Here is a 55,961-nt window from a genome sequence, read left to right on the forward strand (position 1 = left end):
CCGCCTCGGCCAGCGCGACGCGCGCCCTGGGCAGCCGGTGCCGGCCAGGACGCACCACCGCAACCCGCGTTTCGCGCAGTTCCCCGCGCCCCTGGGTGGGCATCCGGTGCTGGCCCGCACGGCCCGCCCCAGCCCACGCGTCGCGCACCCTGGGCAGCCGGTGCCGGCCAGGGTGCCAACCGCGGCCAGCGTTACGCGCAGTTCCCCGCGCCCCTGGGCATCCGCGCCCCTGGGTGGGCATCCGGTGCTGGCCCGCATGGGCAACTCAGCCCGTCCGGCGTTTGAGGACGAGGCCGTTCAGGCCGAACGGGGTCTGGGGCGGAGCCCCAGGGTCCCTTCGCCCCCGGAGGGTTTAGGGAAGGGGCGGGGAGGGGCCAGAAACCGGGGCCGGGGCGGAGCCCCAGGGGCGTCGCACCCCGACCCCGGCCCACCTCAGGCCCGCTCCAGCGAAGGCGCCTCCGCCTCCACGTCCACGTCCGCCGAAGAGGAAACCACTTCCGCCTCGACCCGCCGCCGATCGGCGGAGAGCCCCACCAGCGCAACCCCGATGACCAGCACGAACGCACCCCCGGCCAACGCGAAGGACAGCGTGAACTGACTCTCCGCAGGAAGCGGAGGCACCCCCTTCGGCAACCCGGACAGCACCTTCGACGCCAGCAACGAAGTGATCACCGCACTGGCGATCGCCGACCCCACGGACCGCGAGATGGAGTTGATCCCGTTGGCGATCCCGGTCTGGTGGTGCGGGACACTCGCCACGATGAGCGCCGGCATCGCCGCGTACCCGAAACTGATGGCCGCACCGATCAGCATGCCCGCGAGGATCACGGACGCCGTCGAGTCGTGCGCCCCGGTCAGCCACGCGAAGCCGAGCACACCGAAGGCCGCACCCGCCGCGAGCGTGAACCGCGCCCCGATCCGCCCCACGAGCTGCCCGCCGAGCGGCGCCGCGATCAACGAGACGAGGGTGGTCGGCAGCAGGTACTCGACGGAGGCCCGCAGGACGGTCGCCGAGAAGCCGTACCCGGTCAGCTTGTCCGGCATCTGCACCAGGTAGGAGACGCCGATGAACTGGGAGAACATCGCGAAGCCGAGCAGCAGCCCGGCCAGGTTGGTGAAGAGCACCGGCCGGTGCGCGAACATCCGCATGTCGACCATGGGCGCGGCGACCAGCCGCTCGACCAGGACCCAGATCCCGGCCATCAGCACGGCGGACACGAAGAAGGCGATCGTGCGGCCGGAGGACCAGCCCCACTCGTGGCCCTGCGAGATGGGCAGCAGGAGCAGGACGAGGAAGGCCGCGAGGGTGGCCGCGCCCAGCCAGTCGGTGCGTCCGCCACTCTTGTTGCGGGAGGCGGGCACGACGACGATGACCGCGACCAGGGCGAGCACCGCGAGGATCACGGCGAGCCAGAACACCCGGTGGTAGTCGGGGTGCGAGCCCTGCGTGAGCAGACCCGCACCGACCAGCGCGAGCCCGCTGCCGAACGCCAGCGTGCCGCTGACCAGCGCCATCGCCCCGTGCAGCTTCTGCTGCGGTATCTCCTCGCGCAGGACGGAGAGCGCCAGCGGGAAGATCGCGGTGGCCGCGCCCTGAAGCACCCGGCCCACGATCAGGAGCGTGAGGGAGCTGGTGGTGGCGGCGAGCACGGAGCCCGCGACCATGACCACGAGCACACCGATCAGCGTCGGCTTCTTGCCGTGCATGTCGCCGAAGCGCCCGAGCAGCGGGGTGAAGACGGCCGCGGAGAGCAGGGTCGCGGTGGTGACCCAGCTGACACCGGACGTGGAGGTGCCGAGGTCGTTCTGGATGATGCCGAGGATCGGCACGACCAGGGTCTGCATCATCGAGACGACCATGGCGGCGAGGCCGAGGACCAGGACGAGCCCGGTGCCGCCGCTGGGACGTTGGTTAGTGGTCACTGTTTCTTCCGTACGGCTGGAGAGGTACTTGAGCAGAACGAAGCTTGATTACCTCAAGCAACTGAATGAAGGTAAAGCTCAAAGGTTGAGGTAGTCAAGTTTCGGCCGGACCGGGGGTTACAGTGGACGCCATGCCCCCTGGAACCAGCCGCCCCGCCGCCGGCAACCTCACGCTCATGGACGCCATCTGGGACGCCCTGGCCGGCTTCTACGGCGACTTCACCTCGGCGGCCGCCGACGAGGGCCTCACCTCCAGCCAGGCCAAGACCCTCACCGTGCTGCGCAGGGGCCCCGCCTCCATGCGCTCCCTGGCCACGACCCTGCACTGCGACGCCTCCAACGTCACCGGGATCATCGACCGCCTGGAGGCCCGTGCCCTGGTGCGCCGCGAGCCGAGCCCCACCGACCGCCGCGTCAAGAACGTCGTCCTCACCGAGGAGGGCACGCGCACCGTGGAGACGGTCAGGACCGGCATGCTCGCCACCCACGCCGCGCTCGACTCGCTGCCCGACGCCGACCGCGTGGCCCTGCACGATCTCCTCCAGCGCCTCTTCCCCGCCCCCGGGCATGGTCCGGGAACCCCCGCCTGACGCCTACGCTTGACGCATGCGTACGTTGAACGGACGGCCGGCCGGACGGGGGGCAGTCGAAGGCCTGCCCGAGTGGGACCGCTGCGCGGTCATGGGCGTGGTCAATGTGACGCCCGACTCCTTCTCCGACGGCGGCCGGTGGTTCGACACCTCGATCGCCGTCAAGCACGGCCTCGACCTCGTCACCGAGGGGGCCGACCTCGTGGACGTCGGCGGTGAGTCCACCCGTCCCGGCGCCTCCCGGGTGGACGAGGACGAGGAGCTGCGCCGGGTCCTGCCCGTCGTGCGGGGCCTGGTCTCCGAAGGCGTCACCGTCTCCGTCGACACCATGCGCGCCCGCGTCGCCGAACAGGCGGTCGCGGCGGGCGCGGTCCTGGTCAACGACGTCAGCGGCGGCCTCGCCGACCCCGCGATGATCCCCGCCGTCGCCGCCACCGGCGCCCCCTTCGTCGTCATGCACTGGCGCGGTTTCAGCCACGACATGAACAGCCGCGCGGTGTACGGGGACGTGGTGGCCGAGGTCGTCGCGGAACTCCGCGCGCGCCTGGAGGCCGTCGTCGAGGGCGGCATCACCCCCGGCCGCCTGGTCGTCGACCCCGGTCTCGGCTTCGCCAAGCAGGCCGGCCACGACCTCGCCCTGGTCGCCCACCTCGCCGAGCTGCGCGCGCTCGGCCACCCCGTCCTGGTCGCCGCGTCCCGCAAACGGTTCCTCGGCCGCGTCCTGGCCGGCGACGAGGGCGCGCCGCCACCCGCCCGCGAGCGCGACGCCGCCACCGCCGCCGTCTCCGCCATAGCCGCCCACGAGGGCGCCTGGGCGGTGCGCGTCCACGAGGTGCGGGCCACCGCCGACGCCGTCCGAGTCGCGCGCGCCGTAGAGGGAGCCCGGTGAGCCCGCACGCCGAGAGCGAAGCCGTCGAGCGCGCCAACACCGCGTTCTACGAGACCCTGGAACGGGGCGACTTCGACGAGCTGTCCGACCTCTGGCTCGACGCCACCGAGGCCGGCGACACCGGGATCTCCTGCGTCCACCCGGGCTGGCCCGTGCTCTCCGGGCGCGGCGAGGTACTGCGTTCGTACGCGCTGATCATGGCGAACACGGAGTACATCCAGTTCTTCCTGACCGACGTGAAGGTCGTCATCCTGGGCGACACCGCGCTGGTGACCTGCACCGAGAACATCCTCAGCGGCGGCCCCGCCGAGGAGAGCGGCGAACTGGGGCCGCTGGTGGGCCAGCTCGTGGTCGCCACCAATGTGTTCCGCCGCACATCCGACGGCTGGCGGCTGTGGTCCCACCACGGCTCGCCGGTGCTCTCCGAATCGGGCGGCGAGGAGCCGGAACCGGACGAGGACTGAAACCGGGCACGTTCGGGGGGTTTCGAGGGTTGAACGCGAAGTCATCGGGTAGGGGCGGCTACCAGGCCTGTCAGGATCTGTCCATAGCCCCCATGGGCGAGCACTGTCAGTGCCCGCGGGTAGATTCGATGGCGGGCACGTGCCGCCCGCACGCGGCCGCATGTCCGTCTGACCAACGACAGCAGGAGTGATTCGCGTGGATCGTGTCGCGCTGCGCGGCCTCAAGGCCCGTGGGCACCATGGCGTCTTCCCCCGGGAGCGCGAGGAGGGCCAGACCTTCATCGTGGACCTGGTGCTCGGCCTCGACACCCGCCCCGCGGCGGCCGACGACGACCTGGCGAAGACCGTGCACTACGGCGTGGTGGCCGAGGAAGTGGTCGACGTCGTCCAGGGCGAGCCCGTCGATCTGATCGAGACGCTGGCGGAGCGGATCGCCCAGCAGTGCCTCAAGCACGAAGGCGTCCAGGAGGTGGAGGTGGTCGTCCACAAGCCCGACGCGCCGATCACCGTCCCGTTCGACGACGTGACCATCACCATCACCCGGAGCCGAGGATGAGCGTGTATTCGCAAGGGGCCGCCCAGAGCGACCCGACCGTACAGCCCGTGCCCGCCTCCGTGGTCGAGCAGGTCGACGCGGCCGATGTGACGCTGTCCAACCCGCGCCGCGCGGTCATCGCCCTCGGCTCGAACCTGGGCAACCGCCTGGAGACGTTGCAGGGCGCCATCGACGCTCTTGAGGACACGCCGGGTCTGCGCGTCAAAGCGGTGTCGCGGGTGTACGAGACCGAGCCCTGGGGCGTCGAGCCCGGCTCCCAGCCCTCGTACTTCAACGCGGTCGTCGTCGTGAAGACCACCCTGCCCCCGGCCTCCCTCCTGGAGCGCGGCCACGCCATCGAGGAGGCCTTCGACCGGGTCCGCGACGAGCGCTGGGGCCCGCGCACCATCGACGTGGACATCGTGGCCTACGCCGACATCGTCTCCGACGACCCGCTCCTGACGCTCCCCCACCCGCGCGCCCACGAGCGGGCCTTCGTGCTCGCCCCCTGGCACGACGTGGAGCCCGGGGCGCAGCTGCCCGGCCGGGGCCCGGTGGCCGATCTCCTGAACGGCGTCGGCCACGAGGGCGTACTGCCACGCGCCGACCTGGAACTTCGTCTGCCCGAGTAGTCGTTACGCTTTCGAAGGCCGGCCACCCCAGGGCGCGGCGGGACGTGGGGCCGGCCCCCGCGTCCCCGGGGCCCCGACGGCGCACCGGCCTCGACAAGACCACCGAGAGACGCGAAGGGCACTACTCCGTGAAGCAACTGCGGCTTGGCGTACTGGCCGGACTGTTCGTCATCGCCGGAGTGCTCTCCTGGGCCGGCGCCCGGCTGTGGGACTCGGTCGCCACCCTGCCGAGCGTCCCGATCGCCGCGCCCATCGTCCTCGCCGTGATCGCCGCGATCCTGCTGGCGACCGCCCTGTCCATCCGCTCCCGGCTGCGCGCCCAGCGCGAGCGCCGGCCGGGCGCCAAGGGCGTCGAGCCCCTGATGGCCGCGCGCGCGGTGGTCTTCGGCCAGGCGAGCGCCCTGGTGGCGGCCCTGGTGTGCGGGATGTACGGCGGGACCGGCGTCTATCTCCTGAGCTATCTCGACGTGCCGTCCCGCCGCGACCAGGCGATCTACGCCGCCTTCTCGGTCCTGGCCGGCATCGCCGTGGTGGCCGCGGCGTTCTTCCTCGAGCGCGTGTGCAAGCTGCCCGACGACGAGGACGACACCAAGGCCACCGCCACCTGACCCCGGGGGGCGGCCGCCCTGCCACGGCCTGCGGTCAACCGGCAGGCCGCACAGGGGAGTTGGGCCGCGTCAGCGGGCCATGATCAGGCTCATCGCCTCGCTGCGCGTCGCCGGGTCGCGCAGCTGCCCGCGCACCGCCGACGTCATGGTCTTCGCACCGGGCTTGCGGATGCCGCGTACGGACATGCACATGTGCTCGGCCTCGATCACCACGATCGCGCCACGCGCGTCGAGGATGCGCATCAGCGAGTCGGCGACCTGCGTGGTCAGGCGCTCCTGCACCTGGGGCCTGCGGGCGTAGACGTCCACCAGCCGGGCCAGCTTCGACAGACCAGTGATCTTGCCGGACTCGGCCGGGATGTAGCCGACGTGGGCCACTCCGTGGAACGGGAGAAGATGATGCTCACATACCGAGACGATCTCGATGTCCTTCACCAGGACCATCTCGTCGTGCCCCAGGTCGAACGTCGTCGTCAGAACGTCCTCGGGCTCCTGCCGCAGACCCGCCAGGATCTCCTTGTACGCCCGTGCCACCCGCGCCGGCGTCTCGCGAAGGCCCTCGCGGTCCGGGTTCTCGCCGACCGCTATGAGGAGTTCGCGCACCGCGTTCTCGGCCCGCTGCTCGTCGAAATCGCCGATCTTGGCCTCGCCGTCCAGCGTCACCGGGTCGGTCATCTGTGCCTCGTTCCTCGACTGTCGTTCAGGGCGGGTGGCGCATGGCCGGAAAACACCCGCGCCCCCACAGGCTAAAACCTGGGGGGCGCGAGCTGCATTCCGGGTCCGTCGAGGAACCCCCGGGCTCAGGCCTCCGGACGGTCCTCGGGGGCCGGCAGGGCCTCCGTGGGGGTCTCCAGAGGCGCCGAGCCGTTGGCGCTCGTGGTGGCACCGTTGGTCAGGGCCAGCTCCTTGGGCGAGAGCACCGGCGGCCTCGTCGACGGCGTACGCCGCGAGGAGCCGGTCCAGGCCGGACGGGCCGGGCGCTTGACGATGCCGGAGAAGACCTCGGCGATCTGCTCCTTGCTCAGGGTCTCCTTCTCCAGGAGCTCCAGAACCAGCTTGTCGAGGATGTCGCGGTTCTCGACCAGGATCTCCCAGGCCTCGTTGTGCGCCGTCTCGATGAGCTTCTTGACCTCTTCGTCGACGAGCGCCGCGACCTCTTCCGAGTAGTCGCGCTGGTGCGCCATCTCACGGCCGAGGAACGGCTCGGTGTTGTCGCCGCCGAACTTGATCGCGCCAAGACGCTCGGTCATGCCGTACTGCGTGACCATCGCACGAGCGGTGGCCGTGGCCTTCTCGATGTCGTTGGCCGCGCCCGTCGTCGGGTCGTGGAAGACCAGCTCCTCGGCCGCGCGCCCGCCCAGCATGTACGCCAGCTGGTCGAGCATTTCGTTGCGCGTGGTCGAGTACTTGTCCTCGTCGGGCAGGACCATGGTGTAGCCCAGGGCCCGGCCGCGCGACAGGATCGTGATCTTGTGGACCGGGTCCGAGTTGGGGGAGGCCGCGGCGACCAGGGCGTGACCGCCCTCGTGGTACGCGGTGATCTTCTTTTCCTTCTCGGACATGATCCGCGTGCGCTTCTGCGGACCCGCCACCACGCGGTCGATCGCCTCGTCGAGCGCGTTGTTGTCGACCAGCTTGCGGTCGCTGCGCGCGGTCAGGAGCGCCGCCTCGTTCAGCACGTTCGCCAGGTCCGCGCCGGTGAAGCCCGGCGTGCGCCGCGCGACGGCCGACAGGTCGACGTCCGGGGCGACCGGCTTGCCCTTCTGGTGGACCTTCAGGATCTCCAGACGGCCCTGCATGTCCGGGCGGTCGACCGCGATCTGGCGGTCGAAGCGGCCGGGGCGCAGCAGCGCCGGGTCGAGGATGTCGGGCCGGTTGGTGGCGGCGATCAGGATGACGCCGCCCTTCACGTCGAAGCCGTCCATCTCGACGAGCAGCTGGTTGAGGGTCTGCTCGCGCTCGTCGTGACCGCCGCCGAGGCCCGCGCCGCGGTGGCGTCCCACGGCGTCGATCTCGTCGACGAAGACGATCGCCGGGGCGTTCGCCTTGGCCTGCTCGAAGAGGTCGCGGACCCGGGAGGCGCCGACACCGACGAACATCTCGACGAAGTCGGAACCGGAGATCGAGTAGAACGGGACGCCGGCCTCACCCGCGACGGCGCGCGCGAGAAGCGTCTTGCCCGTGCCGGGCGGGCCGTACAGCAGTACGCCCTTGGGGATCTTGGCGCCGACGGCCTGGAACTTCGCCGGCTCCTGCAGGAACTCCTTGATCTCGTGGAGCTCCTCCACCGCCTCGTCGGACCCCGCCACGTCGGCGAAGGTCGTCTTCGGGGTGTCCTTGGTGATGAGCTTGGCCTTGGACTTCCCGAAGTTCATGACTCGGGAGCCGCCGCCCTGCATCTGGTTCATCAGGAACAGGAAGACCACGACGATGAGGACGAAGGGGAGCAGCGAGAGCAGGATCCCGACGAAGGCGTTCTGCTTGTCGGGCGAGACGGTGTAGCCCTTGGGGATGTCACCGGCCTTGACGCTGCCCTGGAGCTGGTCGGCCAGCGAGCTCGCCTGAATGTCCCCGATGTAGTTCGCCTGGACCTTGCTGCTGCCCTTGACCTTCTGGCCGCTCTTCAGGTCGATCTTGATGACCTGGCTGTCACCTGTGGTGATCTTGGCCTGTTCGACCTGCTTGTTGCTGATCGCCTGAACGACATCGGATGTGTCGACCGTCTTGTAGCCGCCACCCGAGCCGACGACCTGCATCAGCACGACCACGGCGAGGACGGCCAGCACGATCCACATGACCGGCCCACGGAAGTATCGCTTCACGTCCATCCATACGGAGCGAGAACGCCCCGTCCCTCCTGCCCGTAGGTAAATGCTGCTGTGACTATGACTGAGTAAGGCTGACTAAGACTCTGCGTAAAGACTGTTCTTCGGACGGTACCCCAGCATTGTCACCCGTGGTCGCACGGTACGGCTGACAAAGGGCCCCTCCCATGCTCCAACGGCGCGAGGCGGGCTGTGGTTCCCCGAAACGGAGCGGGTTGTGTCAGCCGCCGTACACGTGCGGGGCGAGCGTCCCGACAAAGGGGAGATTGCGGTACTTCTCGGCGTAGTCGAGGCCGTAGCCCACGACGAATTCATTGGGAATGTCGAAGCCGATCCACTTCACGTCGATCGCGACCTTTGCGGCATCCGGCTTACGGAGCAGCGTGCACACCTCGAGGGAGGCGGGCTCGCGCGATCCGAGGTTGGACAGGAGCCAGGACAGGGTCAGGCCCGAGTCGATGATGTCCTCGACGATCAGGACGTGCTTGCCCTTGATGTCGGTGTCGAGGTCCTTGAGGATCCGCACGACGCCGGAGGACTGGGTGCCCGCACCGTACGAGGAGACGGCCATCCAGTCCATGGTGACCGGGGTGGACAGCGCGCGGGCCAGATCCGCCATGACCATGACGGCGCCCTTGAGGACACCGACGAGGAGCAGGTCCTTGCCCGCGTACTCCGCGTCGATCTTCCCGGCCAGCTCCGCCAGCTTCGCGTCGATCTCTTCCTTGGTGATGAGCACCGACTGGAGGTCGGTGCCCATGTCCTTCTCGTTCACCCGGGCCGCTTTCTTGGGGGGTTTCGGTTGTCCGTGCGCGAGCCGAGTTCCGTGCGGGGGCTCAGCTCTGCCGAATGACCAGTCTGCCACCCTGCCGGCGCGCGACGACGCGGCCCGGGAGATTGATGGCCCGTTGGCCGCGCCAGCTGGTGATCAGCCGGTCGACCTCCTCCACATGGCGGGCGAAGAGCGAACCGGCGGGCGAGCCCGCTTCGATGACCGCCCGGCGCACGATGCGGCGCCGGACGGCGGGCGGCAGCGCGAAGAGCTTCGCGCACTCCAGGAGCCCCGCGTCGTCCCGTACGGTCGCGTCCGCCTCCAGGGCCCAGGCGTCCAGGGCGTCGGCGTCGTCGCGGGAGAGCTGGGCGGTGCGGGCCAGCGCCTCGACGACGCCTTTGCCGAGCGCCTTCTCCAGGGCGGGCAGGCCCTCCTGGCGCAGCCGGGAACGGGTGTAGGCGGGGTCGGCGTTGTGCGGGTCGTCCCAGACCGGCAGCGCCTGGACCATGCAGGCCTTGCGGGCGGTCTGGCGGTCGAGCTCCAGGAAGGGGCGCCGGTAGCGGCCCGCCGTCCCCGAGACGGCGGCCATGCCGGACAGGGAGCGCGTGCCCGAGCCGCGGGCGAGCCCGAGCAGTACGGTCTCGGCCTGGTCGTCGCGGGTGTGGCCGAGCAGGATCGCGGCGGCGCCGTGGCGTTCGGCCGCGGCGTCCAGGGCGGCGTAGCGGGCGTCCCTCGCGGCGGCCTCGGGGCCTCCCTCGCGGCCCACCCGCACGGTGATCGCCTCGGCGGGTTCGAGGCCGAGGGCCGTCATGCGGGAGACGACCTCGGCGGCGCGCAGGTCCGAGCCGTACTGGAGGCCGTGGTCGACGGTGATGCCGCCGGCGCGCAGCGAGAGCTTGCGGGACTCGAAGGCGAGGGCGGAGGCGAGCGCCATGGAGTCGGCGCCGCCGGAGCAGGCCACGAGCACCAGGGGCTCAGGCGCGGGGAGCGGCGCGGGCCCGGCGGGAGCCCCCGCGCTCGCGGCCGGCGCGATGGTGTCGTGGTCGCGGGAGTGTTCGGTCAGGACGTCGTGGAGTACGCGGCGAACCGCCAGGCGTATCGCTGCGACCGCAGGATGGGGACCCATGTCCGGTGCCCTTCGGTGAAGTTGGGGGTGCCTCGTGCGCGGAGAGGGGGTGGGGGAGAGCGGGGGGAACAGAGGGAACAAGAGGTACGTTCAGTCACACAGAGTGCGTAGATGGTGACAGAACAGAGCCGTTACCCGAGCATTGCACGCCTACCCATGCGCCACGGTCCCTCGGATGGGTGATTCCCGCGTTGACACCCCGCCACCGGCGGCCTCCGCCCCCGGTCGGGCCTCCACCCCCGGTCAGGCCTGCACCCCCGGTCAGGACTCCGCGGTGCGGTGCACCCGCGCGATCCAGTCGGCCGGCTTGGCGATCTCCGCCTTCGTGGGGAGCGTGTTCGGCGAGGTCCACACCCGGTTGAAGCCGTCCATGCCCACCTCGTCCACCACGGCCCGCGTGAACCGCTCGCCGTCGCGGTACTGGCGCAGCTTCGCGTCGAGCCCGAGGAGCTTGCGCAGCGCCAGGTCGAGCCGGGAGGCCCCCTTGGCCCTGCGCTCCTTGAACTTCTCGCGGATCTCGGCCACCGAGGGCACGACCTGGGGCCCGACCCCGTCCATCACGTAGTCCGCGTGGCCCTCCAGGAGGGACATCACGGCGGTGAGCCGGCCCAGGATCTCGCGCTGCGCCGGCGTCTGCACCAGCTCGACCAGGGAGCGCCCGCCGTCGTCCTCCTCGCCCTCGGGCCGCCCGCCCGCCAGGGACTGGGCGGCCTCGCGCAGCCGCTCCAGGATGGTCATCGGGTCGACCTCGGTGGCGTCGAGGAAGGCCTGGATCTCGCTCTCCAGGTGGTCGCGGAGCCACGGTACGGCCGTGAACTGGGTGCGGTGGGTCTCCTCGTGCAGGCAGACCCAGAGCCGGAAGTCGTGCGGGTCGACCTCCAGTTCCCGCTCGACGTGCACGATGTTGGGCGCCACCAGGAGGAGGCGGCCTCCGCCGCCGGGCGCGGCCGGAAGGTCACGGCTCGCGGGCGCGAACGTCTCGTACTGGCCGAGGACGCGCGAGGACAGGAAGCTCAGCAGCATGCCGAGCTCGACGCCGGTGACCTTGCCGCCGACCGCGCCGAACACGGCGCCCGCGGCCGTGCCGCTCCGGCGCTCCTGCATCTTGTCGAGCAGCGGCCGCAGGACCTCGCGGAAGCCCGCCACATTGGCCTTGACCCATCCGGCCCGGTCCACGACCAGGACCGGGGTGTCCTGCGGTTCGGCGCCCTCCGGGATCATCCGGGTGAACGCCCGTACGTGTTCTTCGGCGGCCTTGGCGTGCCGACGGAGCTCGGCGACGATCTCTCGCGCCTCGTCACGGCTCACGTCGGGGCCCGGCCGCACCAGTCGGGTCGCGGTCGCCACCGCGAGGTTCCAGTCGACCATCCCAGAGGTACCTGCACCGCCGATGCCAGTCATGCGTCAACCGTACGTGGTCGGCCCCGCGAGGGAACCCGCTCGGCGAAGCTCAGTGCGCGGTGAGCCGGGTGGCGAGCCGGTCGAGGGCCTTCTGGGTGGGGGCGGGGTCGGCGCCGGGTGTCCCGGCCGTCAGGAAGGCGAACGCCAGGAGGCGCCCGCTCGCGTCCACGGCGGTGCCCGCGAGGGTGTTGACCCCGGCGCCGCCCAGCGTGCCGGTCTTGGCGCGGACGAGGCCGGTGGCCGCCGACGTCGTGCCGTAGCGGGCGCTGAGGGTGCCGGTGAAGCCGGCCACGGGCAGGCCGGTGAGGATCGGGCGCAGTTCGGGGTGGGCGGGCCCCGCCGCCAGCGCCAGCATCCGCGTGAGCAGTCCCGCGGTGACCTTGTCGGCCCGGGCCAGGCCGCTGCCGTCCGTGAACACGCTTGCGGCCAGCGGCAGTTGAACCTTGGCGAGCTGGGCGGACACGGCCTCGGCGCCGCCCTGGAAGGTCGCGGGCCTGCCGGTGGCGAGGGCGGTCTGGCGGTTCAGGGCCTCGGCGATGTCGTTGTCGCTCGTGGTCAGCATCCGCTCGACGATGTCGGTCAGCGGCGCGGAGAGCGTGCTCGCCAGCGGCTTGGCGCCGGCCGGGGCGGCACCCGGAGCCGGCTGCTCCACCCGTACCCCGTGCCCGCGCAGCAGTGCGGCGAAGGCACGCGCGGTGTCGCCCGCCGGGTCGGCCGTGCGCGTGCCGGGACCGCTGTCGGGACTGCTGCCGGGTCCGCTGTCGGGGCCGCTGCCGGGGCCCTCCTGCGCACCGCCGGCGGCGACGGCCATGCGTCCCTCGTCGGTCATGAGGGCGACCACCGGCGCCAGGTTCTCGTTCGGTCCGATCGGGTGCACCGGGTTCCCGGCGAACAGGGAGGCGTCGTACGTGAGCCGTACGCGGTCGACGGCGCGGGCGCTCAGGGCGCGGGCGGTGTCGTCGGCCAGGGCGCCAAGGCGGGCCCGGTCGAGGGTGGGGTCGCCGCCCCCGACGAGGGTGAGCCGTGCGCCGTCGGCGGCGTCGGCCACCACGGACGTGCCGAAGCGGTGGCCGGGCGGGAGCGCGGTGAGGACGGCGGTCGCCGTCGCGATCTTGACGGTGGATGCGGGTGTCATGGCCGCGTCCGCGCGCGAGGCGTACAGCTCCTGGCCGGTGGCGGTGTCGATGACCGATGCGGCCGGACGGGGGCCGAGCGCGGGGTCGGCGAGCAGCGGGGCGAGGGCGGAGGGCAGGGCGGCGGCGACGGGCGCGCGGCCCGGCGTCCCGAGGGCCGCGAGCACGGGGGCCGCGCTGGGGGCCGGAGCCGGAGCGTCCGGGTCCGCGCGCTGGTGATGTGCGCCACCCCGGGCCTGTGCCGATGCGGCCCGCGCGCGCTCGGCCGTACGCTGACCTGAGTCCCACGGTCCCGCAAGGGCCACGGCCCCGGCCGCGAGTGCCAGGCCGAACGCCGTCGCACCGGCCGTGAGCTGCCATGTCTTGGGTCCCGGCACCGAGGACCAGCCCCTTTCGCGATCACACACCTGCGTGAGGGACACTTAATCACCAGAACTGCGTTCTGCCGCGAACATGGCAGCCCGACGCAGCCCCGTCAGATGCATGTGCTGATCATGGAGGAGAGCCACCCGTGGAGTTCGACGTCACCATCGAGATCCCGAAGGGGTCGCGGAACAAGTACGAGGTCGACCACGAGACCGGCCGGATCCGTCTGGACCGTCGACTCTTCACCTCGACCAGCTACCCGGCCGACTACGGCTTCGTCGAGAACACCCTCGGCGAGGACGGCGACCCGCTGGACGCCCTGGTCCTGCTGGACGAGCCGACCTTCCCCGGCTGCGTCATCAAGTGCCGCGCGATCGGCATGTTCCGCATGACCGACGAGGCCGGCGGCGACGACAAGCTGCTGTGCGTCCCGGCGTCGGACCCGCGCGTGGAGCACCTGCGCGACATCCACCACGTCTCCGAGTTCGACCGCCTGGAGATCCAGCACTTCTTCGAGGTCTACAAGGACCTGGAGCCCGGCAAGTCCGTCGAGGGCGCCAACTGGGTCGGCCGCGTCGAGGCCGAGGCCGAGGTCGAGGCCTCCTACAAGCGCCTCGAGGCGCAGGGCGGCGCGCACTGACCCGCGTACTTCCGTGACGCACGGGCGGCGCACCCCAGGGGGTGTGCCGCCCGTCGTCGTACGGGGACCTCACCCGTCGTGACGTGCGCCTTCCCCTTGGACCGCCCCTTGTCGTGCCGCGTCATGACGACCCACATACTGGGCACACGCACCCGGAGTGGCCGGAGGGAGGCACGGGACCAGTGGTGACCGAGCAGCACAACACGGTCGAGGACCGCAAACCGCAGTCGGACGAGGCACGCAGCGCCTTCGCGCCCCCCGAGGGCGTCGAGCATCCGCAGGTGCCCGAGGAGGACTCCCCGACGAGTGAGTTCGCGCTGCCCGCCGGACTCGCCACCCCGGTGATCGAGACGCCCGCCGACCAGCCGGCCTCCGCGTTCGCCACCCCGAGCTCCTACACCGCGCGCGACCCCTCCCACCCCTTCAACCCGTCGACCACCACCGGGAGCCTGCCCCTGGTGCGCCTGTCCAAGGACGCGCCCTGGCAGGACCGGATGCGCACCATGCTGCGGATGCCGGTGGGCGACCGGCCGGTGGCCGAGCCGGTGCAGAAGCACGACGACGCCGGCCCCGCCGTGCCCCGCGTGCTCGACCTGACGCTGCGTATCGGCGAGCTGCTGCTCGCGGGCGGCGAGGGCGCCGAGGACGTCGAGGCCGCGATGTTCGCGATCTGCCGCAGCTACGGCCTCGACCGCAGCGAGCCCACGGTCACCTTCACCATGCTCGGCATCACCTACCAGCCGTCCCTGGTGGACGACCCGGTGACGGCCAACCGCACGGTGCGCAGGCGCGGCACCGACTACACCCGGCTCGCGGCCGTGCACCGGCTCGTCACGGACATGACCAGCGAGGACCACGAGGTCTCCCTCGAAGAGGCCTACCGCCGCCTCGCGGAGATCCGCCGCAACCGCCACCCCTACCCCGGCTGGGTCCTCACCACCGCCTGCGGAATCCTGGCCGGAGCGGCCTCGGTGCTGCTCGGCGGCGGCGTCACGGTCTTCCTGGTGGCGGCGGTCGGCGCGGTGCTGGGCGACCGGCTCGCCTGGCTGTGCGCGGCCCGCGGGCTGCCGGAGTTCTACCAGTTCGTGGTGGCCGCGATGCCGCCCGCCGCGATGGGCGTCGCGCTCAGCCTGCTCTCCTGGAACCTGCGGCCGTCGGCGGTGATCACCGGTGGGCTCTTCGCGCTGATCCCGGGGCGGGCCCTGGTGGCGGCCGTGCAGGACGGCCTCACCGGCTTCTACGTCACGGCATCGGCGCGGCTGCTCGAAGTGGGGTACTTCTTCGTCGCGATCGTCGTCGGCGTCCTGAGCGTCCTGTACGGCGGGCTCCAGATCCACGCCGAGCTCAATCCGGAGGGCGCCTTCCAGCCCATCGACCGGCCGATCGTGCAGATCCTCGCGTCGATGGTGCTCTGCCTGACCTTCGCGGTCCTGCTCCAGCAGGACCGTTCAACCGTCCTGATCGTGTCCGCCAACGGCGGCGTCGCCTGGGTGGTGTACGCCGCCATCGCGGTCACCGCGAAGGGCTCGCCGATCATGGCGACGGCGGTCGCGGCCGGGCTTGTGGGCCTGTTCGGCCAGCTGCTCGCGCGCTACTGGAACACCTCGGCGCTGCTGTACGTGACCGCCGCGATCGGCCCGCTGCTGCCCGGTAGCGCCACCTACTTCGGGGTGCTCTCGATCGCCCAGAACCACCTCAACACGGGTGTCGCCTCGCTCGCCAAGGCGACGGCGCTCGCCCTGGCCATCGCGATCGGCGTGAACCTCGGCAACGAGGTCGCCCGGCTCTTCCTGCGGGCGCCGGGCGCGGGCCGCGCGGCGGCGAAGCGGACCCGGGGCTTCTGAGCGGCCCCGCGCGGGTTGGCTCAGCGGCGCTCGGCGCGGCCGCTTTCAGCGCTTGGCGTGGCGGCCGCCGCGCTGCGGCGCCTGGCCCGCGACGCCCTGGGCCGCCGCCGGGTTCTTCTTCGCCTTGGCGCGGGCCCGCAGGAACTCGATGGCGATCGGGACCACCGAGACGAGCACGATCGCGACCAGGATCAGCTCGATGTGCTGGTGCACGAACGAGACGTTGCCCAGGGCCGCGCCCAGCAGCGTCACACCCGCGCCCCACAGGGTGCCGCCGATGACGTTGAAGGTGAGGAACGAGCGGTAGTTCATGCCCGAGACGCCCGCGATGATCGGCGTGAAGGTGCGCACGATCGGCACGAAGCGGGCCAGGACCAGCGATTTGGGCCCGTACTTCTCGAAGAACTCGTGGGCCTTCTCCACGTTCTCCTGCTTGAACAGCTTCGAATCGGGCCGCCTGAACAACGCCGGGCCGACCTTTCTGCCGAACAGGAAACCCGCCTGGTCGCCGAGGACCGCCGCGAGCACCACCAGGACGCACACCAGCCACAGCGGGGTGTCCAGCTTGCCCGTGGTCACCAGCAGACCCGTGGTGAACAGCAGCGAGTCACCCGGCAGGAAGAAGCCGATGAGCAGGCCGGACTCGGCGAACACGATGATCAGCAGGCCGACGAGCCCGAACGTATGGAGCAGATAGTCGGGATCCAGCCAGCTCGGTCCGAGGGCAAGGGTTGTCACGGGTACCGGGCTCCTGGTGTGGGTGTCGGGCGGGCTGTCTGCCGTCGGCAGCCAAAGTTATCAACGTAACGCGCGAAAGCGTGGTTCCAGGGGCAGGCTGGAGAGGACCGACAAGGGCGCACGGAAGGCGGATCGCATGGGCATCGAGGAGTACGGCGGCGGACAGGGCCCGCAGTCGGACGTGCTGGTCGTGACCACGAACGACGTACCGGGGCACACGGTGCAGCAGGTCATCGGGGAGGTGTTCGGCCTGACCGTACGCTCGCGCCACCTGGGCAGCCAGATCGGCGCCGGGCTCAAGTCCATGATCGGCGGCGAGCTCAAGGGGCTCACCAAGACGCTGGTGGAGACCCGCAACCAGGCGATGGAACGGCTGGTGGCCCAGGCGAAGGCGCGGGGCGCCAACGCGGTCCTGATGATGCGGTTCGACGTGACCGAGGCCGCGGACGTGGGCACGGAGGTCTGCGCGTACGGGACCGCGGTGGTCCTGACCCGCAACTGAGACACCACGCCCGTCCCCCACCCCCTCCCCCACCTTCGTCGAAGACGACGGACCGGTACGCACCAACCCCCCTTCAGCGAAAGGTTGTTGACCCTTCATGGCACTGCACCGCGGCGGCAGCGAGAAGGACCACGTCGTAGCAGGAGACGAGAAGGAGAACGGGCGGCTCGCGCTCAACCCCTTCTTCGGGGAGGCGGACCCGGTCGGCTCGATGACCTCCGCGCCGCCCCGCCACCGGCTGCCCGACCGGCCGCTGCCCCCGGACACCGCGTACCAGGTGGTCCACGACGAGCTGATGCTCGACGGCAACGCCCGGCTCAACCTGGCGACGTTCGTCACCACGTGGATGGAGCCGCAGGCCGGTGTCCTGATGGCCGAGTGCCGCGACAAGAACATGATCGACAAGGACGAGTACCCGCGCACCGCCGAGCTGGAGCGGCGGTGCGTGGCCATGCTCGCCGACCTGTGGCACGCGCCCGACCCGGACGCCGCGGTGGGCTGCTCGACCACCGGGTCCAGTGAGGCCTGCATGCTGGCCGGGATGGCGCTCAAGCGGCGCTGGATGAAGCGCAACGCGGACCGCTACCCCTCGCGCGATGCCCGGCCCAACCTCGTCATGGGCGTGAACGTGCAGGTCTGCTGGGAGAAGTTCTGCACGTTCTGGGAGATCGAGGCGCGCCAAGTACCCATGGAGGGCGACCGGTTCCACCTCGACCCGGCGGCCGCGGCCGCGCTCTGCGACGAGAACACGATCGGCGTGGTCGGGGTCCTTGGCTCGACCTTCGACGGGTCCTACGAGCCGATCGCCGAGCTCTGTGCCGCGCTGGACGACCTCCAGGAGCGTACGGGGCTCGACATCCCCGTCCATGTCGACGGCGCGTCCGGGGCCATGGTCGCGCCCTTCCTCGACGAGGACCTGGTGTGGGACTTCCGGCTGCCCCGGGTGTCCTCCATCAACACCTCCGGGCACAAGTACGGGCTCGTCTACCCCGGCGTGGGCTGGGCGCTGTGGCGCACGGCCGAGGAGCTGCCCGAGGAGCTGGTCTTCCGGGTGAACTACCTCGGCGGCGACATGCCGACCTTCGCGCTCAACTTCTCCCGGCCGGGGGCGCAGGTGGTGGCGCAGTACTACACGTTCCTGCGGCTCGGGCGGGACGGGTACCGGGCGGTGCAGCAGACCACGCGGGACGTGGCGCGGAGGCTCGCGGAGCGGATCGAGTCGTTCGGCGACTTCCAACTCCTCACCCGGGGAAACGACTTGCCGGTGTTCGCCTTCACCACGACCCCGGAGGTGGACCGGTACGACGTGTTCGACGTGTCGCGGCGTCTTCGTGAGCGGGGGTGGCTGGTGCCGGCGTACACCTTCCCCGCGAACCGGGAGGACCTGTCGGTCCTGCGGGTGGTGTGCCGCAACGGGTTCTCCTCGGACCTGGCGGGTCTGCTCATCGAGGACCTGGGCCGCCTCCTGCCGGAACTACGCCGCCAGCCCGGCCCGTTGCACCGCGACGAATCAGAATCCACCGCCTTCCACCACTGACCCGGGCCATCACGAGCCCCGCCAACGGGGGCACGGGCCGAAGTCGCCTGTGCGGGCCGGCGCGACGTACTCAGGGGCGCGAGGAACTGCGCGCCCAGCCACCCACGGCCCGCACCCGAGACCCCTGGGGCTCCGCCCCAGACCCCGATCGGCCTGAACGGCCTCGTCCTCAATCGCCGGACGGGCTGGGTATGTGCACATGGGCCCGCACGGACCCCGCTTAGGGGCGCGGGGAACTGCGCGACCAGCCAACCACGGCCCGCAGCCGGGGCCCCTGGGGCTCCGCCCCAGACCCCGTTCGCGCTGAACGCCCTCGTCCTCAAACGCCGGACGGGCTAGGTATGTCCAAGTGGGCCCGCACGAACCCCGCCAGGGGCGCGAGGAACTGCGCGCCCAGCCACCCACGACCCGCAGCCGGGGTCCCCGAGGTGGTCGGCGCGGGCCAGCACCAGATGCTCAGGGCCGCGGGGAACTGCGCGACCGGCGCGTACGGGGCCCGCGGCTAGGGGTGGGCGCGGGCGGTTTCGGGCAGGACGCCCACGAAGGGCTCGCCCTCGCCGGCGAACACGTACGCCCCACCCTCGATCCGCGCGACAAGCCCCCGCGTCCACTCCGCCTCCGCCTCCGCCGAGTGAAGCCACATGTTCATGATCTCGCCGATGTGGCCGAGCTCGCCGGGCCCCCCTTCGGGCACGTAGTACTCCGTCACCGACCCCCGCCACGCCGCCAGCTTCGCCAGCCGCTCCCGCAGCAGCGCGACCGCCTCCGCGCGCGGCAGGTCGACGATGAAGCCGAGGGCCGCGGACAGCACGTCCGTCTTCTGGCCGTAGGAGGCCAGCGCCTCCCGCAGCAGCCGGAAGTACTCGTCCCGGCCCACATCCGTCAGCTCGTACTCCGTGCGCGGCGGCCCGCCCACCGTGCTGGGCGCCACCTCGTGGGCCAGGAGCACGCCCTGCTTCGCCATCTGTTTCAGCGCGTGGTAGATCGAACCCGGCTTGGCGTTCGACCACTCGTGGGCGCCCCAGTACTCCAGGTCGTTGCGCACCTGGTAGCCGTGGGCCCGCCCGTGCTGGCGTACCGCGCCCAGAACGAGGAGACGGATAGTTGACATGGGCGCCAGCCTATGCCCTCACTTGTTCGCGAGTGCCACCAGCTCGAACGCCGTCTTCCCGTCAAGCGACTCGCGGATGATGTCCGCGTGCCCCGCGTGCCGGGCGAACTCCTCGACCAGATGCAGCATCAGCCACCGCATCGAGACCCGGGCGTCCTTGGGGAACCACGGCGCGTCGGGCAGCGGGAAGGTGTCGTCGAGCGAGGGCACCGCACGGATGAACTGCTCCGTCTCGCCCGCCACTTGGTCCCAGAAGGCGAGCACCCCCTCGACGCTCTCGTCGCCCACCAGGCGGAAGCTCTCGTGCCAGTCCGCCTGGTCGCGCTGCTTCTCTCCCCCAGCGCTGCCGCTGGGAGGTGCCCCCAGCTTCTCCTGCGCCATCGTCAGCCAGTTCAGCTCACACTCGGCGACGTGCTTGAGCAGCCCGGACAGGGACAGCTCGCTGGCGCTCGGCCGCCCGGCGGCCTGCTCGTCGGTGAGGCCGAGGACCGCGCGCCGCAGCGCACCGCGCTGGGCCTCCACGAAGAGCAGGAGCGCCCCGCGCTCGTCGCCGTGGGCCTCTGAGGGAACATGCGTAACCATGATCAAACCGCCTTCGTTCGCGTCCTGCCCGCTGACACGTTCACGGTAGGCGGGCAACAGGTCAGAACCTGTCCTCTTGAAGAGGCCCGACAACGAGCGACCGGCGCGTGATCAGCGGGACGGGACGGCTGGGACGGGAACGGCTAGAACGGGAACGGGCTCCGCTCGTGCTGGACCGAGATCCACTTCTGCGTGGTGAACGCCTCGACCGCCGAGTCACCGTTCAGACGCCCGAGCCCGGAGTACTTCTCGCCGCCGAAGGCCACCAGCGGCTCGTCCTGGATCGTCGAGTCGTTGACGTGCATCATCCCGGTCTCGATCCGCTTGGCGAACCGCACCCCGCGCTCCACATTGGCGGTGTGCACGGCCCCGCTGAGTCCGTAGGGGGTGTCGTTGGCCAGGCGTACGGCCTCCTCCTCCCCGTCGAAGGGGATGAGCAGCGCCACCGGGCCGAAGATCTCCTGGCGCAGTACGGAGGAGTCGGCGGGTAGATCCGCGAGCACCGTGGGCTCCACCAGATTGCCCCGGGTACGGCCCCGCACCAGCGCCGTCGCGCCCTCGGCCAGCGCCTGCTCGACCAGTGACGTCAGCGCCTCCGCCTGGAAGTTGTTGATGACCGGGCCGATGTCGGTGGCGGGGTCGGCCGGGTCGCCGGTCTTCAGCGCGTTCACCTTCGCCAGGAACTTGGCCGTGAACTCCTCGCGCACCGAGTTGTCGACCAGGATCCGGTTGGCGGCCATGCAGACCTGACCCTGGTAGGCGAAGCGGCTGAAAACCGCCGCGTCCACCGCGTAGTCGAGATCGGCGTCGTCGAGGACGACCAGGGCGCTGTTGCCGCTCAGCTCCAGGATGACGCGTTTGAAGTGGCTGCCGGCGACCGAGGCGACGTGCCGGCCGGTGCGGTCGGAGCCCGCGAAGGAGATCACCTTCGGCACGGGGTGCTCAATCAGCGCGTCGCCGATCTCGGCGATGTCGGTGACCAGGACGTTCAGGAGGCCCGCAGGCAGCCCCGCGTCCTGGAAGATCTTCGCGATCAGGCCGCCGCCGACGACCGGCGCGTTCTGGTTCGGCTTGATGACGACCGCGTTGCCGAGCGCGAGAGCGGGGGCGATGGACTTGAGAGTGACGAGGAAGGGGAAGTTGAACGGGCTGATCACGCCGATCACACCGACCGGCAGCCGGTAGACCCGGTTCTCCTTGCCGTCGACCGGCGACGGCAGGATGCGCCCCTCGGGGCGCAGCGCCAGCTGGATGGCCTCGCGCAGGAACTCCTTGGCCAGGTGGACCTCGTACACCGCCTTGAGCCGCGTGCCGCCCAGCTCGGTGACGATGGCCTCGACGATCTCGGCCTCGCGCTCCTCGGTCAGGCGCAGGGCACGCTCGAAGACCAGCCGGCGGGTGTACGGATTGGTGGCGGCCCAGGCGCGCTGGGCACGCTCGGCCGCCCGGTAGGCCTCGTCGACCTCTTCGACGGTGGCCACGGTGATGGCGGCCAGTTTCTCCCCGTTGTAGGGATCGAAGTCGATGATGTCCCACGACCCGCTGCCGGTGCGCCACTGGCCGGCTATGAACTGGTGGGCGAGGTCGGTGAAGAAGGACATGTCATCCCCTACTGCTGTGTCCGCCGGCGCCGCGCGGTCAACCGCGTCACTGGCCTGATGTGACGTCATCCTACTGATGAGTCAGCTGAGTTGAAGGAGTCCGCGCAGAAGATCGCGGCTTTCCTCGGGACCGGGGCTGTCCCGCTGGAGCCGCGTCATCGCCCGTTCGTACTGCGCGACCTCTTCCGGCTTGTCCAAGTACAGGGCGGAGGTGAGCTGTTCGAGATAGACGATGTCCGACAGGTCCGACTCGGGGAAGCGCAGCATCGTGAAGGCGCCGCTCTCCCCCGCGTGCCCGCCGAAGCTGAACGGCATCACCTGGAGGTTGATGTTGGGCTGCTCCGACATCTCGATGAGATGCTTCAACTGCCCGCGCATGACGTCGCGTTCGCCATAAGGACGGCGCAGGGCCGCTTCGTCCAGGACCGCGTGGAACTGCGGGGCCCGCTCCGACACCAGGGTCTTCTGGCGCTCAAGGCGCAGCGCGACGCGTTTGTCCACCTCGGCGGCCGGCGCACCGTGCATGCCGCGCGAGACCACCGCGTGGGCGTACGCCTCGGTCTGCAACAGGCCGTGCACGAACTGCACTTCATAGATACGGATGAGGGATGCGGCGCCCTCCAGGCCGATGTAGGTCTGGAACCAGCCCGGCAGCACATCGCCGAAGCTGTGCCACCACCCGGCGATGTTGGCCTCCTTGGCGAGGCCGAGCAGCGCCATCCGCTCGGATTCGTCGCCTACGCCGTACAGCGTGAGCAGGTCCTCGACATCCCTGGCCTTGAAGCTCACGCGCCCCAACTCCATACGACTGATCTTGGACTCGGACGCCCGGATCGAATAGCCGGCGGCCTCGCGCGTGATGCCGCGCGACTCCCGCAGGCGTCTGAGCTGAGAGCCCAGCAGAATGCGCCGGACCACCGAACCTCCGCCGGCCTCGACCGCGCTCGGCCGGGGGGATCCCCATGCCTCCCCTGCGCTCACTTCGCCGTCCTCCCCATCCAATGGTGCGGTGCAGTCTGCCATCAAAACGCTTCACCCCGTACCCGCGCGATTACGGAAATGGTCAAGGACCGAAATCAGCCGGAGGAACTTCTGGGGAAGAAATGAGCAAGAAACGGCACGGGCACGGACAGGTCGGTCGCGTGCACGTGCATCTGCCCTTGCATCGGGCCGACGCATTCGGAACCATGGTCCCCGCGCACCTGCGTGCTCAACTGCGTCTAGTCGCTTGCGTCCTGTACCGCCACGGCCGCGAACCCGGGAGTGCCTCGCATGGGGACGAATGGATCGACCATGCTGGAGCCTTATGAGCCATTGAGGCAGGCGCTTGCCCCCTTCGACCCCTCGACCGTGGCGGGATCCGCGTCCTGCGCGCTGCCCGCCCGCTTCGAAGCGGTGGGCGGAGCACGGAAGTTCACCAGATCCACCCTCACGCAGTGGGGCCTCGGCGAGTGTTTCGACGACGTCGCCCTGGTCGTCTCCGAACTCGTCACCAACGCCCTGCGCCACGCGCTGCCCGCCGACACCCCGCGCGAGAGCGACGTACCGGTCCGGCTGCACCTGATGCGCTGGACCAGCCGGCTGGTGTGCGCGGTGCGCGATCCCAGCGACGACAGCCCGGTGGAGCGCGAGCGCGACGACTTCGGCGCGGAGTCCGGGCGCGGCCTGTTCCTGGTGGAGTCCTTCGCCGACAGCTGGGGCTGGCACCCGCTCGCGGGGGCCATCGGCGGCAAGGTCGTATGGGCGCTGTTCCGCCTCCAGCCCGCCGACTGAACCGCGGCAGGCTCGACACACGACCGGGCGGGATCGCCGGGACGGACGGGTCCAGGCCGCTGTCGGCCGGCCGTCAGTCCGCTATCAGGTGGTCGAACTCCCCGTCCTTGATCCCGAGCAGCATCGCCTCGATCTCCGCTCTGGTGTAGACCAGCGCGGGCCCCTCGGGATGGCGTGAGTTGCGTACCGCCACGCCTCCGCCGGGCAGCTTGGCGAACTCGACGCAGGACCCCTGCGAATTGCTGTGCCGGCTCTTCTGCCAGGCGGCACCCTGAAGCTCCGTTGCCGCCATGCCGTTGTACGCGTGGTGCAAGGTCGCTCCCGGGATGTGCGGACGTGCAACTGTGAATGGTCAACTGCCCCGGATCATAGCTGTGTTCATGTGCGCCTGCATGGGAGGATGCACGTGCACGCGGGGTGCCCGGGCGGTTACAGCTGCCCGCCCGCCCGGATCGGGCGCCGCACGCATGAGGAATCGCCCGCCGTACACATGAGGAAGAGACGCCAACGCGGCCCTTCTGGTTCAAGCGCCGGGCCGATCGCCCGGCCCGGCGGAGCGCCGCGTCCCGGCTGGTAACTTGTCGCGGTCCCGGAGGCCGTCCAGCGGTCTCCACCGACCCCAGGGGGAAGACACACCGTGCACAGCCTCATACGTACCGCCGGTTTCCTACGTACCGCCGGATTCGCCGCCGCCGGGCTCTCGGTCGCGCTCGTGGTGACCGGCTGCGGCAGCGGCGAGAACAAGACCGCGCCGGCCACCAAGTCCCCGGCCGGATCGAGCGCGCCCTCCGCCGCGGTGCCGGACGGCGGCGGGAGCACCGCCAAGGGCGGCGATCTGCAAGGCAGCTGGACCGCCACCAGCGGCGGGAAGACCGTCACCATGGTCGTCGCGGACAAGGGCGTGGGGCTGCTCACCCCGCACGTCTGCTCCGGCACGGTCGACGAGAGCGCGGGCATGACCATGCTCGTCCTGAAGTGCGCGGACGGCGACACCGAACGCACGCGTGGCATGGCCACGCTCCAGGGCGACATCCTCCAGGTGAAGTGGCAGGGCGGCGGCACGGATTCCTTCACCCGGGGCAAGACGGGCGCGCTCCCGTCCGGCCTGCCGAGCAAACTGCCCACCCCGTAACGCGCGGCCGCGTGGCCGTCGCGCGTTACGGACGGGGGGCGTCCGGCACGGAGAGCGCGTCGGTCAGGTCGTCCAGGCAGTGCAGGACCAGGCCGGCCCCGCCGCGCACCACCCGGTCCGGCACGCCCTCGCCGTCCCACGCCTCCAGGGCGCGCTCGACCTCGGTCCACTCCGGGACCCGCCGCTCGCGTACCGCCCTCGCGCCCTGCTCGGTCGCCTCGCGCAGCGCCTCGGCGAGCTTCGCGGCGGCCGGCACCGGCACGGCGTCCCGCTCCGGCAGATGCGCCTCCATCAGCATGGCCGTACGCCCCAACTGGCCCAGCGCGTGCGCTGCTTCACCGGCCGAGGTGTGCGAGAGCCCCCGGTGGCGCACCGGTTCGTGGGTGGCCTTGTCGAGCGCTTCCTGCCAGGCGATGCGGGCCGCCCGGGTGTCGAGCAGGGCCTGGCGCACCTCGCCTGACGCGCGGTCGGGGTCGGCGTAGTGGGCGACGACGGCGGAGGCGTAACGCCCGCTCGCGGCGAGCCAGTCGGCCAGACGCGTGCGCAGACGCGGCGTCTCCCAGGCCGGGAAGACGGCGTACGACACCATCGCGAGCGCCCCGCCGACCAGCGTCAGGATGACCCGGTCGGGCACGGTCTGGGTCCACTGGAGGCCGCCCATGCCGAGCAGGAACACGACGTACGCCGAGACGCAGCCGCTCAGCACCGCATAGCCGGTGCGCATCAGCAGATACGCCAGGAACGCCGAGGCCACCGCGACGGCGGCCGAAAGGGCGGTGTCGGGGTGGGTCAGCTGCACGATGCCGGTGGCGAGCGCGACGCCCACCAGGGTGCCGCCGAACCGGGCGACCGCGCGGGCGTAGGTGAGCGAGAAGTCCGGGCGCATCACCATCACCGAGGCCATCGGGGCCCAGTAGCCGTGCCCGAACGGCAGGACGTGGCCGAGCAGATAGCCGGCCGTCGCCACCGCGCAGACCCGGACGGCGTGCCGGAACACCGGGGAGTGCCGGTTGCTCGCCTCGGTGCGCATGGTGCGCAGGGCGAGCGGCACCAGGCGCGGCAGGGTCGGCCTGAGCAGCGGCTCCGCGCCCGCGCCCGAGCCGCCGCCCTGGGCGGTTTCGACGACGTCGGCGAGCAGCGCGATGAGCCGGGCGGCGGCGCGGCGGGCGGGGCCGGTGAGGATGGCGCCGGTGTCGGGGGTGGCGAGCGCGGCCTCGGCGGCGGGCGGGATGACGGGGGCCTGGCCGTGCCGGATCGCGCGGGCCGCGGCGTCCAGGACGGTGGCCGCGGCGGCGAGCAGTTCCCTGACCCGGTCACGTTCGACGCCCTCGTCCGGGACGCCGAGCGCCGGGTCGGCGAGGGAGGCGAGCACCGGGCGGATGCGCTCGGCGACGCCCCGGGCGCCGTGCAGTTCCGAGGGGCGGCGGCGGGCCTCGCGCGGGGTGACGGCGGCGGCGAGCCGGGCGGTCATGAGGGGCTGGGGGTCGAACGGCGCGACCGGGTCGTGGCGCAGCCGCCGCGCGTAGTCGGCCTCGGCGGCCAGCGCGTCGGCGAGCGCGTCGCGCTGCGCGCCCCAGCGGCGGATGGGGAACAGGACGACGAGAGCGGCCTGGACGACTCCGCCGAACGCGATCATCGCGGCGTGGCCCGCCGCCTCGGCCAGGGAGCTGGGCAGGGTGACGGTGATCAGCATGATCGCCACGTTGGACGAGGCGATCACGCCGACGGTCGGGCCGACCGCCCACGCCAGGCCGGCCAGGAACGTCCACAGCGCGAGCAGCACCAGGAAGAAGGGGGAGTGCGTGCCGACGAGGTAGCCGAGGAAGGTGGACAGGGCGAGGGAGAGCCCCGAGGCGAGGGCCAGCACGGGGCGCGGGCGCCAGCTGCGCTGATACGTGGCGATCGCGCCCTGGAACGCGCCGAACGCGGAGCTCGCGGCGACGGAGGGGCCGAAGAGGGTGAGGCTGACGCCGACGACGACGGCGAGTCCGGCCGCGCCGCGCAGGGCGACGAGGGGTTCGAGGCGTCGCGGCTCCACCGTCAGCCCCGAACGGGCGGTCTCCTTCAACGCCCTGCCCCAACTCATGATCCCGAGCGTAACCTCTGCGGCCCCCGCGCGGCGCGGTGCCGTGTGCGGTTGCCGGCCGGCCTAGACCGCTCCGGAGGACGTGACCGCACCCTGAGCGTCACCGCATGTCGGCAACCTGTCCGCGAACGCCGTCCAGGCGGTACTCGATGGGCGGCATCCCATAGGTGGCCCGGAAGGCGCGGGTGAAGTCAGCGGCGCGCGGGTACCCCCAGCGAGCAGCGATGGCACGGATGGGGATGCCGTGCTGGGCGGGATCGGCCAGATCCCGGCGCGCGGCTTCCAGGCGCAGGCGACGGATGTAGCCCGCCGCCGTGACGCCCTCCTGCTGGAACAGACGATGTACGTAACCGCGCGAGAGGTGCAACGCCGAGGCGACCCGACTGGGCGTCAGGTCGTGCTCGGCCAGGTGGTGGTGTATGAACGACTGGATCTGGAGGAGCAGCCCGTGGCCGTGCGTCTCGGACGGCAGGAGTGGTTCGGCGGCGAGGGTGTGGGCGAAGAGGGCCACGACCAGATCGGTGAGCACGGCCCCCAAGCGCGGGGCGTCCTCCGGATGGTAGGGGCCGGCGTCGTCGGTCACATGAGTGAGGAACTGCCTGAGCAGCGCCCCTACGCCCTCCCGCCCGGACACCTGCTGCCCGATTGCCCGGTCTGCCTGGTCGCACGGAAACGGCAGCGCGGCTCGCGGAATCTCGACGCCGACGATCCTTGCCGGCGACCGCCCGCCCCACACCTCGAACGGCAGGGAGGTGGAGACGATGTGGAAGTCGAGCGGCCGGTAGGCAGCCGCGTGCTTGTCCCATGCCGTCCCGCCTTCTCCGCTCAGGAGGACCGAGATGTTGTAGGCCTCCGGGTCGGACTGGCGGATCAGCCGCGACGTACGCCGGAAGGTCGCCTGCTGGAACGTCGTCCGGTACGCGGTCGCCTTGCCGAGCGGGATACACCGGAGGTGAGCCCGGAAGTCCGCCGTGGACTCGCTGGTCATTTTCATGGGCGCCGGCAAGCGGCCCATGATCTCGCACCAGGCGTCGAACCGGTTGGCATCCGGTAAGTCCTCGCTGTGGAAGACGGTCTGCGTCAGCATTTCGGGCGGTTGCGGGAGACGCTTGCCATGGCGGGCAGGGACTTCGTGTGCTGCGCGGCCGGGGACCGGCCGGTCGTGGCCGGAGGCGGCGGCGCTATCTGGATCTCCGCGCTGATCACCGTCGAGGGAATGGCGATCACGGCAACCGGCTGGATCCAGGCATGGTGGCCTGGCGCGCCGATCCCGCCCGCCCGGAACCGGGTGAACGGGACACCTGGCAGTCTTACGTGGTGCTCGGCATGACACGAGACAGTGTGACGCTGCATGATGACGAACGTCCTTTGTGTGGCTGCACTGGAACAGGCGAAGCCCTGTGGACTTCGGGGTTCTGGCGAGAACCTGACTATCGCGCTGGTCAGCTTGGGGGCGCGCAGAGGGACAGGCGCCTCCGCGGGGCCTGGCAGGCCTTGCCCACGTCTTCGAAGTGCCTGGCACCCGTCAGTGCCCCGAGGCGTGCCGGGCTGGATCCTGTCGTGCGAAAGGCTGTCGTGCGAAAGGCTGTAGTGCGGCGTCGGCACCGCAGGCTGTTTTACGTGGCCGACACAGCGACAGCCGGCACAGGGCGGTGCCCGCCGGACTTCCCCGGCAGGCACTTCCCCCGTGCGAGAAGGCAGGAAGTCCGGCCAAAACCCTTGTGGCCAACAGCAACTGATGGCGCATCAGCTTGTGCCGGCACCCTCTCGCGAGCCCCCGTTTCACGCCAATGACCATAGGCCTCTCGAACGTCAGGTTGCAACAGGTTGCCGCTGCGGTGCAATATGATGCACCAAGGAGGTGCCCGGTGGAGCAGCAGCACGAACCCGATGTGTCCCGTTCGCGGCCCTTGGCGGACCATGTCCACGCGACGAAGGCCGATATCGCCGCGCGACTTCGCCACATCCGCAGGAGCCACCCCGAAGGACCTTTCAGCCTGGCGGGGCTCGCCGAACGCGCCGGGGTGTCCAAACGGACCCTGGCGTCGGTCGAGTCCGCCGACGGCGCCAACCTCACCATTGAGACGCTGGTGAAGGTGGCTCACAGTCTCGGCATCCAGCGTTGCGCCTACTTCCTCGATGACGAGGTCTTCCAGCAGGTCAATAAAGAACTCGCGCTCCTCGAGGAGTTGAGGGAAAGTAAGGCCGCGGGACTTGCCCTGCGAACGTCACATGCCCAGCCCGTCGCCACGACGACCGACCAGGTCTCTCGGCTCCTGACCGGGATCATCGACGCCGCGGCGCAGGCCCGCGATTCGCTGCACGGCGTACTGCCGGCCGGAGACGAGGGGCGGCACACGTCCGGTCGACAACCTCCCGCCACCACGTGACACCGCGACCGCACCCGAAGCCATGCTCCGCCCAGGCATGCGGCTACCGAGCCCCATCCGGAAGCAGACCGGCTCAGGGCCGCGAGGTGTAGCCATACGCCACACACGTGACGGCGGATTCCATCGATGTCCGATCGAAGAGCGGGGCGACACCATGACCACACGGCAGGTTCGCAAACGGTGCAAGGCGCTCGTCGGCGCGCTCGACATCCCAAGCCCGTTCTCCGTCGACGCCTTCGTGCACGAGCTGTCGGTGCGGCGAGGCCGGCCCATCCGGATCCGCACCGCGCCGATCGGCTCTGCCATCAGCGCCTGCGGGCTGTGGATCGCCGCCGAGAGCCACGACATCATCTACGTCGAGGAAAAGGCCACGAAGTTCCATCAGGAACATATCGCTCTCCACGAGGTCGGGCACATCCTGTGGGACCACCGCATCACTGACCAGGAGTCACATGGTGCGCTCTCCACGCTGTTACCGAGCATCAGCCCCGACATGATCAGCCGAGTCCTGGCCCGCACCAACTACTCCACCGAGCAGGAGCGGGAAGCCGAACTTCTCGCCAGCCTGATCCATTCCACCGCGAGTATGCGCGCCGCATCGCCGTCGGCAGGTGTGCGCGGCGCGCTCGAGAGCGCCCTCGGAATCCGCGGCTAGAGACCATGGACTTACGATGGATCCACGATCTGGGGTATCGGGCAGAGCTCCTGGGCGCACTGGCACTGTGGCTGGTGATCATCCTGCGGCTGCCCACAGCACGCCGCTCTCACCAGCAGAAGATGCTGCTGCTCGCCATCATCGGCATGGCGGGGTCAATCACCGTCTACCTCGACCCTGTCTCCGCCGCTCTGAACCGCACGGCCTTCGCCCAAAGCTGCGGCCTGTTCATGAATGTGTGGGGTGTCCTCAGCTCGGCCCTCATCCTCGACTTCGTCCTGGCGGCCACGGCACGGCGCCATCCCTGGCTGGTCTACGGACCGATGATCGCGACAATCGGCGCCCTGATCGCGCTCGACTACACGATCGATCCGCATGCCGGCTGCGTCAACGCGGAAGCCGTCCCCTGGTACAGCCCCTTCTGGTGGCTGCTCGTCGCCGCTCATCTCGTCGGCACGATCCCGTGCACGGTGCTGTGTGTGCGCTACGGCCGCCAGGTCCGTGACGACCGGCCCCTGCGCACCGGCCTGCTCCTGCTCGCCGCCGCCTTCCTGTCCTCCAGCGTGTTCTGGTGCGTCGTTCTGGCCTTCCTTCTGACTCGACCTGCCTGGCTGGGCGAACTGTTCCCCGACAACATCGGACTCACGGCTTGGCTGATGGCCACGGGGGCCGGTCTGCCACTCGCCCTCACCGCCCATCGCGCGGCCCGCGGCGCGCACATCATGTGGCGCTTGTATCCGCTGTGGCACGACCTCGTCGAAGCCGTCCCGAACATCGCCCTCGACAAACCCCGCGGCCGGATCCGCCAAGTGCTGGGCAGCCCGCGCACGATCCGTCTCCGGCTCTACCGCCAGGTCATCGAGATCCGCGACGCCCTGCTCATCCTCCAGGACTACGTGACTCCCCAGACCATGGAACACGCCCGCCGCCATGTCACCGCCCACGGCCTTCCCCAGGAGCACGTGGAGCCGGCGGTCACCGCGAGCTGGCTGCACGCCGCTCTCCAGGCCAAAACCGCCGCGAGCACACCCCGGCCGAACCCGCTCGCCACCGCGCACCCCAGCGAAGACTGCCTGCGCAGCGAGGCCTGCTTCCTGCTCGCCGTTCTCCGAGCCCGCGCCCTCCCTGCCGTACGCTCCTTCGCTCCACCGGCCACTGCCGGTTCCGCCCCGACGGACCACAGCGATCGGCAGGTCCGCACCACTTCCCGGAACTCCCACGAATAGGCGACACCGTGACCCAGCGCTCCGCCACCACCCCGTACAGCACCGGCATGCTGAGCAACGGCGCTCCCCGCGAACGTGACCGCTTGGAGTCCATCCAAGGCAGCGTCGACGCCGTCACCACGGGCATTCTGGATCGCCTCGGCATCCAGCCATCCTGGAACTGCCTGGAACTTGGCGCGGGCGCCGGCTCCATCGCCCACTGGCTCGCCGCACGCTGCCCGGACGGCCGAGTCGTCGCGGTCGACCTGGACACGCGCCACCTCGACGCCGACCGCGCCACGAACCTGGAAGTCCAGCGAGCCGATATCACGCGAGAGGGCTACGCGCCCGGCACCTTCGATCTCGTCCACGCACGCTATGTGTTCTGCCACCTGCCCAACCGTGACGAGATGATCACCCGAGCCGCCAGTTGGCTCTCTCCGGGCGGCTGGCTGATCGTCGAAGAGCCCTACGACCTGCCGGCCGCTCACTCCCCCTTTCCCCTTGTCCAGCGCATCCTCGCCGCCTACCAGCACACCTACCGAGAAGCCGGCGCCGACATGTCCTGGGCCCGCAGCCTCCCCTCGCTCCTCGCCCGGAACGTACTCGACGAGGTGAGCTACTCCGGAAACCTGGGTTGCCTGGGCGGGCGCGAGAAAGACCGCTGGGCTCCCCTCATCGACCGGGCTGCCCCCGCTCTCCTGGCCAGTGGCCTCATCACTGACACCGACCTCACCGAATTCGGCAGGCTGCTGCGAGACCCCGAGGTCATCGACATTCCCCAAATGACCATCTCCGCATGGGGCCGACGCCCGTTGGTGGCCCGATCCCACTGACGCGTCACTTCGGGTCCGGTCGAACGTCACCGTGCCGCACCGGCCCGCCCGGGGATCGTCGGCCGCCGCGAGCCGTGCAGCTCACGTATTGGCCAGTCCGCTCTCATAGGCGGCGATGACGAGTTGGGCCCGGTCCCTGGCTCCCAGTTTGGTCAGGAGACGACTGACGTGGGTCTTGACCGTGCCAACGGTCAGATACAGCTCGGCTGCGATTTCGTGGTTGGACAGACCGCGTGCGATGAGACCCAGCACGTCATGCTCGCGGCCAGTCACCCCGTCCAGCGTGCGGGTGACCGGGCCGGGGTAGCCGGGGCGGCGGACGTAGGTCTCGATCAGCCTGCGGGTGACGCCGGGTGCCAGCAGCGACTCCCCGGCGGCTATCACCCGCACGGCGTCGATCAGACGTGCGGGCGGAGTGTCCTTGAGGAGGAAGCCCGCGGCGCCCGCGCGCAGTGCCTCGAAGACGTACTCGTCCAGGTCGAAGGTGGTGAGCACCAAGACGTGGACGTGCACCGGAGATGGGCCGCCGAGCAGTGCGCTGATGGCCTCGATGCCGTTGAGCCCGGGCATGCGGATGTCCATCAGGGCCACATCGGGGCGCAGTTCGCGGATCAACCGGACCGCCTGGGTCCCGTCGGCCGCCTCGCCGACGACCTGGAGATCGTCTTCCGACTCCAGCAGCACGCGGAACCCGGCACGCACCAGGGTCTCGTCGTCCACTACGACGACCCGCACGGTCATGCGCCCTCCAGATCGGCGCCCACGGGGAGTTGGGCCGTTCGCTCGTCCGTGGCGTACGGCAGCCGGACGGTGACGCGGAAGCCGTGCGGCGAGAGCGGGCCCGCGTGAGCCTCGCCCCCGTAGAGGGCGGCGCGTTCTTTCATGCCGGTCAGGCCGTGGCCCTCGGTGATCGGGGTGGACGTGCGGCCGGCTCCGGCGTCGACGACCGTGAGGGCGACCTCGCCCGGCGCGTAGGCGATCGTCGCCCTGGCTTGACTGATGTGGGCATGCTTGACGACGTTGGTCAGGGCTTCCTGCACGATGCGGTAGGCGGCGCGGTCCAGTCCTCGGGGCAGGGTGCGCGGGCGCCCCTTGGTCGTCAACTCGACCTGGACACCCGCTCGTCGGGTCTGTTCGATGAGCGTGCCGAGGTCGTCCAGGCCGCCGGGCAGCCATTCGGCACCGTCGTCGTCACGCAGGACACCCAACAGCGAACGCAGCTCTCCCAGGGCGTCCCTGCTCGTCGTCTCGATCGCGGCGAGGGACTTCGCGGCCTCGTCGGGCCGGCTGCCGATGACGTGGTGACCGACACCCGCCTGCACCGCGACGATGCTCAGACTGTGCGCGACGACGTCGTGCAACTCCCTTGCGATGCGCATGCGTTCCTCGACCAGGAGGAGCTGCGCCCGCTCTTCGGCCTGCTCGACCAGGCCACGGGAGTAAGCGCGGCCCCGTCTGGTGGACCACCCGATCGCCCAGGCGGCGGCCTCGAGGAAGAGGCTTTGGAGCATCCCCGCCCACCCCCAGGAGTCGTGCCCTGTTATGCCCCGCATGGGGGCCAGCAGAATGATTTGTGCGACGCCGGCGAACGCGCAGGCGTACGCCGCGATCAGCGGCGGTCGGGCGACCGCCACCTCGTACACCATCAGGGCAGTCGCCAGTACGCCGATCAGGCCGAGCGCGCCGTCGGTGGCCATCGCGACCGATGCCACCGCCAGTGCGGGCAGGGGCACCAGCCGCCGGACGGCGACGGCCACGCCCAACGAGCCGGTCAGCACGATCTCCCATGACGGCCAGCCCGTGCGCTGCGCGCCGAGCATCCACCACAAGGCGTTCGACACCATCAAGACCATGGCCAAAAGGACATCGAGTCCGATCAGCTGATGTGCCGTCAATCCTTGTTTGTGGTACGCCGGTTCATGCCCCGCCACCATACCTCGCATGGGTCCGACCCTAGCCGCGAGGGCGGCCATCCGCGTCTGTCCAGAGATAGAGATCAGCGGGTCATCCCGTGGGCAGATCCGCGGGCCGGGCCACCCCTGCCAGGGTCGGCTCCATGGATCCCTCCCGGACGTCAGCCCGCCGATGGCTCTCCCCTGTGCCCTGGAGCTTCGCCCTGCTCGCCGCCGTGGCGTCCCTGACGTACGGCGGTAATCACGCGGTGGCCGCCTGGGCATCGACCAACCTGGCCAATATGGGTGATCATCCTGTGGAAGCGCTCATCGCCTCCACCTTCCTGTTCGGCGCCGATCCCTGGGCCTGTCTGCGCGGCATCGCCCTCGTCGGGTTGGTCCTGGCGTTCCTCGTCGTCCGGTTCGGCGATCTGCGGGCGATCGCGCTGATCGCGGCCGGTCAAGTCCTTGGCACGCTGGCGAGCGAGGGGCTGCTGGCAGCGCGGATCGCGGCGGGCGAAGCAGACCCCGCGCTGCGGGCGACGCTGGATGTCGGGCCGTCCTACGTGATGATCTCGGCCCTGGCCGCCGTGGTGACAGCCGGGGCCCGGCCCTGGCACCGATGGGTCGCGCTCGCCGCGCTGGCTGTGCGTGCGCCGCACCTCACGAGCGGCTTGACCGCGCTGGGCGTCGCTCCGGTCGGTCACGTGACAGCGCTGGCCGGCGGCGTGCTGCTGGCGTGGGGACTGCGGTCGTCCGAGGCACGTCACCGCCACCGCCATCCGGCTTCCCGAGGACGTTCGAACCCATGCGAACCGCGTCAAGGGCGAGGCTCCACGCCCACGCCTGCGCGGTTCATGGAGGTTTCGCATTGCGAAGGAGCTGTGGACTCTCCGCTAACGACGCGAGGGTTCGCCTCGATCATTCTGGTGTTGTTCAACTCAGGGCCGAGCTCTTTCCCAGGCAGGTGAGCACAGAACTCGCCTGCCTGGGTCGGCCGTCCGAGCCGACGACGTATATGCGTACACCGTCGGCCGGGCAGGGCAAATTCTCTTTCGACACCGAAGGATGGATGGAAATGGCGAAGTCACTTGACGCGTCGGATGTCGTGATCACCCACGGCAGCGGAATTGTCGCAAGCCCGTTCGACTGTAGCCCGGCCAACACGAGGGACGACAACGACTCCCGCGACACCGGCGGCCACGACGGCTGGGCCGGGGACGACAGCAACCGCTGCAACTAGCAGTCGCTGACAGTCCTTGAAAAAGGGGGTTCCTGGCCCGCGCATTGCGCGGGCCAGGAACCCCTGCGGACCGAGCCCAGTAGGAAATGTCAAAAGCCCGAACAAGGGAAGAGCGAAAATGACGGTTGTCTCGGCTGGTGCACCCGCTATCCCCTTCATGGTTTCCGCTCCCGAGCTCGAACGACTGCTTCAGCCTGTTTCAGTGAGCAGTTTCTTCCAGGAGTACTGGGAGCAGCAGCCCTTGGTGGTCCATCGAGACGACGCGGGGCACTTCGAGGATCTGCTGACCTTGGACGGCATCGATCACGCGTTGTCCCTCGCGGGCATAGGGCTGGACAACATCCGAGTGGTGGTGAACGGCAAAGAGACTCCGGTGTCAGAGCTCGGGGCGGGCGGCGGCCGCAACAGCGGGACGAACGCCCTGGAAGCTCTCTACGCGCGCTACCGCGGCGGATCGACGATCGTGGTGAACTCGTTGCAGGACCGACGGGAGTCGTTGCAGCGGGTGGCGTCGGCGCTGGGGCACGAGTTGGGCGCGCGGGTGCAGATGAACATCTATCTGACGCCGCCGGGCTCGCAAGGTTTCGCGCCGCACTACGACATGCACGATGTGTTCATCGCCCAGGTCTACGGGAGCAAGGTCTGGCGCCTGGCCGACGAACCGTACGAACTGCCGCTGGGGAACCGGCCGTACAACAAGGCACAGCCGGCCCCGGATCCGACGCGGGAGTTCGAGCTGCGGGCCGGGGATCTGCTGTACATGCCGCGCGGGACGATCCACTCCGGCGCCGCGAACGAAACCGCTTCGCTGCACGTGACGCTCGGAATCCACCCGGTGCTGTGGATACAGGCGTTTCAGGACGCGCTCACCGAGCTGGCCGCTGAGGATGTGCGGTTCCGCCGTTCGCTGCCGGTCGGGTTCGACCGGGACGCGGCCGTGCGCCAGCGGACGGAGACGGAGTTCGCTGAGCTGCTGGACGCGCTGCGGGAGCAGTTGTCACCGGCGGAGCTGACTGCCCGGGCGGCGGAGCGGGTGACCTCCATATCCTCCCCACTGCTGCGGGGGCATCTGCTGGACCTGGAGGAGCTGCCGCGCACCGGCCCGGACACCCGGCTCCGCCGCCGTCCCGACGTCCAGTGGCAGCTCACGGGGGCACCCGGGGTGGTGCGGCTGCACTTCCACAACAAGACCGTGCAGTTTCCCGACGCGGTCGCGGAGGAGGTGCGCCACGTCGCTGAGCACGGCACGGAGTGGTTCACCGCGCAGACGATCCCCGGGGACCTGGACGAAGTCGGCCGGTTGACGCTGGTGCGCACCTTGCTGGGCGAAGGCTTCCTCACCCTGCGCTGACAGCTGTGGACGCGAACGGGACGGAGAGAGACGCTATGGGCGCGCCGAAGTCGGATCCGGACGCCGTGCCGAAAGTACCGTTACGGCGGATCCTGGGGCTGCTGCGGCCCTATCGGGGCCGGTTGGGGGTGATGCTGGTCCTGGTCGCGGCGTCTTCCGCTCTCGCCATGGTGCCGCCCTTCCTGCTGCGGGCCATCCTGGACGTGGCGTTGCCGCACGGGCGGGCCGGACTGCTGAGCGCACTGGCGGCCGGCATGCTGGTGGTGGTGCTGGTCTCCAGCGGGGTGGGCGTCGGCCAGGCGTACCTGTCACTGGCGGTCGGCGAGCGCATGATGAACGATCTGAGGATCGCCGTGTACGCACGGCTGCAACGCATGCCGCTGGCCTTCTTCACCCGCACGCGCACCGGAGAGATGCAGTCCCGACTCGCCAACGACATCGGCGGAATGGGCTCGGTCATCACCACGCTGTCCGGCAGCATCGTCGGCAATATCACCACGGTGGTATCCAGCCTGATCGCCATGCTGGCCCTGGACTGGCAGCTGACAGTCATCTCGCTGCTCATGGTGCCGGTCTTCGCGCTGATCAGCCGGAACGTCGGCAACCAGCGGCGGACGGTCACCCGCGAGCGCCAGAAGCAGATGGCCGTGCTGTCGGTCATGGTGGAAGAGACGCTGTCGGTGAGCGGTTTCCTGCTGGGCCGCGTCATGGGCCGCACGCCCACGCTCATCGAGCAGTTCTCCCAGCAGTCCGGGCGCCTCACGGAGCTGACGGTCAATTCAGCCATGCTGGGGCGATGGCGCGCGGCATCGATGCAGATCATCATGGCCGCGATGCCCATCGCCATCTACTGGACGGCCGGGGTGACGGGGCATGACGGTCGTCCGGCGATCTCCATCGGCACGCTGGTGGCGTTCACCACCTTGCAGCAGGGGCTCTTCGGGCCGACGGTGTCGCTGCTCGGGGTCGGTATCACCCTGCAAAGTTCACTCGCCCTGTTCGAGCGCATCTTTGAGTACCTGGACCTGCCCGTCGAGATGGCGGAGCCCCAGCGCCCGGTGCGGCTGCGCCATCCGCGCGGCCACGTCCGGCTGGAGAACGTCGGCTTCTCCTACGGCAGCAGGCCGGTGGTACGGGACATCACCCTGGACGTACCCGCCGGCAGCCGCCTGGCCATAGTAGGAGCGACCGGCGCGGGCAAGACGACCCTGGGCTACCTGATCCCCCGGCTGTACGACGCCACATCCGGCCGGGTCACCATCGACGGTGTCGACGTCCGCGACCTGGACTTCGCCTCACTGGCCTCCGTCGTCGGCGTCGTCTCCCAGGAGACCTTCCTGTTCCACACCACGGTCGGGGACAACCTGCGCTTCGCCAACCCCCAAGCCACGGCCGACGAAGTCATCACCGCGGCGAAAGCCGCCCGCATCCACGACCTGATAGAAAGCCTGCCGGACGGCTACGACACCATTGTCGGCGAACGTGGTTTCCGGTTCTCCGGCGGCGAGAGGCAGCGCATCGCCATCGCCCGCACCATGCTCCGCGATCCACGTGTGCTGGTGCTCGACGAAGCGACCAGCTCCTTGGACACCCGCACCGAGCATCTCGTCCAACAGGCCCTCGACCAGCTGTCAGAGGGCCGGACCACCATCACCATCGCCCACCGCCTCTCCACCGTCCGGAACGCCGATCAGATCATCGCGCTCGACCAGGGGCGTGTCGCCGAACAGGGCACCCACGCCGAACTCCAGGCACGCGGTGGGCTCTACGCCTCGTTGCTCGCCAAGGACCACGCCCAGCGCCCCGCGCTCCGGCCGGTTCGCATCACGGAGAAGTACCGATGACCACAACAACGTCCGTACGCTTCCTGCTCGCCTACGACGCCACCTGCGGAACCTGTCGGAAGATCTCCCGCGAGGTCGCCCGTGCCTCCGGCGACCGGCTCGCAGTCGTACCGCTGGACCGGCCCGACGTCCGGGAGCTGCGGGCGCAGGCACTCGGCGCACACGCGCCCTGGGCGCCAACTTTGCTGCGGGCCAGCGGCGATGAGACCCGGGCCTGGACGGGCTTCGCGATGGCGGTGCCGCTGATGCGCACGCTCGGACCGCGGCGCACCATCAGCGTCGTGTGCGTGCTCGGCCGGATGCGCTACGACGAATCCGCGCCGCAGGCCGCCCACTCCGGCATTCCTTCCCTGCGGGTGCTGTGGAGCGGAACCCTGACCGCGGCACGGATGCTGCTCACCGGTAAACCCCCCACGATCGCTGCCGAGGAGAACAATGTCGCGGCCCACTGGGTCTCGGCTCATCGCGACGAACTCCCGCGCTCCTACGACGAGGTGACGGCACACCCGGTCGCCTACCAGCGGGCGATCTTCGATGCGTCGCCGCCGGAGGTGCGTAGCCGTCTGTGGATCGAGGCGTTGGAGAGGGATCTCGCCACTCGAACCGGCGTGACCGGGCCGCAGGCAGCCCTCTTCGCCAGGGCCATCGAACTCGCCCGCGATCAGCGTCTGTTCCGGACCGGACGGGAACTGGACTCGGATCTCTGCCGGCGGCTGAGCGAGCTGCGGCAGGACGCTCTGCGTGAATTCGAGCGGGCCGCGGACAGGCGCCTGCTGCTGGCTCTCGGTGCCACCAAACCTCAGCGGAGCTGAGGCGTCTTCTGCTTCGGGACCCCGGCTGGGAGGGAGCCCCGGCTGCCGGCCGTACGTGGCTGAGCGCGCAGTTCCCCGCGCCCCTGACAGGGCTCATGCTGAGGCATACCCAGCCTGTCCGGCGTTTGAGGACGAGGCCGTTCAGGCCGAACGGGGTCTGGGGCGGAGCCCCAGGAGTCCTGGCTGCGGACCGTGCGTGGCTGGGCGCGCAGTTCCCCGCGCCCCTGGCGGGGTGCGTGTTGGCCCGCGTGCATCCCTGCGTCCCTGGCGGGGACCACGCTGGTCCGCATCGGCAACCTCAGCCTGTCCGGCGTTTGAGGACGAGGCCGTTCAGGCCGAACGGGGTCTGGGGCGGAGCCCCAGGAGCCCCGGCTGCGGACCGTGCGTGGCTGGGCGCGCAGTTCCCCGCGCCCCTGGCGGGGTCGGTGACGGCCCGCGTGCGCCCTCGCGGGGGCCGGGCCGGGTCAGGGGAGGAGGCCTGGGTGGGGGCGGTGGGCGCGGTCGGCTGCCGCGCGGCCGTCACGCCAGCCGGATTCGTCGGACGCACCCCGTACCCGCGTCGCCACCGTCCGCGGAAACATCTCCTCCGCCCGCCCCGCCACCGCCACCGCCCGCGACGCCAGCACCGGCAGCGCCTCGCCCCCGAACTCCTCCTCCACATGCCGCGCCGCGACGGACAGCAGATCGCCGAGCCGCCCCGCGTACGCCAGCAGGAACGACTGCCGGAACGTCTTCGTGCGCTTGCGCCCGCCCGCCCGCTGCGCCGCCTCCGCCTTCGTCATCGCCGCCGTCCCCTGCACGAGCAGCGAGGTGTAAAGGATCTCGACCGCCTCCAGGTCGCCCTCGAACCCGACCACCGTCGAGAAGCCGAACGCCGAGTTCCACACCGCCCGGCAGTGATTCGCGGACGCGACCGCGTCGAGCAGGATCGCCTTGGCCGTCTCGTACGGCGCGTCCACCCCGATCCGGCACGCCCCCGGCACCTCGCCACCCGGCCCGCGCCCCGCGAGCAGCGCCTCGTCCACGCTGTGCCGGGCCATCAGCTCCTGCGCCTTGGCGGTCAGCGCCTCCGCCTCCTCGGGGAACCCCGTCGCCTCCGCCTTGGCCAGCAGCGCCCGGATCCGCCCCAGCGTCTTGGGTTCGCCGTGCGCCGGCGGCCCGAGCAAGGACGCACCGGGCGCGGGCCCGGCCGGCTCGATGGCGGGCAGCGCGAGCAGCAGCCGGTAGAGCTCGAGCACGACGGTGGCGTACGAGAAGCGGTCGGCCCGCCACTCCTCGCGCGACAGTTCGTCCACCTGCCCCTGCCACCGCGCGGGCAGCCGTTCGTAGCGGGCGAGTTCGGCGCGGATCAGGCCGGCCAGGACGCGGACGTGCGGCTCGTCCAGGTCCCGCCGTACGATCCGTACGACATCGGCGGGCTGCCACCCCCGCTCCCAGGCGCGCCGCACGAACTCCCGCCCGTGCAGGGCGAGTTCACCGTCGGCGTCGGGCGCGGCGGCGAGCAGCGAGGCGCCGGTGTCCAGGGCCGCGTCACCCTCGATGTACAGCGCCGCCGCGAACGCGCGGTCCACCGCGTCCATCACCGCGCCCCGCGTCCGCGCGACCGGATCACCGCGCCTTGCCCCACCGACATGGACGTCTCTCCTCACGCATCCGCCGAGCGACCCTCGCGCTCCGGACCCGATCGTCCCAGCAATCGAACGGAACCACGAACCGCGGACCACGCGCACCGCGCGGACCACTCGGTCCGCCCCGGCGGCGCGTCGGTACGGCCGGGGCGGGCGCGCGGTGAAACCGTCTGGCGGTGCGGCACGTCCCAGAGATGCCCCACCGCACGCGAGAGACAGCCGGACGTCCACGCGGCGCCCCCGCGAGGGACGTCCACCGACCGCGAACGAAAGGAACGCCATGTCGCGCCCGCGCACCCTCCCCCTGGCCGCGATCGCCGTCCTCACCGCCGGGCTGACCCTGACCGCCTGCGGAGGCGGCTCGGGCCAGTCCGTCATCGGCGTCTCCAGCAGCACCGGCACCGGCACCGCCACCGCGCCCCCCGGCGTGAACGGCGGCCGCAGCATGGCCCCCTCCGGCGGCAGCACCGGCGGCGGCACGAACGCGGGCACCGGGCCCGGCACCGGACTCGGCACAGGGGCCGGTTCCGGCGGCACGCACTGCTCGACCTCCCAGCTCGCCTTCGCCGTCGCGCCCGGCAGCGGCGTCCGGGCGGGAGGTTCCCAGGGCGCCATGACCATCACGCTCACCAACAAGGGCGCCAGGTCCTGCGTGATGAAGGGCTATCCGGGCGTCGATCTGGTGGGCGGCGCCACCCGCTGGTCCCTGGCGCGCGGCACCGCCGAGACCCCCGCGACGGTCACCGTACGGCCCGGCGCGACGACCACCTTCACCCTCTTCTACCGGCCCTTCCACGCGGGCGAAGGACGCGAGTTCAAGCCGACGGGCATCGTGGTCACCCCGCCGGACGAGACGCACTCCCACACCCTGTCCTGGCCCGACTCCTCGGTCCTGCTCCAGGACGGCGCGACCCACCCGGGCACCTACATCGGCCCCGTGGGCTCCAAGTGACGCGGCGGCCGAGCGGGCCGGGCAAGCGGGTCGGGGCTCATATGCTCGCGCCCGTGAGGCGGTTCGCGAAGGTGGACAGCGTGTAGGTGCCGATGCCGAGGACCACTTCGAGGGCGTTCTGCTCGGTGTATCCGTAGGAGAGGAAGTCCTTCACGGCTTCCTCCTCGACGCCGCCCGCCTTGGCCAGGACCGCTAGGGCGAAGCGGCGTACGGCTTCCAGCTCCGGGACGGCGAGCGCGCGCCGCTCCCGCAGCGCGGCCACCATCTCCTCGTCCGCGCCCAGCTCGTGCAGCCGGCCGGCGTGCATCGCCACGCAGACGTGGCACTCGTTGGTGGCCGCCACCGTCATGACGACGACCTCGCGCGGCACCGGCGCGAGGGTGCTCTGCTCGAAGAGGGCGTTCAGCTTGAGGAAGCCGTCCAGGAGGTGCGGGGACGTGGCCAGCCTGGCAACCGGCGAGGTGAGCCGGCCGAGGTGGCGGATGGTGGCCTCCATCGACTTGCGGGAGGCGGCGGGGGCGGATTCCAGGGTGTGCTCGGTGAACATGGTGAAGCCCTGCTTCCATATGGCCGGGAACCCGCGCCTGCGCCGGAACCCGGAACTAAGATGGACAACGTGGTTGACGAAAAAAAGGTAAACCAGGTTGTCGATCCGCGCAAGCGTGAGCCTCGGGGGGCCGGTGCGCGGGATGCGGATGCGGGCGAGGCCGAGGCGCGGGGTGCCAGCGCGCGGGATGCCCATGCGGGCAGGGCCGAGGCGCGGGATGCCAGCGCGCGGGATGCCCATGCGGGCAGGGCCGGTGCGCGGGATGCCCGTGGGGGCACAGCCGAGGCGCTGGATGCCGGCGTGCGCCAAGCCGACGTGCCGGATGCCGGTGCGCGCCGAGCCGAGACGCGGGATGCCGGTGCGCGAGATGCCGGGGCGGGCGAGGCCAAGGCGCGGGGTGCCAGCGCGCGGGATGCCGGTGCGCGCCAAGCCAAGGCGCAGAACGCCGGTGCACGCAAAACCAGCACGCCGGATGCCGATGCGCGCAAGGCCGACGCGCCAAATTCCGGTGCGGGCAGCGCCGGTGCGCGGGATGCCGGTGCACGCCAAGCCGAGGCGCGGGACGCCGGTGCACGCAAAACCGGCGCGCCGGATGCCGATGCGCGCAAGGCCAACGCGCCGGCTTCCGGTGCGGGCAGCGCCGGTGCGCGGGATGCCGGTGCGCGGGATGCCGGTGCGCGGGATGCCGGTGCGCGGGATGCCGGTGCGCGGGATGCCGGTGCGCGGGATGCCGGTGCGCGTAAAACCGCAGCGCCGGACGCCGATGCGCGCCAAGCCGAGGCGCGGGACGCCGGTGCGGGCAAAGCCAACGCGCTGGATGCCGCTCCACGCACCGCCGATGCGCGGGACGCCTCTGCGCGGAACCCCGCTCCACGCACCGCCGCTGGCCCGGACGCCAAGTCGCCCGGCACCGAGCCCACCGACGCCGCACCCACTCCGGGCGCACCCCCGCGCCCCACCGCACCCCCCGCCGCGCCGCGCCCCGCCGCGTCGCCTCCCGACGCTCCCGGGTACGAGCTCCCCCTGCTCCTCCTCGCCGGGTTCCGGTCCCTCATCGACCGGCTGCACGCCGAACTCGCTCGGCAGGGGCACCCCGATCTGCGGCCCGCGCACGGTTTCGCCCTTCAGGCCATCGGGCTTCCCGGTTCGACCGCCGGCGAGATCGGGCGGCGGCTCGGCGTCTCCAAGCAGGCCGCCGGCAAGACCGTGGACCGCCTCATCGGCCTGGGCTACGCCGAGCGCGCCGACGACCCGGGTGACGCCCGGCGCAAACTGGTCCGGCTCACCCCCCGAGGCGTGGACGCGCTGGCGCGTTCGGCGGCCGTCTTCGCGGAGCTGCGCGCGAGTTGGGCCCAGACCCTGGGCCACGACCGCCTGCGCGACCTTGAGGCGTCGTTGCGTACCGCCGTCCCGCCGGAGGCCTTCCGTCTCGACGCGTCGAGCTGGCTGGGGAGTTGACCGCGAAGGCGGACCGTCAGGGCTTGCTTCGAGCGCACACGAGCAGGCTTTGATGGCCGCATGAAGTACACACAGCTCGGACGCACCGGACTCCAGGTCAGCCGTCTCGTCCTCGGCACGATGAACTTCGGCCTCGAAGCGGACCAGGCCACCAGCCACGCCATCATGGACACGGCGCTCGACGCGGGCGTCAACTTCTTCGACACCGCCAACATCTACGGCCCCGACGACGACAGCAAGGGCCGCGCCGAGGAGATCCTGGGCTCCTGGTTCGCGGGCGGCGCCCTCCGCCGCGACAAGGTCGTGCTTGCCACCAAGGTGTACGGGGACATGACGCCCGGCTCGACCTGGCGCAAGGCGGCCTGGCCGAACCACAACAAGTTGTCGGCGGTCAACATCCGCCGCGCCGTGGACGCTTCGCTCAAGCGGCTCGGCACCGACCACATCGACATCTACCAGTTCCATCACGTCGACCGGGCCACCCCGTTCGAGGAGATCTGGCAGGCCATCGACGTCCTGATCACCCAGGGCAAGATCCTCTACGCCGGCTCCTCCAACTTCCCCGGCTTCAAGATCGCCCAGGCCAACGAGGTCGCCGCCCGCACCGGACGGCTCGGCCTCGTCAGCGAGCAGTGCCTCTACAACCTCGCCGAACGCCGCGCCGAGATGGAGATCATCCCGGCCGCCCAGGAGTACGGACTGGGCGTCATTCCCTGGTCGCCCCTGAACATGGGGCTGCTCGGCGGCGCGCTGCGCAAGGAGCGCGACGGCAGCGGCTCGCGCACGGTCAAGCCGGGCCGCTCGGCCACGGGCCTGGCCGACCCGGCCGTGCGGGCCCGGGTCGAGGCGTACGAGAACCTGCTCGCCCAGCACGGCCTGGAACCGGGCGAGGTGGCGCTGGCCTGGCTGCTCACCCGGCCCGGCGTGACCGGCCCCATCGTCGGCCCGCGCACCCAGGAACACGTCGAATCGGCGCTGCGCGCCCTGGAGTTGGAGCTGAGCGAGGAACTGCTCGGCGCCCTCGACGAGATCTTCCCCGGCCCGGGCCCGTCCCCGGAGGCCTTCGCCTGGTAGGTCGCGTACCCACGCGAAAGAACCGGTACGGCCCCTTGCCTTGAGCGCGCTCGAAGACGTTGGCTGGTGGCTCATGAAGTACACGCAGCTCGGACGCACGGGTCTCCAGGTCAGCAGGATCGTCCTGGGGACGATGAACTTCGGACCGCAGACCGACGAGGCGACAAGCCACGCGATCATGGACGCCGCGCTCGACACCGGCATCAACTTCTTCGACACCGCCAACGTGTACGGCTGGGGCGAGAACAAGGGCCGTACCGAGGAGATCATCGGCAGCTGGTTCGCCCAGGGCGGCGACCGGCGCGACAAGACCGTCCTCGCCACCAAGCTCAACGGCAACATGGCCGCGGGCGAACCCTGGCCCAACCACCACAAGCTCTCGGCGGTCAACATCCGTCGCTCGGTGGAGGGTTCGCTCAAGCGGCTCGGCACCGACCACATCGACATCTACCAGTTCCACCACGTCGACCGGGCCACCCCCTTCGAGGAGATCTGGCAGGCCATCGACGTCCTGATCACCCAGGGCAAGATCCTCTACGCCGGCTCCTCCAACTTCCCCGGCTACAAGATCGCCCAGGCCAACGAGCTGGCCACCCGCACCGGACGGCTCGGCCTCGTCAGCGAGCAGTGCCTCTACAACCTCGCCGAACGCCGCGCCGAGATGGAGATCATCCCGGCCGCCCAGGAGTACGGACTCGGCGTCATCCCCTGGTCACCGCTGCACGGCGGCATGCTGGGCGGCATCCTGCGCAAGGAGCGCGAGGGGACGGCGGGCCGCTCCCAGGGCGGTCTCGCGGCGGCGGCCGTGGCCGACCCGGCGGTACGGGGGCGGGTGCAGGCGTACGAGGAGCTGGCGGCCAAGCACGACCTCGACCCGGCCGAGGTGGCGCTGGCCTGGCTGCTCACCCGGCCCGGTGTCGCGGGTCCGATCGTGGGCCCGCGCACGGCGGAGCAGCTGGACTCGGCGGTACGGGCGGCCGAACTCGACCTGTCCGAGGAGTTCCTGACCGCGCTCGATGACATCTTCCCCGGCCCCGGACCCTCCCCGGAGGCCTTCGCCTGGTAGCGCCCGTACGCACCCGGTCCGGTCCGGAACATCGAAGTCCGGACCGGTCAGCGGGAGGGCCCGATCAGCTGGAGATCCACGTGACCCGAGCGGGGGTTGGCCTCCGACGGTTCGCCGACGCCCGGGTCGATCACGGTCAACTTCCAGAGTCGGCCCGCGAATTCGAGGGTGTCCCCGACGCGGGCGTCCGGGTAGGCGGCGCCCCCGCCGGCGCGCGTCGTGACCGCGATGTCGGCGCGGTCCGGGCCGGCGGCGATGTCTTCGAGTACGGCGCTGATCGCGCCGTGCTCGTCCGTGTCCGGGACGTGGAAGCGCAGGCGCAGACGGCCGTCCGTCAGGGTCGGCCAGTCCGGGTCGGCGGCCGGGGACGCGGGCGGCGGGGCCGGCGCGGCCTTGTCCTGCGGGGTGAGGACGACCCGGTAGGCGCAGATCTGGGAGACGGTGAAGGCCCGGCCGCTCACCGTGAGGGACTGCCCGGGCCGCACGGGCCAGGACGCGGTGCTCGCCGACGCGGCGCCCGTCCCCGTGCCGTTGGTCAGGGTGGCCGTCCGGTGCGTACCGTCCGAGCCGCCCTCCTTGTACAGCACCCAGCCGGCCCCGCCGGGCAGCTCGGCCGAGCCGCCGCGCAGGACGTGCGGGCCGTCGGCGGCCGGGGCGCCCTCGCACTCGGGGCCCCGGTCGGCCGGGGGAACGGGGGCGCGCGAGGGCGGAGTGGGCGGCCGCGAGGCGTCGGCGCCGGACGCTCCCCCGCAGCCCGCCGCCACCATCAGCACGCACCCCACCAGCACACCGGCGCGTACGGCGCGTACGACGGCTGTCACTCCGGTACCTCCAGGGCCTGCGGATCGGACGGTACGCACCGGACGGCGACGCCGGGCCACGGCGCGGGGGCGTTCGCGGAGAGCGGTCAGCGGGCGGCGATCAGCGAGTGGCGTCAGCGAGTGGCGGCCGCCACCGCCACCACGACGAACATCAGCACGAGCACACCGGCCATGATCCGGTTCCTGGTCTTCGGGTCCACCCCTTGAGCCTAACCGGCCGGGCCGAGCGCCCAGCGGCCGACCGGCTCGTGCCGGGGCCCCTCACCGGGGACGCCGCCGCCCGGCAGAAAGCTGCGGACCAGGGTCAACTCCGTGACCGGCCAGGGGCTCCCCTCGAACGCGCCGAGCCCGGCGACGTACGGCCGCAGGTCGACCGGGGTGCGTGAACGGGCCAGCGTGAGGTGCGGCACATAGCGGCGGTGCCGCTCCATCGGGATGCCTGAGCGACGGGCCGCGGCGTCCGCGCGGTCGGCGAGCAGCCGCAGTGCGTCGAGGCCGCCGGCGACCGAGGTCCACAGGGCGCGCCCGTCGAAGCGGCCGCCGCCGTGCAGGCGCAGGGTGAACGGATCGGTGCGGCGGGCCGCCCGGGCGAGCCGCGCGTGCAGCTCGGCCAGGACCGGCTCGTCGACCTCGCCGAGGAAGGCGAGGGTGAGGTGCCAGGCCTCCCGCTCCGTCCAGCGCAGCGCGCCGGCGCCAGGCAGTGTGCCCAACTCCCGTGCCGCGCGGCCCAGTTCGTCCAGGGCCTCCGGGGGCGGGAGCACGGCGGCGAAGAGGCGCATGGGGACAGTCAACCAAGCCCGGGCCGCCGTGTCGCGACACGGCGGCCCGGGCGTCACCGTCGGACGGCCGCGCCCGTCAGGCGGCGGCCACCAGCGCCGGGTTCCTCGGGACGAACTCGAGGTGGCGGTGGCCGGGGCGTACGTCGACCTTCAGGCGCAGGTTGGCCGCGCGGGCCAGCATCAGGCCCACGCCGACGGCCGCCGCACCGCAGATCAGACCGCCGAGCGCGAGGCTGACGCGGACGCCGTAGACATCGGTCAGCCAGCCGAAGAGCGGGCCGCCGAACGGGGTGCCGCCGGTGAAGACCATCATGAACAGGCTCATCACGCGGCCGCGCATCTCGGGGTCGGTGGCCATCTGCACGGAGGCGTTCGCGGTCACGTTGACCGTGAGGCCGAGGATGCCGACCGGGATGAGGAGCGCCATGAACACGCCGATGTCGGGCGCCCCGGACGCGGCGAGCTCCAGGACCGCGAAGAGCACAGCGGCGCCTGCCAGCATCCGCAGCCGGGTGGTGGCGCGGCGGGCCGCGAGCAGCGCACCGACGAGCGAACCGATCGCCATCAGGCTGTTGAACATGCCGTACATGCCCGAGTCGCCGTGGAAGACGTCGGAGGCGAACGCGCTCAGCCAGATCGGGAAGTTGAACCCGAAGGTGCCGACGAAGCCGACGAGCACGATCGGCCAGATCAGCTCGGGCCGCTCCGAGACGTAGGCGAGCCCTTCCTTCAGCTGGCCCTTGCCGCGCGGGGCGCGCCTGGTCGGCTGGAGGTCCTTGGTGCGCATCAGCGCCAGCATGAGCAGCGGCGCCGTGAACGACAGGCCGTTGGCGAGGAACGCCCAGCCGGGTCCGACGGCCGCCATCACGAGACCGGCGACGGCGGGGCCGACGAGCCGGGCGGACTGGAAGTTCGCCGAGTTCAGGCTGACCGCGTTGCGCACCCGGTCGGGTCCGACCATCTCCGAGACGAAGGACTGCCGGGTCGGGTTGTCCACGACGGTGACCAGGCCGGTGAAGAAGGCCGTCAGATAGACGTGCCACACCTGGACGTGCCCGGACAGGGTCATCACGGCGAGGAAGAGACCGCCGAGGCCCATCGCGGCCTGCGTCACGAACAGGATGTTCCGCTTGGCGAACCGGTCGGCTATGACGCCGCCGTACAGACCGAACAGGAGCATCGGCAGGAACTGCATGGCGGTGGTGATGCCGACCGCCGCCGAGGAACCGGTGATGGTCAGGACCAGCCAGTCCTGGGTGATCCGGGCCATCCAGGTGCCTATGTTGGACACGATGGCGCCGGAGAAGAACAGCCGGTAGTTACGGACGCCGAGTGAGGAGAACGTCCCCCCACCGCGCTTGTTGTAGGTAGGGGTAGGTGCGGGGGCGGAGTCTGCTCCGGATCCCGTACTCAAAAGGGCTCGCCTCCTTGCGATGCGCGTTTATAGATGTGCGAGCTTCTCCAGGACCGGGGCGGCCGCGCGCAGCTTCGCCCATTCGTCCTCGTCAAGACCCTCCGCGAGGGAAGCCAGCCAGACGTTGCGCTTGCGGCGGCTCTCTTCGAGCATCGCCACGGCCTCTTCGGTCTGGCTGACCACCTTCTGGCGGCGGTCATCGGGGTGCGGCTCCAGCCTGACCAGGCCCTTTGCCTCAAGCAGCGCGACGATTCGGGTCATCGACGGCGGCTGTACGTGCTCCTTGCGGGCCAGCTCACCGGGGGTGGCCGAGCCGCAGCGGAACAGGGTGCCGAGCACCGACATCTCGGTCGGGCTGAGCGATTCGTCGACGCGCTGGTGCTTGAGGCGCCGGCTCAGCCGCATGACGGCGGAGCGCAGGGAGTTCACGGCGTCGGCGTTGTCGTCGCCAGTGCCGTGGGACAGGTCAGACATGTTTGTTAGCGTAACTCATTACTCTGGCTAAATACCACCGGGTTACGCGGAGGTGTCCAGCGCCACACGGGGCGCTCGGGGCGCGGGGGTTACCGGCTCTATCACCCGAAGGAGTGAGTACGTGCGTGAAATGTGGGCGCGGGGTCGTGGCGGGCGGTCACCCTCGCTCCATGGGGACCAGCGTGCTCAGTCTGCGCATAGATGGTGAGCTGCATGAACGGCTCAAGCGGCGCGCCGCGAAACGGGGAATGAGCGTCCAGGACTATGTGGTCCGGACGCTCGTGCGGGACGACTTCGACGAGCGCCTCGAGGCGGCGGTGGACGAGGTCCAACGCTTCTACGGCGCCGCCTAGCCCCACCCGGGCCCACCTTCACACGCGGGTCCCCCGTGCGTGGTTGCCCGCACCCGTGAGCATCCCGCGCTGGCCCAGCCCAGACGTAGTCAGCCCGTCCGGCGATTGAGGACGAGCGCGTTCAGCGCGAACGGGGTCTGGGGCGGAGCCCCAGGGAGCTCGGCTGCGGACCGTGGGCGCTCCTCGCGCAGTTCCCCGCGCCCCTGACGGGATCGGTGCTGGCCCGCATGGGCATAGTCAGCCCGTCCGGCGTTTGAGGACGAGGCCCTTCAGGCCGAACGGGGTCTGGGGCGGAGCCCCAGGGAGCTCGGCTGCGGGCCGTGGTCGCTTCTCGCGCAGTTCCCCGCGCCCCCGGCGGGGTGCGTGCCGGCCCGCGCGCATCCCTGCACCCCTGGCGGGGGCCATGCTGGCCCACATCGACACCCTCAGCCCGTCCGGCGTTTGAGGACGAGCGCCCTTTAGGCGCGAACGGGGTCTGGGGCGGAGCCCCAGGGAGCTCGGCTGCGGGCCGTGGTCGCTCCTCGCGCAGTTCCCCGCGCCCCTGGCGGGGTCGGCCCTAGCCCGGGCACAGTCCAGCCGGTCCGCCCCTGGCAGGGTCGGTGCTGGCCAGCGCACACAGGCCAACCCGCCCGCCCCCGGCAGGGTCGGCGCGGGGTCAGGTCAGGCCGAGGGATGGCATGACGTAGTAGAAGGCGAACACCGCCGACACGACGTACATCGCGACCGGCACCTCCCGGGCCCGCCCGGCCACGAGCCGCAGCACGGTGAAGGTGATGAAGCCCATCCCGATGCCATTGGTGATCGAGTACGTGAACGGCATCATCAGCATCGTGACGAACGCCGGAATCGCGATCGTCCAGTCCGCCCAGTCGATCTCCCGGATCGACCCGGACAGAATCAGGAACCCCACCGCGAGCAACGCGGGCGTGGCCGCCTGCGACGGCACCATCGTGGCGATCGGCGTGAGGAAGAGCGCCACGGTGAACAGCCCACCCGTGACCACGTTCGCGAGCCCGGTCCTGGCGCCCTCGCCGACCCCCGCCGTGGACTCCACGAAACAGGTCGTGGCGGAGGAGGACGACGCCCCGCCCACCGCGACCGCGATGCCGTCGACGAACAGCACCCGGTTCATGCCGGGCATGTTGCCCTCGGCGTCGGTGAGCCCCGCCTCGTCGCTGATGCCCATGATCGTGCCCATCGCGTCGAAGAAGCACGACAGCAGCACGGTGAAGACGAAGAGGATGCCGGTCAGGACGCCGACCCGGGAGAACCCGCCGAACAGGCTGACCTGCCCGACAAGCCCGAAGTCCGGGGTGTCCACGGGGTTGCCCGGCCACTTCGGGGCGGTAAGACCCCACGACGGCACCTTCGCCACCGCGTTGATGACCACCGCGAGGACGGTCATCGCGACGATGGAGATCAGGATCGCACCCGGCACCTTGCGGACCATGAGCGCGAGCGTGAGCAGCACACCGAGGACGAAGACCAGCACCGGCCAGCCGAGCAGATGCCCGTTGCCGCCGAGCTGGAGCGGGACGGTGGTGTGCGCGGCGTCCGGCATGCGCGACACGAACCCGGAGTCGACCAGGCCGATCAGCATGATGAACAGGCCGATGCCGATGGCGATGCCCTTGCGCAGGCCGAGCGGCACCGCGTTCATGACCCGCTCACGCAGCCCGGTGGCGACCAGGAGCATGACGACGAGGCCCGCAAGGACGACCATGCCCATGGCGTCGGGCCAGCTCATCCGGGGCGCGAGCTGGAGCGCGACCACGGTGTTGACGCCGAGCCCCGCAGCGAGCGCGATCGGCACGTTGCCGATGACGCCCATGAGCAGCGTGGTGAACGCGGCGGTCAGGACGGTGGCGGTGACCAGCTGCCCGCCGTCGAGCTGATGCCCGTACATGTCCTTCGCGCTGCCCAGGATGATCGGGTTGAGCACGATGATGTACGCCATCGCGAAGAAGGTCGCGAACCCGCCACGGATCTCGCGGGCGACGGTGGAACCCCGCTCGGAGATCTTGAAGTAGCGGTCGAGGCCGTTGGCCGGCTTGCTGGGCGCCGGCGGCTGAGCCGAGGCGTCGACCGTGTCGGGGGCCGAGGGAGGCATACGGATCCTCAGTCGTGTCGTGAAGGGGCAGGAAAACGGCACGTACCCGAACTACTTTGGATGTTCTACCGAACAGAATGAGTCAGCCGTAAGCGGTTTCAGTATGAATACATAAGTCGAAGATCACCATCTCCGCGCGTAGACCCAAGGGGCGCCCGCTCCGGCCGCCGACACGATTCCGCTCCGGCCCCGCGCCCTACACTGATCGCATGGCGAAGTGGACACCAACACATGAGGCGCCGGAGCCCCTTGAGGGTCCCGTGGTCGCCACCATCACCGGCGGCACGGTCATCTGGTTCGTCCTCTTCCTCGTCCAGCTCCCGTTCTACGGCTGGTTCGACGACCACGGCCACCTGTGGTGGGTGTGGACGTGCCTGGCCGGCGGCGGCCTCGGCCTCATCGGCATCTGGTACGTCCGTGGCCGCGACGCGGCCCTCAAACGGCACGCGGCACAGCAGGCCGCCGAGGCGGCCGACGCGACCGGCGCAAGGGCCGAAGGGCCGTAACCGCCGGGATCCTTGTACGGCCCGAGGACCATTCGTCTCCTCCCCGGGTCGGATGTTCGGCCGTCCCAGCAGGTGAAGCGCTCCCTCCCCCCGTACCGTCGAAACCATGACGCAGCGCGCCAACATCGACGCCGGGGCGGAACTCGACCCCGTCCACCCCATGCGGCTGCCCGAGCGGGAGCGGCGCTCCGGCGGCCTGACGACGGCCGAGGTCGCCGAGCGGGTGGCGCGCGGCGAGGTCAACGACGTTCCCGTACGCAGCAGCCGCTCCACCGCCGAGATCGTCCGGGGCAACGTCTTCACCCGGTTCAACGCGATCATCGGCGTGCTCTGGGCGGTCATGCTCGTCGTGGCGCCCATCCAGGACAGCCTCTTCGGCTTCGTGATCATCGCGAACACCGGTATCGGCATCATCCAGGAGATGCGCGCCAAGAAGACCCTGGACAGCCTCGCGGTCATCGGCGAGACGCGGCCCACGGTGCGGCGTGACGGGGCCGCCGTGGAGATCCCCACCTCCGAGATCGTGCTCGGCGACGTCATCGAACTCGGCCCCGGCGACAAGATCGTGGTGGACGGCGAGGCGGTCGAGACCGACGGCCTGGAGGTCGACGAATCCCTCCTGACCGGCGAGGCCGACCCGGTCCTGAAGAAGCCCGGCGACAAGATGATGTCCGGCGCGTTCGTGGTCGCCGGCGGCGGCGCGTTCACCGCGACCCGGGTGGGGCGCGAGGCGTACGCGGCTCAACTGGCCGAGGAGGCTAGCCGGTTCACGCTCGTCCACTCCGAACTGCGCAGCGGCATCTCCACCATCCTCAAGTACGTCACGTGGATGATGGTCCCCACCGCGCTCGGCCTGGTCATCAGCCAGCTGGTGGTCAAGGACAGCAACGTCAAGGACTCCATCGCCCGCACCGTGGGCGGCATCGTCCCGATGATCCCCGAAGGGCTCGTGCTGCTGACCTCGGTCGCCTTCGCGATCGGCGTCATCCGGCTCGGCCGCAAGCAGTGCCTGGTGCAGGAGCTGCCCGCGATCGAGGGGCTGGCCCGCGTCGACGTGGTGTGCCTCGACAAGACGGGCACGCTCACCGAGGGCGGCATGGACGTCACCGAGCTGCGCCCCCTGAACGGCGCGGACGAGGCGTACGTACGCAAGGTGCTCGGCGCGCTCGGCGAGTCCGACCCCCGGCCCAACGCCTCCCTCCAGGCGATCATCGACGCCTATCCGGACAGCGAGGTGTGGCGCTGCACGGAGTCCCTGCCGTTTTCCTCGGCCCGCAAGTACAGCGGCGCCGCGTTCAGCGAGGGCGACGGCGAGAACAGCACCTGGCTGCTCGGCGCGCCGGACGTGCTCCTGAAACAGGGCGACCCCGCGCTCTCCGAGATCGACGCGCTCAACGAGCAGGGCCTGCGCGTCCTGCTGCTCGCGCGGGCCTCCCGCGAACTCGACGACCCCGCCGTCGCCTCCGACGCCGAACCCACCGCCCTGGTCGTCCTCGAACAGCGCCTGCGGCCCGACGCGGCGGACACCCTGCGCTACTTCGCCGAGCAGGACGTCAAGGCGAAGGTCATCTCCGGCGACAACGCGGTCTCGGTGGGCGCGGTCGCCGGAAAGCTCGGCCTGACCGGCGCGGCCGACACCGTCGACGCACGCCAACTCCCCACCGACCAGGGCGAGATGGCCGACGTCCTCGATTCCAACTCGGTCTTCGGCCGGGTCACCCCGCAGCAGAAGCGCGACATGGTGGCGGCCCTCCAGTCACGCGGGCACACCGTCGCGATGACGGGCGACGGCGTCAACGACGTGCTCGCGCTCAAGGACGCGGACATCGGCGTGAGCATGGGCTCGGGCTCCGAGGCGACCCGGGCGGTCGCCCAGATCGTCCTTTTGAACAACAGCTTCGCCACGCTGCCGTCGGTGGTCGCGGAGGGGCGGCGCGTCATCGGCAACATCACGCGGGTGGCGACGCTGTTCCTGACCAAGACGGTGTACTCCGTGCTGCTCGCCGTCCTGGTGGTGTGCTCGCAGGTGGAGTACCCCTTCCTCCCCCGCCACCTGACCCTGCTCTCCACCTTCACCATCGGCATCCCGGCGTTCTTCCTGGCCCTGGCGCCCAACAAGGAGCGCGCCAAACCGCACTTCGTGCGCAGGGTGATGCGGTACGCGATCCCCAGCGGCGTCATCGCGGGGGTGGCCACGTTCGTGACGTACATGATCGCGCGGGCGTACTACAGCGGCCCGGGCGAGCTGGACGCGGAGACCAGCGTCACGACGCTGACCCTGTTCCTGGTCTCGATGTGGGTCCTGGCCATCATCGCGCGCCCCTACACGTGGTGGCGGATCCTGCTGGTCGCGTCCATGGGCGTGGCGTTCCTGCTGGTGCTCGCGGTGCCGTGGTTGCAGCACTTCTTCGCGCTGAAGCTGGTGGGCACGGTACTGCCGTGGACCGCCGTAGCCATCGCGGTAGCCGCTTCCGCCACCCTGGAACTGACCTGGCACTGGGTAACCCGCCGCTGGCCCGACTGAGGGTGCGGCGCCCTGGGGTTCAGTCGAACCAGCGGTCCCTGGCCAGTTCGGGGGTGCGGGTTGGGTCTTCCAGGAGGGCGGCTACTTCGAAGCGGCGGGGCCATTGGTTGGCGGTCCAGGCCAGGCCCGCTGCCACGCCCTCCAAGGTTGACGCGTGGACCACGCCGTCGCCCGAGCGGCGCCAGTCCAGTTCGGTCCCGCCCGCGATCAGCTCCTCGTGCTCGACGTAGGTCGCCGGCGCCAGGGGCCCGAGCAGTGCCCGCACCGCCTCCGGGACCTCCCGTTCGGTCCCGGCGGACGTCACCTCCGCGTCCGCCGTCTCACTGAGCCGCCCCACCTGAAGGAGTTCCGCGAGCTCCGCCGCGCGCGCCGGCGCGACCGGCAGCAGGGCGCGCCCGGCCGCGAGCGGCAGCAGATCGGGCGCGTCCGCCACGACCGCTTCCGCCGCGTCGACCACCCGCACCTCTCCGTCCACCACGGCCCGCAGCTCGTCCGGCAGCGTGACCTGCTCGGGGTCGAGGTCGGCCAACGCGCTGTACAGGGCGTGGAGTTGGGAGGCGGACACGGTCAGGTCCGGGTCGGCGAGGCGGGTGAGGAGTTCCGCCGCGCCGCCCGGCTCGTCGAGCAGCGCGGCCACCGAGGTGCGTACCCCAAGGGCCCGCAGGACCTGCGTGTCGTCGAACCCGGTCGCGTCCACGGACTCGTACAGACCGGACAGCAGCGGGTCGGAGCCCGCCGCGCGCAGTCCGGCGGGGCGGCGGCCGTCGAGCACGGGGTGGTCGCGCAGCCACCAGGCGGTGTGGGGGCGTACGGACTCGGTGGTGCCGTCGGGCAGCAGGACCCGTACCGGCTGGATCAGGGCGTCCCGCAGGGGCGGCTTGGCGAGCAGGGCGAGCGCCCGGGGCCAGGCGTCGTCGTCGACGAGGTCGAGGTCGCGGACGGCGACGATCTCGGTCGCGACGGGCGGGACCGGCGAATCGGGCAGCCGGTCCAGGACGTCCTCGCACCACACGTCCACCGCGTCGAGCAGTCCCGCGTCGTCGGGCTCGGCGAAGTCGCCCTCGCGCGGGTCGAGTTCGTCGGGGTCGAGCACCACATCGGTGGCCCGTACGAGGGCGAACGTGGCGAGCACCCCGCACGCGGTGAGCGGCTGCTCGCCCCAGCGCTCGGCCAACTCGCGGTCGACCTCGGCGAGTTCACCTTCACGAATGACGGCG

53 protein-coding genes (1 of these 53 running past the window's edge) are annotated in these 55,961 nt (G+C 70.9%); 28 read left to right on the top strand and 25 right to left on the bottom strand.

Features of this window, described 5'->3' with window-relative positions:
- Positions 1–432: 432 nt before the first annotated feature.
- On the bottom strand, positions 433–1,923 hold the full coding sequence (locus ACFYM2_RS22985; RefSeq protein WP_388838682.1) for an MFS transporter: 1,491 nt from the start codon (positions 1,921–1,923) through the stop codon (positions 433–435).
- Positions 1,924–2,054: 131 nt separating this feature from the next.
- Between ACFYM2_RS22985 and ACFYM2_RS22990 the strand changes: the two genes are divergently transcribed.
- From ACFYM2_RS22990 to ACFYM2_RS23015, 6 genes are all read left to right on the top strand, one after another.
- A complete protein-coding gene (locus tag ACFYM2_RS22990; RefSeq protein ID WP_359001589.1) occupies positions 2,055–2,513 on the top strand; it encodes a MarR family transcriptional regulator in 459 nt (152 codons plus the stop codon).
- A 16-nt stretch (positions 2,514–2,529) separates the two neighbouring features.
- The gene (gene folP, locus ACFYM2_RS22995; RefSeq protein WP_388838687.1) at positions 2,530–3,402 is read left to right on the top strand and encodes a dihydropteroate synthase; all 873 of its coding nucleotides are present in this window, start codon (positions 2,530–2,532) and stop codon (positions 3,400–3,402) included.
- Positions 3,399–3,866, top strand: a complete 468-nt coding sequence (locus ACFYM2_RS23000) for a nuclear transport factor 2 family protein (RefSeq protein WP_359001583.1) — start codon at positions 3,399–3,401, stop codon at positions 3,864–3,866. The genes folP and ACFYM2_RS23000 overlap by 4 nt, the downstream gene beginning before the upstream one ends.
- A gap of 196 nt (positions 3,867–4,062) precedes the next feature.
- Positions 4,063–4,422, top strand: coding sequence for a dihydroneopterin aldolase (gene folB, locus ACFYM2_RS23005; RefSeq protein ID WP_350231907.1), 360 nt, complete (start codon positions 4,063–4,065; stop codon positions 4,420–4,422).
- Complete coding sequence (gene folK, locus ACFYM2_RS23010; protein ID WP_359001580.1) at positions 4,419–5,033, top strand: 2-amino-4-hydroxy-6-hydroxymethyldihydropteridine diphosphokinase; 615 nt, start codon at positions 4,419–4,421, stop codon at positions 5,031–5,033. The genes folB and folK overlap by 4 nt, the downstream gene beginning before the upstream one ends.
- A gap of 128 nt (positions 5,034–5,161) precedes the next feature.
- Complete coding sequence (locus ACFYM2_RS23015) at positions 5,162–5,641, top strand: DUF3180 domain-containing protein (protein WP_359001577.1); 480 nt, start codon at positions 5,162–5,164, stop codon at positions 5,639–5,641.
- 69 nt (positions 5,642–5,710) lie between these two features.
- Here ACFYM2_RS23015 and folE read toward each other — a convergent pair whose 3' ends face one another.
- The 6 genes from folE to dacB all read right to left on the bottom strand — a co-directional run bounded on the left by folE (position 5,711) and on the right by dacB (position 13,275).
- Positions 5,711–6,316, bottom strand: a complete 606-nt coding sequence (gene folE, locus ACFYM2_RS23020) for a GTP cyclohydrolase I FolE (protein ID WP_359001574.1) — start codon at positions 6,314–6,316, stop codon at positions 5,711–5,713.
- 125 nt (positions 6,317–6,441) lie between these two features.
- Positions 6,442–8,469, bottom strand: coding sequence for an ATP-dependent zinc metalloprotease FtsH (gene ftsH / locus ACFYM2_RS23025; protein ID WP_350231903.1), 2,028 nt, complete (start codon positions 8,467–8,469; stop codon positions 6,442–6,444).
- Between the two features lie 217 nt (positions 8,470–8,686).
- Positions 8,687–9,226 (bottom strand): hypoxanthine phosphoribosyltransferase, encoded by a 540-nt coding sequence (hpt, locus tag ACFYM2_RS23030; RefSeq protein WP_120727895.1) that lies wholly within the window; start codon positions 9,224–9,226, stop codon positions 8,687–8,689.
- A gap of 76 nt (positions 9,227–9,302) precedes the next feature.
- Positions 9,303–10,364, bottom strand: coding sequence for a tRNA lysidine(34) synthetase TilS (gene tilS / locus ACFYM2_RS23035; RefSeq protein ID WP_388838690.1), 1,062 nt, complete (start codon positions 10,362–10,364; stop codon positions 9,303–9,305).
- 261 nt (positions 10,365–10,625) lie between these two features.
- Entirely contained in the window at positions 10,626–11,765 is a 1,140-nt protein-coding gene (locus ACFYM2_RS23040; protein WP_359001567.1) for a zinc-dependent metalloprotease, read from the bottom strand.
- A 49-nt stretch (positions 11,766–11,814) separates the two neighbouring features.
- Positions 11,815–13,275, bottom strand: a complete 1,461-nt coding sequence (dacB, locus tag ACFYM2_RS23045; RefSeq protein ID WP_388838693.1) for a D-alanyl-D-alanine carboxypeptidase/D-alanyl-D-alanine-endopeptidase — start codon at positions 13,273–13,275, stop codon at positions 11,815–11,817.
- Between the two features lie 134 nt (positions 13,276–13,409).
- On the opposite strand from dacB, the gene ACFYM2_RS23050 reads away from it, so the two are divergent.
- Positions 13,410–13,904, top strand: coding sequence for an inorganic diphosphatase (locus tag ACFYM2_RS23050; RefSeq protein WP_329463779.1), 495 nt, complete (start codon positions 13,410–13,412; stop codon positions 13,902–13,904).
- Positions 13,905–14,089: 185 nt separating this feature from the next.
- Positions 14,090–15,748 (top strand): threonine/serine exporter ThrE family protein, encoded by a 1,659-nt coding sequence (locus tag ACFYM2_RS23055; RefSeq protein WP_388461279.1) that lies wholly within the window; start codon positions 14,090–14,092, stop codon positions 15,746–15,748.
- Positions 15,749–15,793: 45 nt separating this feature from the next.
- Here ACFYM2_RS23055 and ACFYM2_RS23060 read toward each other — a convergent pair whose 3' ends face one another.
- Positions 15,794–16,486, bottom strand: a complete 693-nt coding sequence (locus ACFYM2_RS23060) for a DedA family protein (protein WP_388838696.1) — start codon at positions 16,484–16,486, stop codon at positions 15,794–15,796.
- Positions 16,487–16,622: 136 nt separating this feature from the next.
- Here ACFYM2_RS23060 and ACFYM2_RS23065 point away from each other — a divergent pair, with 136 nt between their 5' ends.
- A complete protein-coding gene (locus ACFYM2_RS23065) occupies positions 16,623–16,988 on the top strand; it encodes a YbjQ family protein (RefSeq protein WP_350231897.1) in 366 nt (121 codons plus the stop codon).
- Positions 16,989–17,085: 97 nt separating this feature from the next.
- Positions 17,086–18,525 carry a glutamate decarboxylase gene (locus ACFYM2_RS23070; protein WP_388838699.1) on the top strand — a complete coding sequence of 480 codons (1,440 nt, stop codon included), beginning with the start codon at positions 17,086–17,088 and terminating at the stop codon, positions 18,523–18,525.
- A gap of 502 nt (positions 18,526–19,027) precedes the next feature.
- Here ACFYM2_RS23070 and ACFYM2_RS23075 read toward each other — a convergent pair.
- From ACFYM2_RS23075 to ACFYM2_RS23090, 4 genes are all read right to left on the bottom strand, one after another.
- A complete protein-coding gene (locus tag ACFYM2_RS23075) occupies positions 19,028–19,636 on the bottom strand; it encodes a PadR family transcriptional regulator (protein ID WP_359001552.1) in 609 nt (202 codons plus the stop codon).
- A gap of 18 nt (positions 19,637–19,654) precedes the next feature.
- On the bottom strand, positions 19,655–20,218 hold the full coding sequence (locus ACFYM2_RS23080) for a DinB family protein (RefSeq protein ID WP_359001549.1): 564 nt from the start codon (positions 20,216–20,218) through the stop codon (positions 19,655–19,657).
- Positions 20,219–20,361: 143 nt separating this feature from the next.
- A complete protein-coding gene (locus ACFYM2_RS23085; RefSeq protein WP_359001546.1) occupies positions 20,362–21,819 on the bottom strand; it encodes an aldehyde dehydrogenase family protein in 1,458 nt (485 codons plus the stop codon).
- Positions 21,820–21,900: 81 nt separating this feature from the next.
- The gene (locus ACFYM2_RS23090; RefSeq protein WP_388461283.1) at positions 21,901–22,842 is read right to left on the bottom strand and encodes a helix-turn-helix domain-containing protein; all 942 of its coding nucleotides are present in this window, start codon (positions 22,840–22,842) and stop codon (positions 21,901–21,903) included.
- A gap of 249 nt (positions 22,843–23,091) precedes the next feature.
- On the opposite strand from ACFYM2_RS23090, the gene ACFYM2_RS23095 reads away from it, so the two are divergent.
- Positions 23,092–23,592, top strand: coding sequence for an ATP-binding protein (locus ACFYM2_RS23095; protein ID WP_359001540.1), 501 nt, complete (start codon positions 23,092–23,094; stop codon positions 23,590–23,592).
- Between the two features lie 73 nt (positions 23,593–23,665).
- On the opposite strand, the gene ACFYM2_RS23100 is transcribed toward ACFYM2_RS23095, so the two are convergent.
- Positions 23,666–23,905: a DUF397 domain-containing protein gene (locus ACFYM2_RS23100; RefSeq protein WP_359001538.1), complete on the bottom strand. Its 240-nt coding sequence runs from the start codon at positions 23,903–23,905 to the stop codon at positions 23,666–23,668.
- A 324-nt stretch (positions 23,906–24,229) separates the two neighbouring features.
- Between ACFYM2_RS23100 and ACFYM2_RS23105 the strand changes: the two genes are divergently transcribed.
- A complete protein-coding gene (locus ACFYM2_RS23105; protein WP_388838702.1) occupies positions 24,230–24,724 on the top strand; it encodes a hypothetical protein in 495 nt (164 codons plus the stop codon).
- Positions 24,725–24,749: 25 nt separating this feature from the next.
- Here the strand turns inward: ACFYM2_RS23105 and ACFYM2_RS23110 are convergent, their stop codons facing one another.
- Together ACFYM2_RS23110 and ACFYM2_RS23115 are read right to left on the bottom strand one after the other, a co-directional pair.
- Positions 24,750–26,810, bottom strand: a complete 2,061-nt coding sequence (locus tag ACFYM2_RS23110) for an FUSC family protein (RefSeq protein ID WP_359001532.1) — start codon at positions 26,808–26,810, stop codon at positions 24,750–24,752.
- Between the two features lie 100 nt (positions 26,811–26,910).
- Entirely contained in the window at positions 26,911–27,897 is a 987-nt protein-coding gene (locus tag ACFYM2_RS23115; RefSeq protein WP_359001529.1) for an AraC family transcriptional regulator, read from the bottom strand.
- 781 nt (positions 27,898–28,678) lie between these two features.
- Between ACFYM2_RS23115 and ACFYM2_RS23120 the strand changes: the two genes are divergently transcribed.
- From ACFYM2_RS23120 to ACFYM2_RS23135, 4 genes are all read left to right on the top strand, one after another.
- Complete coding sequence (locus tag ACFYM2_RS23120) at positions 28,679–29,200, top strand: helix-turn-helix domain-containing protein (protein ID WP_388838705.1); 522 nt, start codon at positions 28,679–28,681, stop codon at positions 29,198–29,200.
- A gap of 154 nt (positions 29,201–29,354) precedes the next feature.
- Positions 29,355–29,855: a hypothetical protein gene (locus ACFYM2_RS23125; RefSeq protein WP_359001520.1), complete on the top strand. Its 501-nt coding sequence runs from the start codon at positions 29,355–29,357 to the stop codon at positions 29,853–29,855.
- Between the two features lie 5 nt (positions 29,856–29,860).
- Positions 29,861–31,081, top strand: coding sequence for an MAB_1171c family putative transporter (locus ACFYM2_RS23130; RefSeq protein ID WP_388461291.1), 1,221 nt, complete (start codon positions 29,861–29,863; stop codon positions 31,079–31,081).
- An 8-nt stretch (positions 31,082–31,089) separates the two neighbouring features.
- Positions 31,090–31,896 (top strand): class I SAM-dependent methyltransferase, encoded by an 807-nt coding sequence (locus ACFYM2_RS23135; protein WP_388838708.1) that lies wholly within the window; start codon positions 31,090–31,092, stop codon positions 31,894–31,896.
- Positions 31,897–31,977: 81 nt separating this feature from the next.
- Here ACFYM2_RS23135 and ACFYM2_RS23140 read toward each other — a convergent pair whose 3' ends face one another.
- The gene (locus ACFYM2_RS23140; protein WP_359001512.1) at positions 31,978–32,637 is read right to left on the bottom strand and encodes a response regulator transcription factor; all 660 of its coding nucleotides are present in this window, start codon (positions 32,635–32,637) and stop codon (positions 31,978–31,980) included.
- Complete coding sequence (locus ACFYM2_RS23145; protein ID WP_388838711.1) at positions 32,634–33,791, bottom strand: sensor histidine kinase; 1,158 nt, start codon at positions 33,789–33,791, stop codon at positions 32,634–32,636. Before ACFYM2_RS23145 ends, ACFYM2_RS23140 begins: the two co-directional genes overlap by 4 nt.
- A 203-nt stretch (positions 33,792–33,994) precedes the next feature.
- Here ACFYM2_RS23145 and ACFYM2_RS23150 point away from each other — a divergent pair, with 203 nt between their 5' ends.
- The 5 genes from ACFYM2_RS23150 (at position 33,995) to ACFYM2_RS23170 (ending at position 39,038) form a co-directional block, all read left to right on the top strand.
- A complete protein-coding gene (locus tag ACFYM2_RS23150) occupies positions 33,995–34,759 on the top strand; it encodes a rhomboid-like protein (protein WP_388461296.1) in 765 nt (254 codons plus the stop codon).
- 107 nt (positions 34,760–34,866) lie between these two features.
- Positions 34,867–35,031, top strand: a complete 165-nt coding sequence (locus ACFYM2_RS23155; RefSeq protein ID WP_388461298.1) for a hypothetical protein — start codon at positions 34,867–34,869, stop codon at positions 35,029–35,031.
- A 202-nt stretch (positions 35,032–35,233) separates the two neighbouring features.
- A complete protein-coding gene (locus tag ACFYM2_RS23160) occupies positions 35,234–36,382 on the top strand; it encodes a cupin domain-containing protein (protein ID WP_388461300.1) in 1,149 nt (382 codons plus the stop codon).
- A 35-nt stretch (positions 36,383–36,417) separates the two neighbouring features.
- Positions 36,418–38,226: an ABC transporter ATP-binding protein gene (locus ACFYM2_RS23165; RefSeq protein ID WP_388838714.1), complete on the top strand. Its 1,809-nt coding sequence runs from the start codon at positions 36,418–36,420 to the stop codon at positions 38,224–38,226.
- Positions 38,223–39,038 carry a hypothetical protein gene (locus ACFYM2_RS23170; protein ID WP_359001494.1) on the top strand — a complete coding sequence of 272 codons (816 nt, stop codon included), beginning with the start codon at positions 38,223–38,225 and terminating at the stop codon, positions 39,036–39,038. The genes ACFYM2_RS23165 and ACFYM2_RS23170 overlap by 4 nt, the downstream gene beginning before the upstream one ends.
- Before the next feature lie 464 nt (positions 39,039–39,502).
- Here the strand turns inward: ACFYM2_RS23170 and ACFYM2_RS23175 are convergent, their stop codons facing one another.
- Positions 39,503–40,618, bottom strand: coding sequence for a DUF2786 domain-containing protein (locus tag ACFYM2_RS23175; protein WP_359008541.1), 1,116 nt, complete (start codon positions 40,616–40,618; stop codon positions 39,503–39,505).
- Positions 40,619–40,946: 328 nt separating this feature from the next.
- Between ACFYM2_RS23175 and ACFYM2_RS23180 the strand changes: the two genes are divergently transcribed.
- Positions 40,947–41,618 carry a DUF4232 domain-containing protein gene (locus tag ACFYM2_RS23180; RefSeq protein ID WP_388838718.1) on the top strand — a complete coding sequence of 224 codons (672 nt, stop codon included), beginning with the start codon at positions 40,947–40,949 and terminating at the stop codon, positions 41,616–41,618.
- 37 nt (positions 41,619–41,655) lie between these two features.
- Here ACFYM2_RS23180 and ACFYM2_RS23185 read toward each other — a convergent pair whose 3' ends face one another.
- Entirely contained in the window at positions 41,656–42,165 is a 510-nt protein-coding gene (locus ACFYM2_RS23185; RefSeq protein ID WP_359008534.1) for a carboxymuconolactone decarboxylase family protein, read from the bottom strand.
- 1,023 nt (positions 42,166–43,188) lie between these two features.
- Between ACFYM2_RS23185 and ACFYM2_RS23190 the strand changes: the two genes are divergently transcribed.
- The 3 genes from ACFYM2_RS23190 to ACFYM2_RS23200 all read left to right on the top strand — a co-directional run bounded on the left by ACFYM2_RS23190 (position 43,189) and on the right by ACFYM2_RS23200 (position 45,763).
- Entirely contained in the window at positions 43,189–43,623 is a 435-nt protein-coding gene (locus ACFYM2_RS23190; RefSeq protein ID WP_359008539.1) for a MarR family winged helix-turn-helix transcriptional regulator, read from the top strand.
- A gap of 60 nt (positions 43,624–43,683) precedes the next feature.
- Complete coding sequence (locus tag ACFYM2_RS23195; protein WP_388838721.1) at positions 43,684–44,697, top strand: aldo/keto reductase; 1,014 nt, start codon at positions 43,684–43,686, stop codon at positions 44,695–44,697.
- 73 nt (positions 44,698–44,770) lie between these two features.
- Positions 44,771–45,763 carry an aldo/keto reductase gene (locus ACFYM2_RS23200; protein ID WP_388838724.1) on the top strand — a complete coding sequence of 331 codons (993 nt, stop codon included), beginning with the start codon at positions 44,771–44,773 and terminating at the stop codon, positions 45,761–45,763.
- A gap of 47 nt (positions 45,764–45,810) precedes the next feature.
- Here the strand turns inward: ACFYM2_RS23200 and ACFYM2_RS23205 are convergent, their stop codons facing one another.
- From ACFYM2_RS23205 to ACFYM2_RS23220, 4 genes are all read right to left on the bottom strand, one after another.
- Positions 45,811–46,584, bottom strand: coding sequence for a hypothetical protein (locus tag ACFYM2_RS23205; protein ID WP_388838727.1), 774 nt, complete (start codon positions 46,582–46,584; stop codon positions 45,811–45,813).
- 209 nt (positions 46,585–46,793) lie between these two features.
- Entirely contained in the window at positions 46,794–47,363 is a 570-nt protein-coding gene (gene thpR, locus ACFYM2_RS23210; protein WP_388838730.1) for an RNA 2',3'-cyclic phosphodiesterase, read from the bottom strand.
- A 76-nt stretch (positions 47,364–47,439) separates the two neighbouring features.
- Positions 47,440–48,777 carry an MFS transporter gene (locus ACFYM2_RS23215; protein ID WP_359008524.1) on the bottom strand — a complete coding sequence of 446 codons (1,338 nt, stop codon included), beginning with the start codon at positions 48,775–48,777 and terminating at the stop codon, positions 47,440–47,442.
- A gap of 27 nt (positions 48,778–48,804) precedes the next feature.
- Complete coding sequence (locus ACFYM2_RS23220) at positions 48,805–49,251, bottom strand: MarR family transcriptional regulator (protein ID WP_350231868.1); 447 nt, start codon at positions 49,249–49,251, stop codon at positions 48,805–48,807.
- Between the two features lie 170 nt (positions 49,252–49,421).
- On the opposite strand from ACFYM2_RS23220, the gene ACFYM2_RS23225 reads away from it, so the two are divergent.
- A complete protein-coding gene (locus ACFYM2_RS23225) occupies positions 49,422–49,604 on the top strand; it encodes a toxin-antitoxin system HicB family antitoxin (protein ID WP_359008522.1) in 183 nt (60 codons plus the stop codon).
- A gap of 655 nt (positions 49,605–50,259) precedes the next feature.
- Here the strand turns inward: ACFYM2_RS23225 and ACFYM2_RS23230 are convergent.
- Positions 50,260–51,714 carry an NCS2 family permease gene (locus ACFYM2_RS23230; protein WP_388838734.1) on the bottom strand — a complete coding sequence of 485 codons (1,455 nt, stop codon included), beginning with the start codon at positions 51,712–51,714 and terminating at the stop codon, positions 50,260–50,262.
- A gap of 209 nt (positions 51,715–51,923) precedes the next feature.
- On the opposite strand from ACFYM2_RS23230, the gene ACFYM2_RS23235 reads away from it, so the two are divergent.
- Positions 51,924–52,220, top strand: coding sequence for a DUF2530 domain-containing protein (locus ACFYM2_RS23235; RefSeq protein ID WP_388838737.1), 297 nt, complete (start codon positions 51,924–51,926; stop codon positions 52,218–52,220).
- Between the two features lie 106 nt (positions 52,221–52,326).
- A complete protein-coding gene (locus ACFYM2_RS23240) occupies positions 52,327–54,744 on the top strand; it encodes an HAD-IC family P-type ATPase (protein WP_388838740.1) in 2,418 nt (805 codons plus the stop codon).
- Positions 54,745–54,763: 19 nt separating this feature from the next.
- On the opposite strand, the gene ACFYM2_RS23245 is transcribed toward ACFYM2_RS23240, so the two are convergent.
- Positions 54,764–55,961, bottom strand: partial view of a sacsin N-terminal ATP-binding-like domain-containing protein gene (locus tag ACFYM2_RS23245; RefSeq protein ID WP_388838743.1) — the end only. It continues 1,895 nt past the right edge of the window; 1,198 of the gene's 3,093 nt are visible here — the last part of the coding sequence; its start codon lies beyond the right edge, outside the window — the gene reads right to left on this strand; its stop codon occupies positions 54,764–54,766.

Origin of the sequence: Streptomyces sp. NPDC006711 (assembly GCF_042869775.1) — a bacterium.
GTDB lineage: Bacteria > Actinomycetota > Actinomycetes > Streptomycetales > Streptomycetaceae > Streptomyces.

What these genes read in the sequence shown, in the direction of transcription:
- ACFYM2_RS22990 (WP_359001589.1), top strand. Translation starts at nt 2,055, where the DNA reads ATGCCCCCTGGAACCAGCCGCCCCGCCGCCGGCAACCTCACGCTCATG.
- folP (WP_388838687.1), top strand. Translation starts at nt 2,530, where the DNA reads ATGCGTACGTTGAACGGACGGCCGGCCGGACGGGGGGCAGTCGAAGGC.
- folK (WP_359001580.1), top strand. Translation starts at nt 4,419, where the DNA reads ATGAGCGTGTATTCGCAAGGGGCCGCCCAGAGCGACCCGACCGTACAG.
- folE (WP_359001574.1), bottom strand. Translation starts at nt 6,316, where the DNA reads ATGACCGACCCGGTGACGCTGGACGGCGAGGCCAAGATCGGCGATTTC.
- ftsH (WP_350231903.1), bottom strand. Translation starts at nt 8,469, where the DNA reads ATGGACGTGAAGCGATACTTCCGTGGGCCGGTCATGTGGATCGTGCTG.
- hpt (WP_120727895.1), bottom strand. Translation starts at nt 9,226, where the DNA reads ATGGGCACCGACCTCCAGTCGGTGCTCATCACCAAGGAAGAGATCGAC.
- tilS (WP_388838690.1), bottom strand. Translation starts at nt 10,364, where the DNA reads ATGGGTCCCCATCCTGCGGTCGCAGCGATACGCCTGGCGGTTCGCCGC.
- ACFYM2_RS23040 (WP_359001567.1), bottom strand. Translation starts at nt 11,765, where the DNA reads ATGACTGGCATCGGCGGTGCAGGTACCTCTGGGATGGTCGACTGGAAC.
- ACFYM2_RS23065 (WP_350231897.1), top strand. Translation starts at nt 16,623, where the DNA reads ATGGGCATCGAGGAGTACGGCGGCGGACAGGGCCCGCAGTCGGACGTG.
- ACFYM2_RS23070 (WP_388838699.1), top strand. Translation starts at nt 17,086, where the DNA reads ATGGCACTGCACCGCGGCGGCAGCGAGAAGGACCACGTCGTAGCAGGA.
- ACFYM2_RS23075 (WP_359001552.1), bottom strand. Translation starts at nt 19,636, where the DNA reads ATGTCAACTATCCGTCTCCTCGTTCTGGGCGCGGTACGCCAGCACGGG.
- ACFYM2_RS23080 (WP_359001549.1), bottom strand. Translation starts at nt 20,218, where the DNA reads ATGGTTACGCATGTTCCCTCAGAGGCCCACGGCGACGAGCGCGGGGCG.
- ACFYM2_RS23085 (WP_359001546.1), bottom strand. Translation starts at nt 21,819, where the DNA reads ATGTCCTTCTTCACCGACCTCGCCCACCAGTTCATAGCCGGCCAGTGG.
- ACFYM2_RS23090 (WP_388461283.1), bottom strand. Translation starts at nt 22,842, where the DNA reads ATGGCAGACTGCACCGCACCATTGGATGGGGAGGACGGCGAAGTGAGC.
- ACFYM2_RS23095 (WP_359001540.1), top strand. Translation starts at nt 23,092, where the DNA reads ATGGGGACGAATGGATCGACCATGCTGGAGCCTTATGAGCCATTGAGG.
- ACFYM2_RS23110 (WP_359001532.1), bottom strand. Translation starts at nt 26,810, where the DNA reads ATGAGTTGGGGCAGGGCGTTGAAGGAGACCGCCCGTTCGGGGCTGACG.
- ACFYM2_RS23115 (WP_359001529.1), bottom strand. Translation starts at nt 27,897, where the DNA reads ATGCTGACGCAGACCGTCTTCCACAGCGAGGACTTACCGGATGCCAAC.
- ACFYM2_RS23125 (WP_359001520.1), top strand. Translation starts at nt 29,355, where the DNA reads ATGACCACACGGCAGGTTCGCAAACGGTGCAAGGCGCTCGTCGGCGCG.
- ACFYM2_RS23130 (WP_388461291.1), top strand. Translation starts at nt 29,861, where the DNA reads ATGGACTTACGATGGATCCACGATCTGGGGTATCGGGCAGAGCTCCTG.
- ACFYM2_RS23140 (WP_359001512.1), bottom strand. Translation starts at nt 32,637, where the DNA reads ATGACCGTGCGGGTCGTCGTAGTGGACGACGAGACCCTGGTGCGTGCC.
- ACFYM2_RS23155 (WP_388461298.1), top strand. Translation starts at nt 34,867, where the DNA reads ATGGCGAAGTCACTTGACGCGTCGGATGTCGTGATCACCCACGGCAGC.
- ACFYM2_RS23165 (WP_388838714.1), top strand. Translation starts at nt 36,418, where the DNA reads ATGGGCGCGCCGAAGTCGGATCCGGACGCCGTGCCGAAAGTACCGTTA.
- ACFYM2_RS23170 (WP_359001494.1), top strand. Translation starts at nt 38,223, where the DNA reads ATGACCACAACAACGTCCGTACGCTTCCTGCTCGCCTACGACGCCACC.
- ACFYM2_RS23175 (WP_359008541.1), bottom strand. Translation starts at nt 40,618, where the DNA reads ATGGACGCGGTGGACCGCGCGTTCGCGGCGGCGCTGTACATCGAGGGT.
- ACFYM2_RS23180 (WP_388838718.1), top strand. Translation starts at nt 40,947, where the DNA reads ATGTCGCGCCCGCGCACCCTCCCCCTGGCCGCGATCGCCGTCCTCACC.
- ACFYM2_RS23185 (WP_359008534.1), bottom strand. Translation starts at nt 42,165, where the DNA reads ATGTTCACCGAGCACACCCTGGAATCCGCCCCCGCCGCCTCCCGCAAG.
- ACFYM2_RS23195 (WP_388838721.1), top strand. Translation starts at nt 43,684, where the DNA reads ATGAAGTACACACAGCTCGGACGCACCGGACTCCAGGTCAGCCGTCTC.
- ACFYM2_RS23200 (WP_388838724.1), top strand. Translation starts at nt 44,771, where the DNA reads ATGAAGTACACGCAGCTCGGACGCACGGGTCTCCAGGTCAGCAGGATC.
- thpR (WP_388838730.1), bottom strand. Translation starts at nt 47,363, where the DNA reads ATGCGCCTCTTCGCCGCCGTGCTCCCGCCCCCGGAGGCCCTGGACGAA.
- ACFYM2_RS23220 (WP_350231868.1), bottom strand. Translation starts at nt 49,251, where the DNA reads ATGTCTGACCTGTCCCACGGCACTGGCGACGACAACGCCGACGCCGTG.
- ACFYM2_RS23225 (WP_359008522.1), top strand. Translation starts at nt 49,422, where the DNA reads ATGGGGACCAGCGTGCTCAGTCTGCGCATAGATGGTGAGCTGCATGAA.
- ACFYM2_RS23230 (WP_388838734.1), bottom strand. Translation starts at nt 51,714, where the DNA reads ATGCCTCCCTCGGCCCCCGACACGGTCGACGCCTCGGCTCAGCCGCCG.
- ACFYM2_RS23235 (WP_388838737.1), top strand. Translation starts at nt 51,924, where the DNA reads ATGGCGAAGTGGACACCAACACATGAGGCGCCGGAGCCCCTTGAGGGT.
- ACFYM2_RS23240 (WP_388838740.1), top strand. Translation starts at nt 52,327, where the DNA reads ATGACGCAGCGCGCCAACATCGACGCCGGGGCGGAACTCGACCCCGTC.